This window comes from Lysinibacillus capsici, assembly GCF_020217405.1.
Lineage (GTDB): Bacteria > Bacillota > Bacilli > Bacillales_A > Planococcaceae > Lysinibacillus > Lysinibacillus capsici.
Map to the genome: position 1 here is coordinate 4,037,007 of NZ_CP084108.1, position 57,671 is coordinate 4,094,677.

Here is a 57,671-nt window from a genome sequence, read left to right on the forward strand (position 1 = left end):
GTGCATGATTTTTTGTAAATTGGCCCTTAATATATAAACCACTATCACGCATTAAACGACTACCAAAATTTAAACGACCTGCACTATCATGATTTCCCGCCACTGCTAGAACAGGAATCTTCTTTTCTAATACTATTTTCGCTAATACATCATTTAGTAAATTAACTGCCTCAATAGGAGGCATTGAACGGTCATATAAATCACCTGCGATGATAATTACATCTGGTTTTTCCTCATCTATCGCTTGTATAAATTGTTGAAGAATATAATGTTGATCTTCTGTCATATAGACACCTTGAACAAGCTTTCCTAAATGCCAATCTGCTGTATGAAATATTTTCATTCTAGTACCTCCTAGTCTTCTCTATATTTTAGCATGACTATTCCCCATCTAGTGCATACTAAAGGTTTAGTAGTTCTAGCCAAAATTGGTTTTCATAGAAAAAAGCATCTTAATAGGTAAGATGCCTTAGATATCGATTATTTAGATGTATTTGATAAATGCCTTATATCCTGGGAATCCCTGAATTACGTAAGTCATACGAGGAGATTGATGTTGTGCCACATTTTGCTTCCGAGGTTTCTCTGATGATTGTTGCTTTAGGATTTCCTCAAATGATTTGGGATTTGGCTCTGGCAATTCTGCTGAAGAGATGTTTAAAGCATCACTCCCACTATAAATCTGTAAAAATGAGTTAGCCATTTGTCGATAGCCTTCAATATTTGGATGAACATCGGCACTATTTGGTAAGTAGTTGGTTGCATTCAAACCAAAGGCATCGTAGACATTTATATAAGCTGCGCCAGCTTGCTCTGCTTGTTGTTGTAAAATTGTATTTAATCTAACTAGCTGGGCGTTTGTTCCTTCTTTTTGCGTCGGATGAACTGTTGGATAAGCAAAATAATACCCTATGACATAGATTTTTGCTTTAGGCGCACGTTCTTCTAATTCATCCAAAATCGATAGCATATTTTTTCTAGCCGAATTTAAAGCGTAATCTGCCTGAAGCTGTGAAAAAGCTAAGGTCCCTGCATTTGGGTTTACTTGGACAAGACGTAATAAATCATTAGCCCCTGCCGAAATTGTAATAAGTGTCGCATTTGCCAATAAATTTTGCGCTTCCTCAGATTGTATTCGTTCTAATACATCCGCCGTAGTAAAGCCTGGAAAAGCAAGTTCTTTTGTATAAAATGATAATTGACCAATCGAACTTAATTTCATGGCAATCAGATCACTATACCCTACATCAATTTCTTTGTAGGGTGTTTGACCTGCTGCTAAGGAATCGCCAATAGCCACATAGGTTTCTGTTTGAGCAAAAGCAGATGAAACCCAAATTGTCATGAATAATACTGTCATACCTAGCAAGCTACATAATCGTTTCATCTACTTCCCTCTTTTCTTATTGACTAAAAATTAAAAAGCCCAGCTACCCTTGCGGAAAATTGGCTCAACCGTACCATCTGGTAAAATACCATCAATGTCCATTTCACCACTGCCAATCATGAAATCTTCGTGTGTCACAGAAATATTGGCACCCAATGCTTCAAGTTGACCGTTTTCTAGGTCTCTACCGCCCTCTAAGCAAGTCGGATATGCCTCACCAATAGCTAAATGGTTTGAAGCATTTTCATCAAACAGCGTATTGAAATATAGAATCTCCGACGCAGAAATTGGTGATTCGTGAGGGACAAGTGCTACTTCACCTAGGTAGCTTGAGCCTTCATCCACTTGAATAAGCTCTTGCAATAAATCATGTCCTACTTCAGCCTCTGCCTTAATAATTTTGCCCTCTTCAAATGTTAATTTAAAGCCATCGATGATATTGCCCTGATAGACTAATGGCTTCGTATTACTAACATAACCGTTTACACCTTGTTTCATTGGCAGTGTATAAACTTCTTCTGTTGGCATATTGGCCACAAAGACATTATCTTCTGGTGTTTTACTACCACCAGTTAGCCATTTATGTTGTGGTGCTAAAGCGATTGTTAAATCTGTACCAGGTGCTGTATAGTGAAGCTTTGCATACTTTTTATTATTTAAAAGCTGTGCACGAGATTCTAAATTAGCTACATGCTGACGCCAATTATCAACTGCATTGCCTTCTCCAATATGAACCGTTTTAAAGATAGCTTCCCATAATGCAGGTACTTGCTGCTCCTCTGTTAATTGAGGGAAGACCTTTGCTGCCCATTTAGCTGAAGGAACTGCTACAATGGACCAGGCAATTAAATCCTTCATGACTGCATTGCGATAGTTTTTCAATGCTGCCCCTGATACTTTTTGATGTGTTGCTAGTCTGTCTGCTGGAATTCCTGTTAGCTTATCAGGATCTGCTGCATCAATCCATAAAAGAGCTCCTTTACGTTCAATCAGTTCATCACGCATTTTCACAACCCATTCAGGGAAGCGATTAAATTCCTCATCGGAAGCATGCTCAAAATAAGCACGATCCAATTCATCATCGGAAAAATTCACATGAACACGGCCTGCTCCAGCCTTATAAGCCTCTTTTACAACTAAACGGGCAAAATCTAAAGCATCCACAGATGTATTGACTAATAAGTACTGACCTGGTTGGATGTTCACACCAACTTTTACTGCAAGCTCTGCATATGCCTGTAATTTCTCTTCAAATGTCATACTATTTCCCTCGCTTCTGTCCAATTGTTTTAGAATTACCCTCAATCAGCTCGCCATCATGCCATATTTTTTGCACAGGCTTGCCTGGAATTTCCCTTGTCCATTTTTTATAGGTTTTTTCATCACGATAAGATAATAAGGTTAATACTTCACCATCTGCTCCAGCACGCCCAGTACGACCAGAACGATGCAAATACTGTTCAATTGTTCGTGGGACATCAACATGAATAACATGTGTTAAACCAGCAATATCTAAACCACGAGCTGCAATATCTGTTGCAATTAAAATACGTGCGTCTCCTTTACGGAATGCATCTAACGCTTTTTTCCGTTCTTCTTTCTTCATATCAGAGTGGAGCGTGACAATCGGTGCTGAACGGTATTGTAGTTTTGTTTCCTTCATTAATAATTGATCGATATTATTAACAAAAGCCAACGCTCTTAAACCCTCTGTATGGGAAAGTCGGCGGAGGAAATCCGTTTTATCACGTTCTTCTACCTTCACAAAAGAATGGACAACTTTACCAACCTTTAACATGTCCTCAGGCTTAATTTTAAAACGCAGTGGCTCAAACATCATACGACTCGCCACTAATTCAATTTCCTCTGTAATCGTAGCCGACACAACAACAACTTGTCGGCCATAGGCAGAACCTTCGATAAAGGATTTGATAACAACACGGTATTCACGACTTAGTAATTGATCACATTCATCTAAAATAACTGTTTCGACTTCTTTGAGTTTTAATTTTCCTGCTCGTGCTAATTCGTTTAAACGACCAGGTGTGCCAACAACAATCGTTGGCTTTTTCTTCAACTTTTCAATTTGACGAGCAGAATTGGCACCACCAATCAGCTGTTGAACAGTAATGTCTGTTCCAGCTGTCCACTCACGTATAACTTCTACGATTTGCATAGCGAGCTCTTGCGAGGGAGCTACGATCAGTCCTTGCGTTTGCTTTTTTGCCCCATTCACTTTATTTAATAATGGTAAGACATATGCTAACGTTTTACCTGATCCTGTAGGTGATTCCGCGACAATATCTTTGCCTTCAAGCATAGCTGGTATCATTTCATCTTGAATTTTCATGGGTGTTTCAAAGTTCCATTTTGCTTGTAGTTCTTCTTTTAATAAATTAATGACTGACATGTTATTTCCCACCTTCTATCTACTTGACACTAGTTTAACACACTCCGTAGGTTCCTACTTTATATGTACGTAAGCAATTATCTAATCGTTTCAAGAAACATTGCTTCCTTTCATAAAAAATCTGCTTCACTCAACACGGAAAAGTAAGCCTGTCCACAACTCTTTCAAGAATTGTAGCTTACCCGTGAAAAGCAAGCAGATTCTTTTCAATTCAACTAATCGATTAATTCATAACCACAAGCTAAAATGGCACATTCCGCTAAAACGATTAATGAATCAATATAAATGTCACTTAGCTTCAAATCTCTGTTAACAATAGAAAGCTCTGTACAACCTAATACAATTCGATCACAATTTAATGCTAGCATCGCCTCTTCTATCGGTTGCCAGTCTTCTAGCGTAACATCCTTCCCAGCCTTGACATAATCATAAATGATTGACATCACATAGGATCTCATTTCATTATCTGGAACAACTGGTGTAATACCAAACTGCTCAAGTGCTTCCTGATACATCCGTGATGTTAACGTGCCTGTTGTTGCTAAAATACCTACTCGCTTTGCTCCTAAATCAGCAGCACGCTTCGCTGTTTCGCGAATCATATGCAAGACAGGTATAGGAGAACCCTCTTCAATTTCTTGATAAAACGTATGCGCCGTATTACAAGGGATTGCAATTATGTGTGCTCCTACCGAAGCTAGTTTTTTTGCATCCTCAATAATCACTGGTACCGGATTCTCCTTTGTATTATCTAAAATATAAGCCGTACGGTCAGGAATATTTGTATCATTATCAATAATGGTATGTAAATGGTCCTGATCTTTTTGTGCCTTTGTACGCCTTACAATCATTTCTCCTATAAACATTGTTGCAAGTGGACCAACGCCACCAATAATACCTAAAGTTTGTTTTTTCATGTGTTAGACAGACCTTTGTTATTAAAATATTTCTTATAGCTGCGATAGAAGCTTAAATTATCAAGCGTGACATTCAACCAACGTTTTGCATTCATATCCTTATAGTTAAAAATAGAATCTGTAGCCATTCCTTGTCGAATTAAACTTTTCGCCTCCATTACTAGTTGTTCATTTTGAACATATTTGAACAGCACACCATTCGGTACGATTGTCCAAAGATGCTTGTTCTTCAAATATGTTAGTTGTTGTTTACTTCCTCGAACATAATCGTCCGCTACATACTGCATTAAATTAAAGCCACTGGCCGTCACATAATAATTGGAAAGTTCATTATGTAATTCAATACTCAACAATTTATATTGACCGTCACGATCATCATATTTCATATCAAATGTGGCAAAGCCATGGAATTGTATCGCTTCGAGAAAGGACTTAACATTATCCATTAATTCCTGATGATAGGTTGTCATAATCGCTACATAACGTCCTATCCCTTTTGGAGAATGCTCTTCTAAAATAGGGTTTCCTACGGCAAGAAGTTTTGCCTTCCCATCTTGTCCTATATATGCATTAACAACCCGCATGTTAGCATCTTCTCCAGGAATATATTGTTGTATCATCAAATCATCACGATATGCTGATTCTTTATAGATAGCACGTAATATACTGTCCTTTTCATCCTTATCGTATGCAATATATACTTTTTTCTTACCAGGAAAAATGCATGTAGCATATTTTGTCATATTCATCGGCTTAATGACAATTGGATAATCAAATGGCATGTCGTAGTCTTCATAATCATTCACCGTGCATACATGTGTGGCAGGGTATTGAAAACCAAATTGTGCGCATAGTTCATACATACTTTCACGAGTTAAAAGTTGATGCGCAAGTGGGGCGTCTACATAAGGAACTAGAAAATTCTCTGCTAACTCCTCTTTATGTTCAACGATTTTTTTGACATAAAATTCATCACAGGCTAATAACAGTAATTTTTTGTCTTGGAACTCCTCCGCAATAGCTTTTAAAGCGGTCACAAACCTTTCTTCGATATGAAGTCGCGGTATCTCACGAAAAGTCCATAAATCACTTTGTTGAATTTTTTCCATATTCGTATGGTTTAGTGCAAGTGGCTTCACACCATAGGCTTCGTAAAATGCTCTGGCCATGCCATAAGCATTCATTTCATCTCCAAGTAAAACAGGTAAAAAAACGTGCTCAATGGCCATTCTACTCAACTCACTTTTACTTTTTTATTAGTGTAACATACTAATGATTTATAGCTTATTTATGAACAGCTACAGCTTGTTTGCCTAATTCCTGATAACTTTTGAAAAATTGATCGACATTGTAAGTCACATACCCTTTTAAAGGATCCATTACGACTACCTTATCACCTAAATGTCCCGTTAAGACGACTGCATGTAAGTTCATAAAAGCATCATGCGGAGTCGTTTCTCCTGTATAAATCCAGCCTCTTTCTGCTTTTCGTTTAGGCTTCGATAGATCTAGCGTTACCCATGTCACGACAGGAATACCTTCACGCACAAGCTGTAAAATATCATCCTGTGAGGCATTACTCATATTTTTGACATGTAAGTCAGCTTGTTTATCTGTAATAACTGCCTCAGCCGCTTTGACAATTGGAGCAGCAAAAACATACATGCCTCGAGCTTTATCACGAGGATTACCTGCAAAAGCTTCATTGGGATTTGGTCCAAAACGTTGATTGCCTACAGTTCGTATTTCTTGCTTTGGTAAATACTTGTCAGTCATTTCGAGTTTTGACACATTCATTCCAAAATAATTTAATACGGCTGTAAGTGAAGTAATTTCACAGCCATGTGGCAGCTCAGGGTTTTGCATGACAACAGGGACATCTAACTCCTGATCGTCTCTTAAAAAGTGTGTTTGCAATCGATAATAGGGCTTTGTTGTATCGTAAGTGAAATTCTCGATTGTTGTATACCCATTATTTGTCGTACTATTTTCAAGTGTCGTTGCCGCAATTGCATATTCTCTCCCTGCCTTTAGCTTCGAAAAGATAGCTTCTCCCTCTTCTGAACCAATCGCTTCTTCCACTACATCACCTGTTTGTACATCTGTAACCGTAAGGAAGAGATTTGGAATAGGTGCCCCGCTATTAAATTCTACTGTTAAAACCGTTAATTGTTTTTCTTGTTCAGCATCTTGCTGAGAAAATGGCTGACAGCCTGAAAGTAACATAATAATCAAAATGCCAATAAGTAAAAGGCGTTTATACCCCGTCCACAAGACAAATTCCGCTCCTATTCTAAGGCGAAGAGCAGCCTCTTCGCCATACTCATTATTCCATTTGTCGTAGACTCTATTATACGATACTTTCATAGCCGTTCCTATTTTATCTTGATTTAATAACTATATTTTGTACTAATAGCGAGTTTCACAAGACTCTTTTTCGAGTAAACTCCAAAAATCTGGATAGCAATTATGCCAAAGGATAATTGAACTGTCTTAAATCGTTGTTACTTTCGGTCGTAATGTATGCTTTAGTACCTTCCCAGAGGCATTACGTGGCAATTCTATTAAAAATTCAATTTCATATGGTACTTTATATTTGGCAAGTCGTGTTTGACAATAGGATAGTATCGAATTTTCATCAAGAGACTTCCCCTCCTTTAACACCACAAATGCTTTTGGTACTTCTCCATATACTTCATGTGGCAATCCAACCACTGCTGCTTCCAAAATTTCCGGCATTTGATATAGAACTTCTTCTATTTCGATTGGGTAAATATTTTCTCCACCGCGAATAATCATATCTTTTTTTCGATCTACAATATATAAATAGCCTTCCTTATCAAAGCGTCCTAAATCGCCTGAGTACAGCCAGCCATCCCTAATCGCTCTTGCTGTTTCCTCTGGATTGCGCAAATAGCCCTTCATTACTTGTGGTCCTCTTACGCATATTTCGCCCACCTCTCCAGCTGGTACGGTCTTTCCATCGCTATCAACTACACAAACCTCTGTCTGTGCTAATGGTTTTCCCACTGAGCCAATTTTCGTCAATGCATCTGTATCTAATAAAGAGGTAGCTGCAGGTGAATTTTCAGTTTGACCATAAAGATTTTGAACCTTTACATTTGGAAATGCTTCTTTCACTTGCTTTACAAGCTCATAAGGCATAGGGGCAGCCCCGTAACATAATAAACGTAAATGCTTAAAGCTATGTTCCTTGAATCCTGGAGTATTTAATATGATCGTATACATAGATGGAACACCAAAGAAAATTGTCGTTTCAGTAGCTACAATTTGAGCTAACGTTTTAGTTGGTGAAAATGCTTCTTCAATGACCACTGTTCCTCCTTGATAAAACATAGGCATAGCAAATACATGAAGACCTGCACAATGGAACAAAGGTGTACAAATAAACATTTTGTCCTTGCTCGACATATTCATAGAAGATGACCAAATATCTGCTGTAGCCACGATATTTTGATGCGTTAGCATGACGCCTTTGGGTTTACCTGTTGTTCCTGACGTATACATGACCACTGCCGTATCGTCAGCCTCTAATTGCACAATTTTTCTAGCATGATTATCATGCTCAATTATGTTTTTCATTTCTTGAAATCCGATTGTATGTTGGAATGAATAGGAAACGTCCTCTAATACCTCTGTTAATCTTTCATCAAAAATTAAGCCCCTTGCTTGTGAATGAGTAAAAATAAAATCAACCTCAGGAGCAGCTAATTTAGTGTTAATAGGCATCACAATAAATCCAGCTAATTGGACACCTAAATAAGCGATTAAAAATAAATCTGAATTGAGCGTATATAGGGCAATCACATCATCTTTTTCAAAATCTTGTTCCTGCAAGTAAGCCGCAAATCTTTCTACACGTTGATAAAAATCATGATAGCTTAATGCCTTTCCATCATACAAGGTTGCAATTGCATTTGGTTGCTGCCCTGCATAGTCTTCAAGAATATCTGTCATAAACTTCGTCATTATAAGCCCTCCATACATTCATTTTATTATTACTGAATAAACAAGAATGGGAAACTATTAAACTTCTTAATATTCAGAAAATTATGATTATATTTTATCAAGCAATGTATTTCTTGGCAATTTTTCCACACATTCAAAATATGTAGCTGAAGTAACGAAATATTCTTAGACATTTTACTTTTCTAGCAATTTCTATTGGGTGTATGATACTTGTACCATTATTATTAGGAAAGGCCGGGTTTAAATGCTTTATGCACTTTTAGGAGATTTACATTCTAATATAGAAGACACTAAAGCTGTTCTAGCTCATATTCAACAAACAGCAGAGGAAGCAAAAATCATTGGGTTAGGGGATTTATATGAATGCACTGTTAGTAAGAAAAAGGCACAAACCATATCTGGCTTACCTTTGCAAAAGGCGGCCATAGTAGAAAGTGAATTTGAAAAACTACTAACCTTCCCCTCTATTCGAGGCAATCAAGAAGAACGTATTACTCAGGTCACTGGCATTGAACGTTTTAAAGCTTTACCTGAGACAATAGAGATTGAAGGAGCCACGCTTATGCACGGACATCAATTTAAGTGGAATGTAAGCTGGCAACCGACTTTCCCACCCTTTCAAAAACCATTATTTTTCTTTGGGCATAGTCACGAATCAGGTCTTTATCATCAACAAAAAAAGCTGCCGATTCGTATTCGCTACGGGCAACCAATTGCGTTACAAGACAAACAATATGGTGTGAATGTAGGCTCTGTTATCAATCACCGTGAATGGTGTCTTTATGATAGCCAAAAGCGTACAGTGACATTTATGTGTGTTCCACCTATTCATCTATAAAAGAGCAAGCTAGTATGTAGACTAGCTTGCTTTCCATTTTTTAATGAATATATTGCTTTTTCTCGCTCAATAAAATTTCCTTTAACTCTTTTAATTTTTCAATTACAACATACGATTCATCCGTAATTTCTTTCAGGTATTTTTCAGCGCCCGTTTTATTGCCTACATTGTATTCACGCACTGCTTTTTTTGCTATATCATGGACGTGGATAAATGGTTGTTCTAACTCTGCATAGACACGCTCATCACCTAATAGTTTCTTTCCTGTGCCGTAATACCATTCGCCAAGGCGTGATTCTTTTGGAGACCCTACATCCTGCTCCGTCATCGTTTCAAAGCCTAGTAGCAAATTGTAGATTTTCCATCTCCACAATAGATGATCGGTAATAGCTAATTCAATAATATCCTCTTGGCTAATAATAAAGTTTTTAGAAATTGTTGTGGATCTGTATCCATCAATCATTTTACTTAACTTATAAATGGCAGAGCCCATATCAAAAACGATTACCTTACTTTTTTGCATGCTCTCTGTAATTGTATGGTTACGTTCAGAAATAGTAGTAGCAGATTGTGCCTGAACCTTTGTCGTTGTAGCTATTTCCTCAAAGCGCGCCCCCTGCTGCTGTAAGTTTTTATTTAGCTCAGCTAGCGTCTGTGAAATATATAAGGTATCTGTAACACCTTGATGTAAATCTTGGGAAAATTGAGTCGTCAATGAACTAATATTATGGGTAATATGAAGTAGCTCCTGTATATCTGTATGTATAGATTTGACAGATGTACTTGTATCATCAGCAAGTTTCCGAACTTCCTCTGCAACAACCGCAAAACCTTTTCCTGCTTCTCCCGCACGAGCGGCCTCTATTGATGCATTTAAAGCCAACAAATTTGTTTGATCTGCAATTTTTTTAATTAATTCCATTAATTTCGCTACACTATTTACACGTTCAACTAAACGCCTAATGTCTTCCTGCATTGATTTATGGCCTTCATCGGTCGTCTGTAAAATAGATGATACTTGTTGTAATGATTCCAAATCCTGATTTAATTTTTTAAAGGCATGCTTTGTTTGCTCTGAAATATCACCAACTGATGTGGCAATTTCTTCAATACTTTCGTCTAACTCATGCATTAATTGATCTGCTGCAACAATCTCCTGTTGCTGAATCTCCTGAAATTCAATCAGTTCCTTAATGGTATCTAACTGTGTATTATAAGTAATTATTTCACCTAATCCATTTACTACAGATCCTGCTTGAATTTCAATATAGGTCTCTAAAATAATTTGTTGATCAATTGTTACTAAGCTATCGTAAGACAATAAAACATCCAGCATTTTTTCTTCATCACGAGATAGTTCTTTGACAATAAGTGGAATGATTAATTGATTAATCAGTGTATAGGCAGAAATCATCCAATTCGGTAGTACACCAATTCTTGCATGAACATATGCAATTTTACGACGCTTAAAGACATAATCTAAATCTAATTCATCATCAAATAAGCTAATGAAATGTGTATCAAACAATCCTTTTAAGCGCTCTACTGTTGAATGTGTATTGATGACATGATTAAACTCTGGGATTTCCAGTAGACGAGCATAAAAATTATCGAGTATATGCTGTCGATTATTCTCATAAATTTTACGTAAAAATCCAACAGATTCTCTTCTAATTCTAGATAAAGCAAGGAAATCCAATTTTTCCTTAAAGCGTTCATTTGTTTCGATGTCTGAATTTTTCGTAGCCGAAAAATAATCATAACTTTGATTAATCTTCTTCCTTTTGAACATAGCTCCCACTCCTAGTTGTATTCAAGTAAAATAAAATTACCAATATTTTAAAGCCAATTATAGATTTCTCTTCATTACCTTCAATTAATAAAACATATATATTTTACCAACAATAGAATAACAAAAATAGATTCTCATTTAATTCTTTACACTTTATTATTTTTCCGTCCACTTTATTGACAATTTCTTATTTTCTTAGTTAAACACTGTCTTTACGCAGAAAAAGCGCTAAAATCCCGATTGATTTAGCGCCTTCTTCCCATATAAACTTCTCGTTAGTGCTAGCACTCGCAATCGCAATTTTGTAAACTATCCAGTAGCTTTTCCATGGCTTCTAGTTGCTCACACAGCGTTTGAATCATGCAACGTAGGATTGGAATTAACTCTTGACAGATGCAGAATCTAAGCACATTTTGTGCCAGTCGTATACCACCCTGATGATGGACGATCATTTCCCGAAGATAATTGATATTAATGCTATTAGAGACTGGTGGAGCACACATTGCATTGAACATAGCTTCTGTAATTTCTTTGTAAGCACACATATACTCGTATAATTCATACTCTGAATTTTGTACGACACAACAGCGATTTTGTATCGCTTCAAGACTCTCAACCATTTCTGTATGTGTGCGAATGATTTCTAAGGCGAGATTTTGCACAGGTATATTCGTTGTATAACGTAAAACATTTTCAGACATTTGGATTGCTGCAACTTGATGAGGGATGATTTGCTTAATAAAATTTTCTGAGATACTACAAGTAATGGTTACATAGGTCATACCCTGCATCATTTTTTTGAGGATTCGCTGATATTCCTCTAAATATGCCTTTGTCACATTACTGAGTTCAATAGGTTTAGCCATTAGACACACTCCTTTCAGAGTAATGTATGCCTGCTAGGTTGTTGTGCGATAGACAATTGTACCAATTGCTCAATTTTTATCAACCTTTATCATCGTAAAAAACTATACTTGCTCTTTCTTATATGTAGCTATGCATGTTGAACAAATGCATAGATTTGGCTCTCTTTGCACTGTAGTTAACAGGGTTTCTGGAATGCTAACTGTCATACACCAGCACTCTTTTTTGCCTTTTGCCACGCCACAATGGTTTTCGCCTCCGCATAATGGACATCTCATTTCTCCAGTTGACATGATTTACAACTCCTTTATTTTTCACCATTGTAAAATAAAAAGGGAAGAGCGCTCAATACCTTGCTCCTCCAAAACGTTTATTGTTGATGTTTGTGTATGTCTTGTTTGACTTCATCAATGTCTGTGTCGCTATAAATAGACGTACCATGTCCACCACCTTTAGCTAACAACGCCTTTACTTCATTATAGGATAATCCTGCCTGTGCATTTTTTTGCTTCACTTCATTAATATTTGTTCCTGCAGCTGTAAATTGGACGTCTTTTTCATGATTCATTGATTTTTCATCTCCTATAATTCATCTGGCTGCATTTCAATTAATTCGTCGCCTTCTCTTTTGACTCGCTTATTGAGTTCCTCTATCGGAATGGCATCCACAGTTTGCATATCCTCATGCAAATCGAAAAGACTAATTGTATCTGATTCAACCATGTCAGGCTTGTCCTTACTATTTAAATTCATGAACATTTTCTTTTCATGTGGTATTTTTTCGATATCCATTCTGTCACACTCCTTTTCCTATAATGTGTGTAATGCTGAACAGATTATGTGTCTTTCTCATTCGCACTTTTATTAATTCGATGATACTCAGCTATTTGAATAACTCGTACATGTTTTGTGTGCAGTTCATGGTATATCCCCCTACTATCCGTAAAGGAGATATATTGATCACGTTCATTTTTCACTAATTTTTCTGCCTCTTGTTGTGATTCAATAAAAATGAACCTTCGAACATAATGTACCTCATCAAAAAAATACGTAATTTTAAATTCCTTCATCTTTATGCCCCTTAATCCTGCAATGTCACCGCTTATTCTGTCCAGAAACTGAAAAATCTTGCATTCCTAAAATTACATCAAACATTCTGAAGCATATAGTAGAGCAATAAACCTTTGCATTGGAGGGACTAAAAATTGATTCATACAGTCAAAGCTGGTGAAACCCTTGTTCAAATTTCTCAAGATTACCGTACACCTTTGTCATCTATTCTCGCTGCTAATCTAGGAATTCAGCCTGACCATCTTTTCAGTGGTCAACAAATTATCATCCCCGGCTTGCCCGACCCCGAAGCAATTCCTTACCATATCGAGATATCCACCAATAATCGCTGGCTCCGTTTATATAAAAACAATATCCTTCAAAAACAATACCCAATTGCAGTTGGACGCATGCTTCACGAAACACCAGTAGGTAGTTTTATTATCATCAATAAAGCGCCAAACCCTGGCGGTCCTTTTGGTACGATGTGGATGAGTCTTTCTAAAGAACACTACGGAATTCATGGCACAAATGATCCTAGCTCTATTGGGCATGCTGTTTCACATGGGTGTATCCGCATGCAAAATCGAGATGTTGAAGAGCTAGCCAGTATTGTGCCAATAGGTACAGAGGTAGTGATTCACCCCTAACCAAAAAGGCTATCTAGTCAGCTTAGATAGCCTTTTGTTTTAATTATCTTGTTCTCTAGCCTGTGCAAGCTTTGTTAAATAGTATTGCTCTTCACGCCACATATGATCCGCCATCGGAGCTGTAAATGTACCTAGCACTTCTGCACTTAGCTCCATTTCTTCTAATTCTCTTAAGAATGTTTTAAATAATGTCATTTCAAGCTCAACATCTTTATTAAAGCGTTTTAAAGCAGGAAAGGAATCCATATTCGTACGTAAATAGCCTGTTAATTCTACGGCCTTTAAGTAAAATTGTTCAAAGTGTTGAGCAAACTCATGACTCTTTTGCTTCAAACGCTTCTCAACACCATCTAAATCATCATTAATAATGCCTGCGTGTCCAGTAGCATCTAAAAGCCAAACTAAATGATGATGAAGCTCATGAAAAATCGGTGGTGCTTCTCCTTTTTTCAAGTAATTCAGCACATTTTGGTATTCTTCTAATTCATTGACCATATGGTTGACAAACGTAGGCGTTAAATGAATCCCAATATCCCCCAATAGTTGATGTCTGAGTAGATGAAGCTTGAACTGCTTAAATTGCTCAACATTGTCGTCCACGGACACTGAAAAAGATACAGCATTTGAATCATCGAGCGATGGTACATATGCAAGTAGCTGCGAGAATTGATAAATATACGTATGGGCTCTTTGAATATCATCCTTTTCTGAGGGATAGAGGGCGTCATGAATAAATTGAGCGTGATTTTGCATGATTTCTAGCCAAAATCTATGCTCAAAAATAGCATGTTGCACAAAACTAGACAAAGCTTTACCTCCTTTTAATTTGATTTTAGAGAAATATTCTTGTTATCTCTCCATTCTATTCTTTACATTTTACAGTTAGTCGTATAGCAAATTTCGTATAGGATGAAATGCTAAAAGCTATACTACTTATGGCAAAAGCATTTAGATATTTAAGACTATAGGAGGGAATACGTTGTCAACAAGTAAACAGCTATTATCCATATTCGCCCTTGGTGGGATAAATGAAATTGGTAAAAATATGTATGTAGTACAATATGCAGATGACATAATTATTATTGATTGCGGAGCAAAATTTCCTGATGAAACCCTGCTCGGAATTGATTTAATCATTCCAGATATTACGTATTTACTTGATAATAAGGAGAAAATTAAGGCATTAATTGTCACGCATGGACATGAAGATCATATTGGTGGTATTCCTTACTTACTAAAAAAATTAAATGTCCCTGTGTATGCTACCCGATTCACACTTGGACTTATTGAATTAAAGCTTAAGGAACATAAACTCTTACGAGAAACCGATTTAATTGAAATTCATGCAGACTCAGCTCTACATTTAGGACAATTCGATGTTAGTTTCTTTAGAACCAATCATAGTATACCCGATTGTTTAGGTATTGTTTTAGCCACTCCCGAAGGAAACGTTGTCCATACTGGAGACTTTAAATTTGACCTAACGCCTGTTAACAACCAATATGCTGATATTCATAAAATGGCTGAAATCGGTTCAAATGGTGTGCTAGTTCTTATCTCGGAAAGTACAAATGCGGAAAGACCAGGTTTGACGCCTTCAGAGCAACTTGTAGGGCATCATATTGAGGAAGCCTTTTTACATGCTGAACGAAAAGTAATCATCTCTACCTTTGCTTCAAATGTTAATCGTATTCAGCAAATTGTACATGCAGCAATTGCAACCAATAGGAAACTAGCTTTAGTAGGGCGTAGCATGGTCAATGTCGTTGATGTCGCAATTGAACGAGGTTATTTATTTGTACCAGAAGATCTGTTAATTGATGCACGAGAGGTCAAATACCTCCCTCCAGAAGAGGTGGTGGTCCTCTGCACAGGTAGCCAAGGCGAGCCTCTAGCTGCACTTGCAAGAATAGCAAATGGTAATCATCGTGAAATTAAAGTTTTACCAGACGATACAGTCATTCTTGCCGCTTCACCAATCCCCGGTAATGAAAAGGGTGTTTCTCGTATTGTGGACAATTTGTTTCAGCTTGGTGCTAAAGTTATTTATGGTTCTTCCAGTCATACAGGTATGCATGTATCAGGACATGGTCATCAAGAGGACTTAAAACTTATGCTGACGTTTATGAAGCCTAAATTTTTCATACCTATTCATGGTGAGTATCGTATGTTACATCAACATCGTTTATTAGCAGAATCTATTGGCGTTCAAAAGGGGCATACATTTATTATGAAAAATGGGGATGTTGTTGATATTGAAAATTCAAAGGCAAGGCAAACACGGAAAATTCCTGCTGGGGATACCTATGTAGATGGGATTGGCATTGGTGAGGTCGAAGGAATTGTCCTGCGTGATCGCAAGCAACTTTCAGAAGATGGAATGCTTGTTATTGTATTGACACTCAATAAAGCTGATGGTGCTTTTATCTCAGAACCCGATACCATTTCACGTGGTTTTGTTTATGCTAAAGATTTCGAGGCACTGTTAACTAAAGTCAATGTGCTTACCAAAGAAATCGTCAATGAGCTTCAAGAAGAGAGCAGACAGCAAATACATGTTCTTCGCCGAGAAATTAAAAGAGCTGTTGGACAATATTTATTTACCCAAACAAAACGTAAGCCCATGATTTTACCAATTATTATTGAAATTTAACAAGTCGGTGCAAGGATTGCCCAATCCATTTGCACCGACTTATGTTAATTGCTCAACCTTTGAAAGGAATCATTTAGGAAATCTCCATTATAAACCTTATGTAACATATCAGCATATAGATATTGGAGCTGGTCAAAGCTATGATGTAAGTTTTTTGCATGCTGATTTACTTGTTTTGACACATTATCGAAATACTGTGGAAGTTTTTCTACCGCTGTGACTAAAGAATCTTTATTCATTAATAAATGCTGAATAGTGTTTAATAGTTGAGCTGCTCTATGCTGTATATCAAGAGGAGGTAATTCAATTATTAAACGAAAGATAGGACGCTTCTCTTTATTTATTTGATACCATTTAAAAAAGTGAAATAAATAGTCACTAACAACAATGGATTCATTTGGAATAATGGCAATGATATCATGACCGATGCATACAGCTTTTTTACATTGATAAATAATGGTTTCCTTTAAATTTAATTTATTGAGTAGAATGCTTTTTGCAGGCACTAGTGACAAATTTAATGAATCAATCGTGTGATCAACCTTTGGCACTTGACTTGCATCATCATCTACCAGTAATTTCAATAGTGTTGCTTTGGTGATAAAAGGAGTACCTTCCCTTTTAAACCACTGATCGTTCGCAATTAAATGACCAATTTGGACTTTTGCTATTTCTTCTAAAAAAAACTGCTTCACCATGTATGAACCCTCCAATCCTCTGTCCCAATTAATACCCTGAATACAATCTTCATTAACGCATACCTAGTTATTTATTTAGATCATTTGTCTAGATAAAAGTATTACTCTAAATATTGTACCATTTAAATGTAACATTTTCTCTATTATACCACTATAATAGTATAGTCATTTCCATTGTTTTTCACTAGCTTTTAACATAGAGGTGAATCATATGTCAGATTTTTTAAAGCTAGTAGGTGAACAACTTCGGATTATTCGATTATCCAAAGGACTTAGCCAAGAAGAAGTGGCTGAAAGAACAGGGAAGTTAGGTTTCAGTAAAGGAAGAGTTTCCAATATTGAGCATGGACAATCTAATATTACCTTAAGTACTTTGGAAACAATCATGAAGGCATTAGACATTACCCCTGAGGAGCTATTTAATTTTCAAAAATTATCTGGCGTTACTGATATTGAGGAGAAAAACCTCATGCTAGACATTCATCGCTCATTATTAAGAGAACGAAATTTAGACGAGGTAAAATATGTAGTTCGTATAACGAAGGATTTTTTAGATACGATTGATTCTCAATCAAAGAAAAACAGCTCTAACGGTCAATGACCATTGGAGCTGCTTTTTTATTTCAAAGTAACTTTTAGTAGCTACATACCAAACTTTTGACGATAGCCGCATTTTCTACATAATTCTTCCACAGCTTCTCTTCTTGAGAAGCCTTCAACAATCTTGTTGGCACGCTCCCCTTCTACAATGTCGGAGAAGGACTTTTCATGTACATTTCCTAAATTAATCACACCTTCCCCATCCAAACAGCAAGGTACAACGGTACCATCCACCAATATAGCCGCTTGACTACGCAGTGCATGACAAAAACCCTTGCCTTCATCCTCTGGCTCTAGAAGACTTGGCCATCTAAACTCATGATCCTGATTTAAATACACATGAGGGGCAATTTTTACCCCTTTACCAGGTTCTACTTTTTCTTCTATACGATAATCAAGATGATACTCATTTTCTAATATTTCTAAAGTCTCGCGGTTGCGACGAGCTGCAACATCCGAAACATGATCCTGTTGTAGATTCCATAAACGATAGGAAATAATCGTATTGAATTCCCTAGAATCTCGCACAAAATCCAAAATATCCTCTAAATATTTTTCACGATTTTCGGAGCCTTCATGCCCATCAAAGCTATGCAACGAGAAATTAATTTGACGTAACGCTGGCTTTCCTAATATTTTCTCGCGATTTTTTTTGATTAGCGTACCATTCGTTGTAATATTGACTTTGAATCCTTTTGCATGTGCAGCATCTAATAGTTGATCAATTCTTGGATGTAGTAAAGGCTCTCCTTTCACATGCAAATAAATATATTTTGTATGTGGACGAATTTCATCTAATATTTTATTAAATTGTTCGACTTTTATAAGCCCCTTTGCACGCGCTGTAGGTGGACAAAAACTGCATGCTAAATTACAAACACTCGTAATTTCTATATAAACCTTTTTAAATGTTCTCAATGTTGCTTCTCCGTTCCCATTCACTAAATAATCAAATCTCATTCATTTTAACAAATTTATTGGATAGATAGCAAAAATCGTTGAGCTTCCCTCTGGACACTCCTACCTTTTCTCTAGGTAACATGGCTACACGTACAGGTGGGTTCAAGAAGCGCTAATATCCTAATAGTAATAGGAAAGGAAGGGAGGAGAAACGATGTCTGGTTTTAATTCTAAAAAATTTTATGGACCTGACGAACCTGAGCAGGAATCCTCTAACAAGCAAGGGAAAAATCATATAACAATAAATTTCACATTCAATATAGGAAATACTGATTTTCACTTTGAGCAACGTGCAGAAGGCGGAGGCCAAATCAATCATGATGTAGGCACAAATGCCAACCAAGGTGGACAAAATGCTAGTAACGGTAGTCATACACGCAACGTCAATTCGCAATTTGCTGACGGTAATGGAAGAAGTGGTATTGCTGGTAATAATAATGACGAGGCTGGTGGGCAACAAGGCATTAAAGTACGGGATAGTCTTGTCATTGAAAGTGATATTCATTCATCCTCTAACCATAGTGAAAGTAATGAAGAAACTGATGTATTAACTGAAGAAGATAAGTAGATTGGTTTCAAAAAGAACATGTCAGTAGTAAAAAAAGGCCATTTGACACGAAGAGGCTCTGTGCTCTGCCACTGGAAAACAAGTAGCCTGCAACCAATTGTTGAACTTTCACAAAAATACTATTGATGGTTTTGTTTTTCAACACGATGAAAAAACTTCTATCTGCTTGATGGTACCCTCAACAGATAGAAGTTTTTTTTATTATACATTGCGTTTATAGTTTTTTGTGCCGTCATATGAATAAAGCATCGGCTTTTTATCCACATAGGTTTCTAAATGAACAGGACGTCCCCATAGCTGGTAAATATAAGGTAATACATTTTCTAAATAGTGTGGATCTAACTCCATCCCTTCATAGCCATGAACTAAATATAGCTCGCCATTCCTCAAATAATCACCATTTTTTACTACAATGTATGGGAAGCCACCGTTTACACGCATGGATACAAGTTGATCGCGAACCATCTCGTGATCCTTATCCGTTATACGATATTCATTCCCTTTCTTTTGGAATAAGTACAAATCTTCACGCTTCGTTAAATCCTTTGTTAAATAGTTTCGAATAAAGGAAATATCTGATTCTACTTCTCTTACCTCAAAAATCTTTTCACGTCCCATATTTGGCAAAACACCTAACCGTTTCATTTCCTCAGTAGGGTTATTATAGCGATTTTCAATATCCTCGAAAATTTTAATCCCAAGATAATATGGATTAATCGATGTTTTGGAGGGCTGCACAACCCCCGCATTTAATTTGGCATATTCGATAGTTTCAGCAGTAGTTAACTTTAGCTCCCGCATGATTCGTTGATGCCAGAAAGAGGCCCAACCCTCATTCATTATTTTAGTTTCTAATTGAGGCCAAAAATAAAGCATTTCCTCTCGCATCATTGTTAATATATCTCGTTGCCAGTCTTCCAATTCACGGCTATGCTCCTCTAAGAATAACAATAGGTCCTTTTCTGGCTGAGGAGGAAATTGCTTTAATCTGCGTCGGATTGGTTTATAAACTTTTTCTTTTTCTTCTATACTCCATAAATCATCATACGGTGATTTTGTTGGTGGTTTTTCCTCCTCAAGCTCATCCTCCTCACTCCAGGATAGCTTCGGTCTTAAAATGGATGGATCAATATGTTCTTGAATAGCTAAAACAGCATCTAAAAACTTCTCCACCTCATCTTTACCATACTCTCTCTCATAGCCAGCTATTCGCTCAGCAGTTGCGGTCATACTTTCTACCATATCTCTTCTTGTATTAGAAAAACGTATATTATTTTTGAAGAAATCGCAGTGCGCTAGAACATGGGCAATAATCAATTTATTTTGGGTTAAAGTATTAGTATCGAGTAAAAATGCATAGCAAGGATTTGAATTAATGACAAGCTCATAAATCTGACTAAGTCCTAAATCATATTGAAGCTTCATTTTATGAAATTGTTTTCCAAAGCTCCAATGGGAAAAGCGCGTGGGCATACCGTAGGCGCCAAATGTATAAATAATATCCGCTGGACAAATTTCGTAACGCATTGGATAAAAATCTAAGCCAAAGCTTGAGGCAATTTCGGTAATTTCATCTATTGCTCGATGAAGCTCTTTTGTGTTCATTTTACGCCCCCTCCTTTGAACGTGGTGCTGAGGATACTTCCATGTTACTCTTCACTTTTCTTGAAAAAGCTCTTTAAGGCGTCATAGACATCGCCTTTTTTTCTCAAAATATGGTATCTGAATTTAGGATCATCAATTTTTTTATACGTATACATAAGCGTTGAGAATCGGTTATGCTGATTCACCTCACCATAGCCAAACATGCTGGATACGTCCATTAACTCCCCTACTAGCTTCAGGCACTTTTCATTGTCCATCGATATATTTTCACCGTCTGAAAAATGGACAGGATAAATATTGTAGCGAGACGGATGATATTTATCCTGAATTAATTCCAATGCCTTTTTATAAGCTGAAGAACAAATAGTGCCACCACTTTCGCCCTTAGTAAAAAACTCCTCTTCTGTGACAACCTTTGCCTCAGTATGATGGGCAATAAATTCAATTTCTACTGTTTCATATTTTGACCGTAAAAACTTCGTCATCCAAAAGAAGAAGCTTCTCGCACAATATTTTTCAAATGCTCCCATTGAGCCACTTGTATCCATCATGGCGAGCACTACTGCTTTGGATTCTGGCTTCTCCACTTCATCCCATGTTTTAAAACGTAAATCGTCATTGTGGATTGGCGTTATTTCTGCTTTCCCATGCATCGCATTGCGCTTTAATGCATTTAAAATGGTACGCTTTTTATCGACATTACCCATGAGACCTTTTTTTCGAATATCATTAAACTCTATTTTTTCTGTTTTGATATCTGCCTTTTCTTTCTGCTGTAAATTTGGTAATTCTAGTTCATGAAATAAAACATTTTGAATTTCCTCAATACTGACTTCTGCTTCATAATAATCTTGGCCAGGCTTGTCACCCGCTTCTTTTCCTTTACCGGGAGCCTGATTGGCCTTACTGCCATCACGCGCCACTACATCTCCAACACTACTATCCCCTTGTCCCTGCCCTACATGCTTAGAATTATCATGGTTATATCGTATTTTATATTCATCAAGTGACCGAATTGGTATCTTAATAACCTCGCGACCATTGGACATCACAATACTTTCTTCGCTAACTAAATCAGGTAAATTATTTTTAATCGCATCTTTCACTTTTTCCATATGGCGTTGTTGGTCCTGGTGCCCTTTACGATGGAGGGACCAATTTTCCTGAGAAATGACAAAGCGTTTATTTTCGTGTTCAGTCATTTTTATCCTCACCCATCTATCAAATTCGCTTTTTCTATACTATGCTTGTGAGCCAAATTTTTGAACTTTTTTCATAAAATCAATTGTATATCTATTAATCACACCTCAATGCGTCCAGATTTTTTTGTCCATGAACGAAAGTTTCTCTTCAAAGTCTCGGACATCCTCTGGAGCTTTTTGTTGATTCCGTCAAATCATAAATCTCTCCTCCTGATAATAAAAGGAGTGCCCTAAAATTGGGACACTCCTATCTGACTTGGAACAATGAACATCAAGTTATCGTTATCGATTTAGCAAACTTCCTACATACTGTAGCAACTCATTTGCTGATGTTGTATTATAGCCATGTTCATCAACAAGCCTTGCCACAACCTCATTAATCTTCTTCAGTTGCGATTCATCTGGCATTTTAGAAGAAGTAGTAATTTTCACGATATCTTTCAAATCTGCAAATAATTTCTTCTGAATGGCTTCTCGCAATCTTTCATGAGAATTATAATCAAAGCGTTTACCTTTTCGTGCATAGGCAGAAATTCGAATGAGAATTTCTTCACGGAATGCCTTTTTAGCATTTTCTGAAATGCCAATTTGCTCCTCAATCGAGCGCATTAATTTTTCATCTGGGTTCATTTCTTCCCCAGTAAGTGGATCATAAATTTTATTTTTATTACAAAATGCTTCTACATTATCGAGGTAGTTGTTCATCAATGTTTTTGCCGATTCCTCATAGGAGTACACAAAAGCCTTTTGTACTTCGTTTTTAGCAATTTCATCATATTCTCTACGAGCAACCGCAATGTAATTCATGTATTTTTCCCGATCCTCTTGAGAAATAGATGCATGCTGATCTAACCCATCCTTCAATGCTCGTAAAACGTCTAATGCATTTATCGATGGTATCTCTTTGCGGATAATAGCAGAAGAAATACGGTTAATAATATAGCGTGGATCAATACCGTTCATGCCTTCATTCGGGAACTCCTTCTTCAGCTCCTCTAAGTCAACGGAATTAAATCCCTCCACATTTTCTCCGTCGTACAAGCGCATTTTTTTAATTAGATCCACACCTTGTTTTTTCGGAACTTCCAAACGAGTGAGAACCGAAAAGATTGCTGCGGCCTTTAAAGCATGCGGTGCAATATGGACATGGGACATATCGCTCTCTTTTATCATCTTTTCATAAATATGCTCTTCCTGACTAACTTTGAGGTTGTAGGGAATTGGCATAACGATAATTCGAGAATGTAATGCCTCATTCTTTTTGTTTGAAATAAATGAACGATACTCTGTTTCATTTGTATGAGCAACGATTAACTCATCTGCACTAATTAAAGCAAATCTTCCTGCTTTGAAATTTCCTTCCTGTGTTAGCGATAATAAATTCCATAAGAATTTTTCATCTAATTTTAGCATCTCCTGGAATTCCATCATTCCTCTATTGGCCTTATTCAGCTCCCCATCAAAGCGGTAAGCTCGAGGATCCGACTCTGAACCAAATTCACCGATTGTAGAAAAATCAATACTTCCAGTTAAATCTGCAATATCTTGTGATTTAGGGTCTGATGGTGTAAATGTCCCTATACCCACACGTTTATCTTCTGAAAAAGTAATACGTTCAATCATTACATTTTCAATGCGTCCATCGTATTCCTTTTCAAGACGCATTGTATTTAAAGGCGATAAACTTCCTTCAATTCTAATCCCATATTCCTCAAAGAACTCATTACGCAAATGATGTGGAATTAAATGGAGCGGATCTTCATGCATTGGACATCCCTTAATTGCATAAACTGCACCTTCATCTGTTCGCGAATATTGCTCTAATCCGCGTTTTAGTAAGGTAACAATAGTTGATTTACCACCACTAACTGGTCCCATTAATAATAAAATACGTTTTCTAACATCTAACCTGCGTGCTGCTGGATGGAAATATTCCTCCACCAGTCTTTCAATTGCTGTTTCAAGCCCAAAAATTTCTTGTCCGAAAAATTTGTACATTTTTTGCCCATCGCGTTCCTCTACACCAGAACTTTTTATCATATTGTAGACGCGTGAATGGGCTGTTTGAGCAACTTCAGGTCTTTCCCTAATGATGTTTAAATAATCTGCAAATGTCCCTTCCCACTTCAGCCTGTTTTCTTCTTCGCGATAGTTTTTCACTTTATCTAAAATGTTAATAGCCTTCCCTCCATTCAGGGCTTGATTTATAACATAGTATGAAGTTAATGGCATGATGATACCATTACTTTTTCTTTGATGAAGTTTCTTCTTATTATTTCTATTTTTTGGGGCAAAAAAATTGCGGATATATCAACTGTTTTCAAACATAGAACCTTACTGAATGAAGATAAAAATTTCGGTTATTCTAACGTTAGAAAGGAGGTCCATCATTGCATCGCCATCTTATATTTCTTTTCACATTTTTATTTTTAGGGATTATGTTGTACCCTTCTGCCTCTTTTGCTAAGGAGGATCTTACAGAAGAAGAAATTTTACAGCAGCGTATGTCCTATTATGTACAATTCGATGAATTACTCATTCCATGGCATTTTTTAGCTGCTATCGATCAGTATGAGAGAAACCTACAATCAGTTCGTAAAGACATCCCTAAACGAGAAGGCTATTTGGCTATCCAATTTTCTGATGAATACTGGTCAGGTGCATTAAATCCTGTAAAGGAAGACACTTCTCCTGAGACAATTAGCTATTTCGGAGGAATGGGCCTTGATGGTAATCATGATGGAATCGCTAGTCCAAAGGATGATGAGGATGTCATATTTTCGATGGCTAGTTATTTAGGGAAATTTGGAACGACTGATGAGGATTTTAAATTAGCTTTATGGGAATATTACGGAAGCGAAGAAGCAGTCAATCAGATATTTACCATCTCCACATTGTACAGACATTTTAAAACCATTGAACTTGATGCACATACCTTCCCGCTAAATATCCGATCTGATTACAGTTACCGGGGCACTTGGGGCGCCAATCGCGGTTGGGGTGGACGCCGTATTCATGAGGGAACTGATATTTTTGCCAGCTATGGAACACCTGTATTATCTACCTCTTTTGGAGTTGTTGAGGTAAAAGGATGGAATCAATTTGGTGGCTGGCGTATTGGTATTCGCGACAATCATAATTCCTACCACTATTATGCCCACCTCGGTAGCTATCATAAGGAAATTGAAGTAGGTACAATTGTAAAACCTGGTACTGTTCTTGGCTATGTTGGAAGCTCTGGATATGGAAAAGAAGGTACATCGGGCAAATTCCCTCCACATCTTCATTATGGTATTTATAAATTTAATGGAAAAACTGAATGGGCTTTTGACCCTTATCCTTCCCTTCTACAGTGGGAGCGCAAGGCGAAAAATCAAAAACAATAAAGAATATTTTACTTATGGCACTTGAAGCATTTTGCTTCAGGTGCATTTTCTTTCTACATAGGAAATTATACACAAATATATAAAATAGTTGTTAGACATCTATATATATTTAACTATTAATATAAGGAAAATAATTATATCATTGTACTAAAAAACTATTTTTAAATATTTCTATCGAAAGGCTTATTAATACGCATAATTAGTTATAAAATAATACTTGTGTTGAAAAAATTTCTCAATGAGATAGTAAAGGGATGGGAAAATGAAAGGCATTATCAAGTTTAAAACACTTAAAACTCGAATTTTAAGTGCATTTATTCTTTTGTTAGTTTTAGTAGTTAGCTTTACAACCTACACTTACAATTCCAATACAAATATGGAAAAACAGGCAAAAGATTTAGTAAAAGAAGATTTAGTTGTTCTAAATGCAAGTAAAAATTTAGCACTTTCTATGAGTGTCCGCCTATCTGCAGCGTTAAATTATGTGTTGACAGGTGACGAAAAATACAAAGAATCATTTGATGAGTATCGCAAAATGGCTGAGGAAAATAACGCTATTCTAGACAAATATGAAAAATCAGATGAACGCGATCAACTTGTATCAATCGCCCGTGATTGGAGTACCCTTGTTAATACAGAGGTATTTGATATCTATCAAAAGGGCAATAAAGAATTAGCTTTAGAAAATTTAATGGATACACATGAACTCGTAACGAAAGTGCGATACGGTTACGAAAAACTGGCAGATGAACGTGCTAAAGCCATTACAGATGTTGGTAACGATGTTGTATCAACTAGCTCGGAGAATCGAACAATTGGTATCGCCTTTAGCTTGATTCTAACGATAGCTGGTATTCTAATTGCCATTATCACAGCCAGTACCATTTCTAAACCTGTTACAGTCGTAGCTGACCGAATGAAAGAATTAGCAGATGGAAATTTACAACTAGAGCCTCTACCTGTAAAAACGCGTGATGAAATTGGAACGTTAATGGTAGCTGCCAATGACATGAACGAAAAATTAAAACAAACGATCCATTCTATCTACACGGTTTCTGAAACAGTAGCAGCTAGTAGTGAAGAACTTGCTCAATCATCAAATGAGGTACAAGCAGGTACTGAGCAAATTACAGTAACGATGCAAGAGCTGGCATCGGGTACAGAAACACAGGCATCTACCACAGGTGATTTGGCAGAAACAATGACAGCATTTAAGCGTAGCATTCACGACACTACACAAGAGGGCATTGAATTAAGCGAACATTCTAGTCATGTTCAGAAATTAACGGTTTCAGGGAAAAGTTTAATGGTTCAATCTACCCAACAAATGGCTACAATAAATGAAATTGTATTAGACTCTGTGAAAAAGGTGGAAAATTTAAATGAACAGTCTGCTGAAATATCCAAGCTTGTGTCAGTTATCGATGATATTTCAAACCAAACAAATTTACTTGCATTAAATGCAGCAATCGAAGCAGCTCGAGCTGGTGAGCATGGCAAGGGCTTTGCTGTTGTGGCAGATGAAGTCCGAAAGCTTGCTGAGCAAGTACAGTTCTCTGTCACAGATATTGCAACAATTGTCCACCGTATTCAAGGTGAGACTGGCAATGTAACATCTGCCCTTCAGACTGGCTATGAGGAAGTAAAAAGAGGAACAACACAGCTAGATGAGACAAATGAAACATTTGAAAAAATTTCTGATGCTGTAGGAGATATGATTGATAATATTTCAACCATTTCAACGAATTTAAATCAGCTTGCTCAAAATTCGGAAACCATTAATGCTTCTATTGATGATATGGCCTCTATTTCACAGGAATCCGCTGCTGGCGTTGAGCAAACAACAGCAACTGTTGAGGAAACCGCCGCTACAATGGACGAAATCGCTAGAAGTGCAAATCAGCTTGCTGGAATGGCCGAGGAGTTAAATACGCAGCTACAGCAATTTAAAATTTAATCATCTAAACGACAAAGGCTATCTCACATTTTTCTATTTTGAGATAGCCTTCTCTCTTATTGCCAATGACTTATGGGCACTCGTTCCAATTCATGACGTTTAATAATAACACTTATCTTTTGAAACCATTTCTCACAAAGCTCCATGGCTTCTTTATAGTCATCTTCCTCTTTTGATATGGGATCTTCACTATTATCCATGAACATATATTCTTGAATAGGCTCTGATAAATGATCTACTACTAGCTTTAACGATAGCTGTGAGATTGTATCTTCTTCTACCTCCTCTTCTTCTACTTCCTCTGCTTCAGCAAGTAAGGAACCACTCATTAGATGATTCTTTGTTCTAACCGTAAATACTTCATCTTCCATGATGGCAACCTCATATATTCTGTTAAATGGAACCTCTATTATTTTTAGTTCTTCGTCTAAAGCTTCTCTTCGTGCGAAAATAAGCGTGTTTGTCTGCTCATTTAACAATAAAGCATTTAAAGCATCATTGGAAACTGTACAATGTGTATGAGGAATAGCCATTATCTCCTCCTCACTAGCTTCCGTCATGGCTGTCAAAGTTTGTATGACAATATAACGCTCTTTTAAATAACGGATACACCCTAGACCGACTAAAGCCAACCCAATTAAAAAAAATAGTTGCTTAATAATGACTAATTCAATGGCATTTGCTAGATAAAGATAGACAATCCCTAATAAAATGAAGAAAATATTTTTCATTCAATTCCCGCCTTTATCAAGTTAATCACTAGAAAAAATTCAGATGATGTACTAGCAATAGTATTCTTGATTCTATCTTTTCATTCTAATAAAAAACACGAATTCATTGAACTTTACAATGAATCCGTGCTTTTGCTTTTAACGACCAATTAGCTCTTCTTTACTACTTACGTCGTCTAATGTTTTATCTTTTTCTATTTTGTGCATCTCAAGAACATGCTCAGATGGTGGAACGAGTAAGCTCACCACGACAATTGTGATACCAGTTATAACAACACCCGAAAATACAGGAGCCTGCCATAATTCATTTAATAGACCTATGAAGCCTTCTGATTGTATTGTCAGACTAGGGACGAATGTTAGTGATGTCACAATGTAATAAACTAAGCCAACGGAAATACTTGCCCAAACTGCTGGTGTACTGACACGTTTCCAAAATGGTCCTAAAACGATTGGCCAGAATATTGTTACGAATATAATATCCCAAGCTAAATAAGCTAAATCAATTACTTTTTGGAAGCTTACAGCTAGCACTAAACCTAATAAAGCACTAGCTAGAATAATAGATCGTGAAAATCTTAATAGTTTTTTAGGATCAGGATTATGATTAATAAAATCTAAATAAATATTCTTTGTCACAATCCCTGAAGTCGCTACATAACATGCAGCTACTGTAGACATCCCCATGGCTGCCATGGCTGTTAAGAAAATAGCTGCTAATAAAGGTGGGAAATAACCTTGTGCAAAGGTAAGCATCAATGTTTCCGGGTTTGTGCTCTCAGGATAAATAGACTTAAAGGCTTCCCCTAGCATCCCTGGAATCCAGCTAATTGTAATGACAATAATACCTGCAATAATCATGCTTCGTTGTGCCACTCGCGGACTTTTCGCAGCAGCTACCCTCTGCCCAAGGTCAACTGCAGGGATATCTCCAAGTGCTAGTACAAGATACAAAGTCCAGAATTCTGCTCCTGCTTTCTCAAATAATGTACTAATATTCCACCACTCAGGATTAAATGTAACGTCTGGATAGTAAAACAAAATAAAAATGGTAATACCCAAAATACCTGCCACTGCAAGCGCACCTTGTACGATTTCAGTATAGGCAACAGCCCATAAACCACCAATAACTGAATAAATAGCCGTTAGCGATACAAATAGCAGCGCCGCAGGTATAAAATCAATTTGCAACAATTGCTGAATAATATACGTTCCACCAACTGTTAACGCCGCTGCATTAAAAACACCAAAAGCAATTGCCATAACAACCCCTGTATAGGCTCCTAGCTTTTTACTGCCATAGCGTAAACCGTAGTAATCTGCTAATGTCCAGCCCTTTAGACGTCGTAATGGCTTTGTCCAAATGAGTGCTCCAAGAATCATACAAGTCCCTAGACCCCCCATTGTTGCCGAACCTTCAAACCCACCACTTGTATAGCCAGAGCCTACCGCTGCAAAAAAGAAGGGTGCTGCTAATAAAGCAGCGACTAAACTACCCGTTACAACGGATAAAGGCATGCTCCAGCCAGCAACAATTAAATCCTCGGCTGTGTTGACACGCTTATAGCCTTTATAGCCAATATAATAGATAAATAATAAGTATAAGCAAAAGATAATAATATTTAACATTATTTACTCCTTCGTTTTCCATTAACCGTTCATTACGACCCCACCATTTGGCGTTAAAATTTGACCTGTATAGAAGTCAGCATGATTAGAGGCTAAAAATAATACACTTTTCGCAATTTCTTCTGGTTGTGCTAAACGTTTTAATGGATATTTTGCGGATTCTTCCTCCACATAGTTATCGCCAAACTCTTGTAGAATGTCCGTAAATGTTCCACTAGGAGCAACTGCATTGACAAGTATAGAAGGTGCTAATTCTCTTGCTAAAGCCTTTGTAAAAGCATTAATAGCACCCTTTGCAGCTGAATAATGCGTGAATTCTTCACAACCCAAGCTACCAATATCAGATGAAATATTGATGATTTTTCCTGTATTACGTTCCTTCATTCTTTTTGCTGCTTCACGGCAATTATAGAAACAGCCATATAAATGAACTTTAATCATACGATCCCACTGCTCATCCGTTAAATCTGTAATGCTGGAACCCTGTGCAAATCCAGCGTTATTTACAAGAATATCAAGATTCCCGAGATGCTCGTCCATAAATTGATGCATCGCTTGTACTTCTTGAGAGTTAGAAACATCTGCGTGGAATATTAAAGCTTTCACACCCAACTTTTCTGCTTCTGCACGTACAGCTTCTGCCTCTTGCTCATCCCCAATATAATTAATTAAAATATTGGCTCCATGTTGCGCAAAGCCTAAAGCAATTGCTTTACCGATTCCTTTACTAGAGCCTGTAATTAAAACATTTTTTCCTGTAAAATTAATGTCCATTATGATCATTCTCCAATTTGAATTTTGCCACTAGACCTTGCAGCTCTTCTGCTGTTTTGCCCAGTGATGAAGAGGCATCCTTTACTTCCTGCATGGTAGATAATTGCTCTTGTGTAGAATTCGAGACATTTGAAGAGAACTCTGCTGACTGCTCTGCAGATTGTTTAATATTATTAACAGATGCCGCCACTTCTTCTGAGGATGCAGAAATTTGTTGTGAGGCTGCTGAAATTTCACGTATTTGGCTAGCTACTTCTTCTGAGGAAGTAAGAATTTCTTTAAAGATTTCGCCTACTTCATTGGTAAATGCCATCCCTACCTTAACATCCTCTTTACCTTTCTCCATAACCGTGATAGAAGCGTTTGAATCAGACTGAATAGAACTAATTAAATTGTAAATTTCTGTTGCTGATTGAGAGGATTGTTCAGCTAAGCGTCTCACTTCATCCGCAACAACGGCAAAGCCTTTACCGTGTTCACCTGCTCGTGCCGCTTCGATCGCAGCATTTAAAGCTAATAGATTTGTTTGATCAGCTATAGCAGTAATTAAGCTAACAATTTCACTTATTTTTTTAGTATTAACATGTAGTCCATTAATGGTTGTCCCTATTTGTTCAACAGAATCATTAATTAACTCCATTTGAGCAATAACTTGTTGTACAACTTCATTGCCTCGTTCAGAAGCCTGTGATGCTGAAATAGAGGATTCCGCAGCTACATTTGCAGAGTCAGCAATTTGCTGAATACCTGTTGCAGTTTCTTCCATAGCAGCAGCTGTTTCCTCTGTCATGGTCATCGAGGCCTCAGCATTTTGTGTAATTTGATTCATGTCTAGTGCAATATTTGTTGAGCTGTTATAAGTTTCACCAGCATGTACCGTTAATTGATTGGCTGCTGAAGAAACGTGATTGGATGTATTGCGTATGTTTAAAATAATATGTTGCAAATTAGCCACCATTGTACGAATGGATTCAGATAATTTACCAATTTCATCCTTCGATGTCTCTAAATCCACATCTATTAATTCACCATTTGCCACTTGATTGGCAACGTTCACTACTTTTTTCAGTGGCTTTAATAGTCGATCTATAATTATGTAAACTAAAACTAATAAAATTAAAATGCCGATAATGGCAATGACAATTTGCTTAATCACACTTGTTTTAATAATCGTATTGATATAATCAGCGGAGTAATCAATCCCTAATAGGGCAATCAGTTGGCCATTATCATCTTTAATAGGACTAAAAACCGTTCTCCAAGAACCAAAAGGATCCTCGAAAATATCAGTTACCTCTGTACTATTATTTTCAATAGCTAATTTTGCTGTTTCTACATGTTCATCCGCTAAATCAGTAAAAATTTCACCGGCTTCATATACTTCATTTAGATTAGAGGTATAGCCAATTGGATTGACGCCACCCTCATCCTTGACATCCCAAATATAACTCCAGCTCATAATACCTTGCTGGTCCTGAATCATATCAAGTTGCTTTTGGATCTTTGTAAACTTTGCGTTTGTTTCCCCTTTTTCGGACAGCAAATCTTTTACTTCATCACTGTCTAAGTTCATAGCTGTTAATAAACCAACACTTTTTAATTCTTGCTCCAAATCCACATTCATCCGATTATTCAATTCACTTATACTTTGCGTCGTAATAATAGCGATAAGCAGTAATACAACGATAGAGACTGTTAGTAAAAGCTTATTTTTTAATGATGTGTTTTTTAACAACTTCATTTCCCCTTTTCCTCCTTTGAACTTTACTTGCAAAAAAATGCCTATTTCAAAAGAAATAGGCATAAAAGAACAAAAACTAGAATGAGAATGATACAACTAGCACTCTTTTGCAACCCAGCCGCCATAGCATTTATTGCCTTAGACCTGTAGCTTTGCGTCTTTACTTTTCAGTAAATTTGCCTATATTTCCCTACCAAAATTAACACAGTAGGTAAAAGTAGTCAATGCTCTCTACTTAAAACATACATATTTTATACTAGCTGTTCCTTCATTAATAATTATATAAATTACTTAATTATGATTCATCTATTGAACAAAATAAAACAGCTACAACCTCAATTAGCGTTGTAGCTGTCCACTTTCAATTCACTTACCCCTAAGTGTTTGAATAAATTATACGTTTTGTGTGACAAGTAATACGGAAGGTATAAAGGATAACGCAAACATAGCGATATACCATACGGAAGTACGACGTAATGAAAAGCGTACTTTTTTTCGTTCCGCATAAAAAATATCTAACATAACTGCAACAATAAAAGGCATTGTAATACATGCAATAGCTACTAATAAGATGTCAAAATAAATCATACAAGCACCCCTTTGTCTGTGAACATTTTTCATCTTTTTTGTGAACATTTTGTGATAATTTTATTGTACACAATTTCGTCACAAATTGTCAACGAGTTTTAAAGAAAAAAATGGCACTTTATGATTGATATCCATTGTGCATTATGCTCTATATTTATATGTTAGGCCCCTTAAAAAATTTCGTACGAATGAATCGCCACACTCTTTATAATTACGATGACTTGGATTTCTTAAAATAGCACCTAATTCACCTTTTGTAACTTTAATGCCGCCGTCATATAAAATCTCAAGCATCTCCTCAGTTGTTAAAGCTAAAGCAATTTTTACTTTCTTTAGCAGCATATTATTTGGGTTTTCTTTACCTGACACAGGTAAAGGTCCAACAGCCTGTCCTTCTCTTGCTTTCTGAGGCCCGCGTTTAAAAGTAATTAATCCATTTAAAAATGCCTCTAACATTTTATTATTACATTTGATGTATTCCTCTGGCGCTTCTTCCTCATCATTAATCTTAATCAGCATATTTAATACTTCTTCCTTTGTATAATCCATGCCACCAAGTTTAAAAATTTCTACCATATCTACATTTTTTATATCGAACGCATAGCGTAAACGAATTAAGATATCATTATTTGTCATTATATTTCCTCCTTTAATTAACCTTATATAGTAAAGAGCCAGGCTTAATTATAACAGAGAGTTTGCTGATTATTGCTAGCTTTCCACAAGTTGTTGTTGTTAGCAAATAGCGTGTGCATTTCCTACTTTTTAAATGTATGAAAAATTTAATCGCAACCATTCTAAGGTCAAGGAGGTGAGAACAATGGCTAACAATAACCGCAGTTCAAATAAACTTCTAGTACCTGGAGTACATGAGGCTGTCAATCAAATGAAATATGAAATTGCACAAGAGTTTGGCGTTCAGCTTGGGCCAGAAGCATCTTCTCGTGCAAATGGTTCCGTTGGAGGAGAGATTACAAAACGTCTTGTTGAAATCGCTGAAAAACGTTCAAAAGGTTTATTATAATTAAATACTAATAAGAAAAGAACGAATCCCATTTACATAATTGGAATTCGTTCTTTCGTGCTCTATAAAATTATGCTGTTTGCAATTCCTTCCCTGAGCTCTTAAGCGTTAGCATAACGATAAAGGAAATACAATACAGTGCTGCTAAGTAAATCATCACGACAGTCATATCGTAGCTTTGTAAAATAAAACCTACAAAGATTGGTGAAAACCCACCTATAGCTCGTCCAAAGTTAAAAATGGTGTTTGTTGCTGTACTGCGAATTTGTACTGGATAAAAGCTACTAATTAATGCACCATACCCTGCAAACATTCCATTAGAGAAGAATCCTACAACCGCACCGCCTACTAATATCGCTACTGCACCTGTTGCAAACGAGTAAAAGAATACAGCACATGCAGAGGCTACTAAAAAGATCCCGAATGTTCGCTTTGCACCAAAACGATCCATAAATCTACCAAACGTCAGCATTCCAATGATCATGCCAACTGCGGTACTAATTGTCCACAATGCTGAGCTTGAAACCGATAAACCTTGCGATTTCTGTAACATCGAAGGTAGCCAAATCATTAGACCATTATAGCCTGCAATTTGAACAGTTGCCATTAGAATTAGGGAGAGTGTTGTCATGGTGATACGAGGTGAAGCAAATAATTGTGCTAATTTCCCGTTCTCTTGCTTATTATTTTGTTGTTTCTGCGCTGCTAACCATTCTGGTGATTCATCAATATTTTTACGTACGATAAAGGCGAAAATAACTGGTAGTAATCCTACAAAGAATAATGCACGCCACCCTAAAGTTGGTAAAATAATAGCACTTAATAAAGCAGCTAAAATTACTCCATATTGTGCACCTACACTGACATAAGAGGATGCTCTACCTTGTTTATTCTTTGGCCAAGCCTCCGCCACAAGCGCCATCCCAATACCATATTCTCCGCCAGCACCTAAACCAGCGATAAATCTATAAACATAAACTTGTTCAATACTTGTTGCTACTCCTGTTAAGGCCGTTCCGATGGCAAACAAAATAATCGTATACGTAAACACTTTTACTCGACCATATTTATCTGCTAATACACCGAAAATAATACCACCCAGTAGCATCCCAATATTCGTGATGGATGAAATCAATCCACCTGTTGCAAGATCAATATTAAATTCTGCAATAATCATTGTCATAGCAAAGGAAATAAACATAATGTCCATTCCTTCTAGCGTTAGCCCTGCCACTGAAGCAACCACGGTTTTTTTACGATAATCCATTCTTGTTAGCCTCCATTTTCTAGTTGTCGATCTCTTTTAGTGAATGGATTATAGCTGTCTTGTCCATTCTCTTTTGAAGCCTCACGGGACTTCCTTTAAAAGAGGGGTACGAAACAATAATAAAAGCCCTTCCGTCACAGAGGACAAAAGGGCATGACAAAGCAAAGATATTAGCTTAAAAATATCACATAGCCCTTTTCAGCCTCTCTGGACCGTATTAAAGGATTTATATATCGTTCATTTATACCGTTCTACATTCTATAAGATTACTGAAGAAAAAGCAATGGTCGAATAGTGGAAATTCAACTCGGTAATTCTATAAAGTTTTGAGCAAACTGATAAATTAGATTGGCAGGTACAGCCAAATTAAGGTTTTGACCATCATCGAAGCCTGCTGTAATCAGACCAACCAATCGCCCATGCATATCCAATAAAGCACCACCTGAACTGCCATTTGATATAGCGGCTGTAAATTGAATCATAGACATTTGCCGAATATCACGAAAACCCGAAACAATCCCATCAGAAACTGAGTCAAACAATCCTAACGGACTGCCAATCGCCACAATTTTTTGCCCTCGAACTAATTGTCCATCCATTTTTACAGGTAAAGGATGGCTTATTCTGTCTACCTTCAAAATAGCCAAATCATGCATATCATGATATTTTACAAATTGATGGGTAATATACTCGTTGGTATCATTTTCATAGAGCACAGAATAATATTTTCCACCACCCACAACATGCAGGTTTGTTAAAATATATCCATCTTGGTGGAGAACGACACCAGAGCCATAGCATAAAACCTTGTCATCCTCCCCGAAGGTCTTAATCATCACAACAGATGTGGCTAAGGAGGCTAATTGCTCATAACTCCACTCCTCTGTCGCATTCGTTTTTTGAGCAGGAATGTTCAATTGTCTTGAAGTACTTTTAATAGGCAATGTTATTTCTTTTTCATAGAAATGACGACACATATGTAAGGTAGAAGACGCTTCTATTATAGGGTACATATTGGCAATATCTCCTTTGGGATTCATGTAACAAATATCGCACCCCAGTGACGATAAGAAATATAAAAATAGTAATTCATGCTGCGTAATGTCACCTATAAAAACAATTTTGGGGGACGTTGGATTTTCCTCCGAAAAAATTTGTGGTAAATAATAATCCATCCAATACAAAAATTTAACTGCAAAATTTTTTAACAACGTTTCATTAGGATAAGGCTGATTTTCTTTAAATAGTTGAATCATCTGTTTAAAGCTTAGCTTTTTTGTCCATTCAAGTTGATCACTCGCTAATGTACTGCACAAAGATAGCTTATCCAGTAATTGCGGGTTTTCAGCAACAGTCTGCCACATTCTCCAACTTTCTGACAATCTACCTACATCTTCCTTATTACGAATGACCTCTAGCTTATGCAGTCGTAAATAAAATAAGTTTTGCTTGGAGAAATACTCCTCCATTTTTAGAATCTCATCTTTATAAAAATCTACCGAATCAGGTATACCGATATAGCGTAGAAAAACTACTTCCTTCGTTAGGGAATGATTGTTGTGATGAATTTGCATAAACTCCTGAAAAGTATTTACTGATTTATTATATTTAATTTTTAACGGTCTAGTTGTCACAATCATCTTCATACAACTCCTATAAGCTCGTCATTACATATAATGGTACTTATATACAATTCTCTGATGTTTCTCTAAATCCTCTATTGATGCAAACAAAAAAGCCCAACTCTATAAAGAATTAGACGTAGCTTTGGAATAAAGATTTAGAATAACAACTTCCATTGTTTTCGAGTGGTCCACTAGTATTCCATTAGTTGTTCATGCCACTCTAACATAATTAAAAACTAAAAAGATGTTTTATTCATTCAATTTAGTGGAATAGATTGAATGTGAACATATATAGGAGGGATCAATAATGACAGTCAAATTGACAGTAGAAAACGTAGTACAAGCGAAACAAGAAGTGGAGAAATTAGAAGCGCAAGGATATCTTCGAGATAACATTTACATCTTTGCTCACTATGAAGAACGTGAAGATGATATTAACGAAGCACTCGGGACAGAAGAAGCTGGTATTAGCGAGCAAGGGTTCCTGACTTCGTTAAAGAACCTGGTGAATTCCCGTGGTGATGAACTCCGCAATGAATTAACTTCTGTCGGATTAAGTAAATTGGAAGCTGCTCAATTCGAAAAGGAACTGGATACAGGTAAATTGGTCATAGTTGCCAATAAGTAAAAACAAACCCGGGAAACCAATCCCGGGTTTGTTTTTCATTTTACAAGTCCTCCTCGTATTTCATCGACTCTGTATTCCACAAAGCCTTTCAACCAAGTCAGTATAAAAACTGTCAATGATCTGCTCGAGGAAATTATCATCTTCTTCATTAAAGGGTCTTCTTCAACAATATGGCCCTATTCATAAAGAATGGCGCTTTTCCTTATTACAGAAAAGCGCCCGATTGTTGAATAACTAATTTTTATTAATAATAGCGTTTTCTCAAATATTTCTTATTTAGTAGTTCAATGACTATTGAAGATAATTTCATAAAAAATTAGCACCACAGTAATTTTTATGTCTATTCTTTACAAAAATCGACAAATTTTTTTGCCTGTATTAAGGACATATCTGTTTGTTCTCTCACAAACATCACCGCTTTAATTTCACCGACGGACTTTATTTTCCCTAAGGCAATCAGTTCCTCATTATAGACTTTAGTATAATCCATTTTTCCGACCTCCTCTAATCTATAATACCTTATACGACTATTTTAACCATTTAGTTTCAATATATATTAATACCACTTAAAGAAATTTGTAAAAATAAGGATAAATCAATTGTGAGGGTTCATAATACTAGATAAAAACTACATTTAAACAGAAGAGCATAAAAACAAGCGTCCTTCCCCCCTAGCATTAGAAGCCAAAACCTCAATAGCGATAATTAAAAGGAGCAAAGAAAAGGAAATCTCATCCTCAAATCTTTGCTCCTACTTCTACTGTTATTTACTTGACTTTATTAGTAGTTCCATTATTTCATTGTCATTCAATATTGTTTGATTCAAAGTTGTCTAGCAATACACGCACTTCATCCGTTGATTTTGTGTTCATCAATTGACTTCTTAATTCACCAGCTCCTCTGAATCCTTTGACATAAATTTTAAAGAAGCGATGAAGTCCTGTGATGGAACGTGGCAGTTCTTCCGCATATTGATCTTGAAGATCGAGCTGCAGTCTTAAAAGATTAAGGTACTCTTTACTGCTATGTTCTTTTGGCTCTTTTTCAAAAGCAAAAGGGTTTTTAAAAATACCTCGTCCAATCATCACGCCATCAATACCGTATTGTTCAGCTAGCTGCAGTCCCGTTTGACGGTCAGGAATATCTCCATTGATTGTTAGCAGTGTATTAGGTGCAATACGGTCACGTAGTTTTTTGATTTCCGGAATAAGCTCCCAATGCGCATCTACTAGGCTCATTTCCTTTCTTGTTCGTAAATGAATCGAAAGGTTCGCTATATCCTGCTTTAAAATATGCGTTAGCCAATCTTCCCACTCATTTACATCCTTGTAGCCAAGTCGCGTTTTCACGCTAACAGGCAGTCCGCCCACTTTTGCTGCTTGAATCAATTCTGCCGCAACATCTGGTCGGAGAATTAGGCCACTCCCCTTCCCTCTTGATGCTACATTTGGTACAGGGCAGCCCATGTTAATATCAATGCCTTTAAATCCTAGCTCTGCCATGCCAATACTCATTTCACGGAAATACACAGGGTTATCTCCCCAAATATGTGCCACCATTGGCTGCTCATCTTCTGTAAAGAGCAAACGGCCACGCACACTTTTCTTTCCCTCTGGATGACAGTAGCTATCCGAATTTGTAAACTCAGTAAAAAACACATCTGGTCGACCTGCTTCACTTACAACGTGACGAAACACAACATCTGTCACATCTTCCATCGGTGCCAATACAAAAAATGGCCGTGGTAAATCACGCCAAAAATTATCGTTCATGTTATTTCCAATTCCTCTCACTATGGACATATTGATACATTTACCTCATTACCTAATAGAGGTAGAAGTATTCTTTATCAAGAACTAATGTAAAAATCAACAATGTTTATTTTAACGAAAATCCGTCCTAAATGATATTTTAAAAAATAAAAAAGCAGATGGATAGCTTGTTTCTATCTCATCTACTTTTATTATACCTAATTTTCATTTCTATATTTTTTCGAATGGATCCATTTGTGAGGTGGATTTAAACAAAATAGATAATATGACTGCAGTACAAGCCGTAGACATCGAATATTTACTCTCCTACATTTGAGTTCTTCCGTTATCTTCTTGTATCTGTTTATTATGTTGTACCTTTAGTATCTCTGGTTTTTTCGACCAATAGGTAGCGAGAATTGGACCAGAAATATTATGCCAAACAGCCCCAAGTACACTAGGTAAGGCCGCTAAGGGACCGAAGTGGGCAGTGGCTAGCGCTACACCTAGACCAGAGTTCTGCATTCCAACTTCTATTGAAATAGCTCTTCGATTGCTTTCATCGAGGCCTAATAGACGAGCTGTTATATAACCAAATAACAATCCGAATGCATTATGAAGCACTACAGCTGCAAAAATAATGGAGCCTGCCGAAGCGATGGTATCCACATTACCAGCAACAACAGCGGATACAATAATCATAATAGCAACTACTGAAATAAGAGGAATCACATTAATACTTTTTTCTACGATTTGAGGAACAACTCTTCTTATAACAATCCCTAGGATAATAGGGATAATAATTACTTGAATAATTGAAGTAAACATTGCTATTGGATCAACTGGCATCCATTTACCTGCAAGTAATAATAGGATGAGTGGTGTGGCAATTGGAGCTAATAATGTAGAAAAAGATGTCATTGTGATGGACAAAGGTACATTTCCTTTAGCTAAATACACCATGACGTTTGAAGCAGTTCCACCAGGTACAGATCCAAGAAGGACTAGCCCCGCAGCTAATTCTGCTGGCAAGTTCATCATATAAGCAATTAAAAAAGCGGCAAGTGGCATGATAACATATTGAGCACATACACCAATAATGACTGGTACTGGATTCGTTATAACCAATTTAAAATCTACTGCTTTTAACGTCAGACCCATGCCAAACATAACAATGCCTAGCAAAATTGTGATATACCCTCCAAATATTAAAAAGGGCTCCGAAGCTATAAAGGCAATAACAGCAATACAAATAACCCAGATGGCAAAATATTTTCCAGCTATCGTACTAATCGCTTCTAAAATTTTCATAATTCCACTCCCTATATTTTTATTTTCAATATTTTATTCGGATTGAAAAGTGTGTCAGGGTCAAGTGCTTGTTTAATCTTTTCCATCACTAGAAGTGCTTTACCGTGTTCTTTCTCTTGATATTTCTGCTTACCAATGCCCACACCATGTTCTCCTGTACAAGTTCCTCCTCGTTCAAGTGCATACATCACAATCAATTCATTCAATTCATCAGCTTTCTTTATTTCTTTTGGATCATTCATATCAATCATTAATAGTACATGGAAATTGCCATCACCAACGTGTCCAACAACCCCACCTGTAAGGGCTAACATATCAAGTGCTTCTCTTGCATGTTCAATAGCACCTGCTAATTCGGATATCGGTAAGCAAACATCGGTTACCATTAGTTTTTTTCCTGGGTGTCCATGGACATAGGCGTAAGCTAAATTATGGCGAGCTTCCCATAGCTGATTTCGGGCTGCATTATCCATCTCAAATTCAATATTTTCACAATTATGAGCCGCTACAATCTCTTTCATAAATTCTACATCTTGCCTTAAGCCAGCCTCATTCCCCTCAAACTCTAAAAATAAGGTTGGTTGTTCCTCATAAGCTGTTTGACTATACAAGTTCACTTGCTTCATTGAGGGTTCATCTACAAGTTCGACTCTTGCAATGGGAATTGCCGCTTGTAGAATACTCACCACTCCTTCCACAGCATCATTCACTGTTTTGAAGGATGCTCTAGCAGCCATTACACATTCAGGAATACCGTAGACTCTTAACGTCAATTCAGTAAAACAACCAAGTGTTCCCTCAGACCCCACGAAAAGCCCATTTAAATGGTAGCCTGATGAAGATTTTTCTGCTAAATTTCCTGTATGAATCACTGTTCCATCTGAGAGAACAACTTCTAAATCTCGAACTTGATCGCGCATAGTTCCATATTTAACAGATGTTGTCCCACTAGCATTTGTTGCCGCCATTCCTCCAATTGTTGCATCTGCTCCTGGGTCTACGGTGAAAAATAATCCATATTTCTTCAATTCTTTATTTAACTGAGAACGCGTTACCCCTGGTTGAACTTTCACAAGAAAGTCCTTCTCTCTAACTTCTACTATTCTGTTCATAAGTGAAAAATCAATCGTTATCCCATGATTATATGGGATGACATGTCCTTCTAAGCTTGTTCCTCTTCCAAATGGCACTATCGGTACTTTGTATTGATTTGCTATGTTAATTATTTTACTCACTTCTTCTGTCTTTGTCGGAAACACCACAATATCAGGAAGACTGGCGCTATGATAGGATTCATCACTGCTATGCTGTTCTAAAATCGTTTGATTGATTGTCACTTCAATTTCTGGAAGAACACTTCGTAGAGCCATCACTAATTCTTCATTTGCAGTAATCATTTTTACTTCCCCTTTTGCTCTCATAGTATTTAGATTGTTTAATTGATAAATTTATATGTCATACCAATTTTCTATATCATTAAAATTGGTCCAACCTTTTTTACATTGTACTAAATATTCAGAAAATATCAACTATTAATTTTTTTCTTAAATTGATAAACATGCTGTATTTCTGTATGATTAAAGCGTTTATAGTACTATGTATTTAAGGTGGTGAGATAGGTAATGCCTCAACCAAAGAAAAAAGCGTATCAAGTTATCGTTGATCAAATAAAGGAATATTTTTTAAATGGTGAATTACAGCCTGGGGATAAACTCCCGACAGAAAGAGAATTAGCGAGTCGTTTTAATGTCAGTCGAACATCGGTAAGAGAGGCACTTCGAAAACTTGAAATAAAGGGATTTATTGAAATTAAACAAGGCAGTGGTAGCTTTATTAAAACAGCTGAATCCCATACTTTAGGCGAAGAGCTTTCCTCTACAATTATAAATACTGAAAAAAAATTAATTTATGAAATGTTGGAGCTTCGCCAAGCACTTGAAGTAGAGTGTGCCTTTTTAGCTTCACGACGAGCTACTTCTGTAGACTTAGAACGAATTAGCAAAGCATTAGATATGATGGATCAAGGTAAAAATGATGTAGAATTAGGAATTCAAGCAGACCTAAGTTTCCATCTTAATATTGTACTTGCTTCACATAACTCAATATTTTTACAATTATTTCAAACCCTTAGTGAGCATATGCAAGACACAATCCGGGCTACCCGCAGACAACGCTTGGAAGATTCGGAACGAACGCAAGAGACTATCGATGAACATAAAAGAATTTACTTAGCCATCGCTTCTGGAGATGCGAACCAAGCTAAGCAACTCATGGAAAACCATATCACGCAAATAAGACGAGAACTGACAGAGTCCCTTTTAAGTCATATTGGAGAAAAAAACAATTAAAACTAGAGAAACACAATTATATATAGTTTATAAGTGATGAGATGTTTTGAATGGTTATTGTCAATGTGAATTGACTCAATTAATGAAGGTTTCAGATGGATGAAATTACATGGAAAAAACTCGGATTCGTTTTTGATCGAATCCGAGTTTTTATTGATAAACAAAAAATTATTTTAAATGAAATATGTCCTAAAACGGTAATTTTTTTATTGTGTAGGTGAGTTTAGTAATGGGTTACTCGTTTAACTTCAACCATGCTACTGCTTCACAATGCGTCGAATGTGGGAACATATCTACTGGCTGGATTTCCTGTGTGTGATAGCCGCCATCCTCTAAAATGCGTAGATCGCGTGCTAGTGTGGCTGGGTTACAGGATACGTAGACCACTCGTTTTGGTCGTTGCTCTAGAATAGTAGTTAGCAATGCTTCATCGCAGCCTTTGCGCGGTGGATCAACTACTAGTACGTCTGCTTCCTTGCCTTCTTTATACCATCTTGGGATAACTTCCTCTGCTGGGCCTGCTTCAAAATAAGTATTTGTAAAGCCATTAAGCAGTGCGTTGCGTTTGGCATCTTCAATCGCTTGTGGGACAATTTCCACGCCCATGACGGTCTTTGCTTTTTGAGCAAGGAATAAAGAAATCGTACCAATTCCACAATACGCATCAATGACACGTTCATCTCCTTGCAAGTCAGCATAATCTAGTGCTTGCTTGTAGAGTACCTCTGTTTGCTCTGGGTTGACTTGATAGAAGGAACGAGCAGAGATTTCAAAACGTACGTCACCAATTGTATCAATAATAACGTCTTTACCCCAAAGGTTGATTGTATCATCACCAAAAATAACATTGGTTTTCTCACTATTCACATTTTGCATAATTGATGTAACGTTTGGTACTAGCTTTTGGATGACTGTAATAGCTGCCTCTTTTTGTGGGAATTTTTGCTTTTTCGTTACAAGGACAACCATGACTTCGCCTGTTGCTCGTGCTTTACGGATAACGACATGACGCAACATGCCTTCATGTGTATGCTCATTGTAAGAGCGAATGCCTAACGTTGCTAATTCCTTTTTCAAGCCTGCAAGAATTGCATCTGCTTCTCCTGTTTGAATTAAACAGCGATCCATATCCACAATGCTATGCGTTTTTGTTTTATAAAATCCTGCAATCGCTTGTCCTGCTTCATTTTCAGAGAAAGGAATTTGGGCTTTATTACGGTAGTGCCAAGGTTCTTTCATACCTTTTACTGGGTGAACAGGTGCATGAATTTTACCAATGCGATGCATCACATTGCGCACCATATTTTCTTTCCATTTTAGCTGTCCCTCATAGGATAAATGCTGTAATTGGCAGCCGCCACACTGCTTGAAGTAATCACATGGAGCTTCAACACGGTCTGGAGATGGCTTGATAATATCTATTACCTTTGCAAAGCCGTAGTTTTTTAATGTTTTTAACACATGGATTTCGGCCGTTTCGTTTGGCAGTGCGCCTTGTATGAATAGTGGATAACCTTCAACCTTTGCGACACCATTGCCATCATGCGTTAGATCTTCTATATAAACTGAAAGTCGTTCATTTTTTTTCACGGGTGCTGACATTCGTACATCCTCCATTTCAATCTCCTTATTGTAGCATGTGTTGGCGAATGAAAAAAGAACAAGACTTGGCTGTTGCGTGTCTCTGCTAATTAACTTGAAAAAAGAGTCGCTATTCGCGACTCTTTTCCTGCTCTTTTGTAATATGATAATCCCTTGGTGCCCACCAAAATGCACACAAGATCCCAAGAATGACGACAATAAAAGGTGCATAAAAAATTAAAAAACTTTGCATATGTGCTTTCCTCCTATGCGTGATTGTCTTCTTTTCCTGTCACATATTTTTTATTGAATAAGAATAGTTTCATCAATAAATAAAGTGAAGGAAGAAGAAGACACAGTCCTAAAATAAATGCGATAACTAAAGCGATCGCCATTTGTGTGCTTGTAAAGCTATCGTAAATGGTTAAATACGGATACAGCAGGTATGGATATTGAGCTATTCCATAAGCAAAGAAGGCTACGGCAAATTGAGCAATCAGAAGCCCAACTGCAAGTCCGTACTTTTTACGCATGGCAATGAGTACGACTGTGACAATAAATAAGACAGCTGAAATCGCAAACATCCACCATAAATTCACCATATGACTGTAGCTCTCTGGGTTGATGGATTTCATTTCATACATAATGCCAAGCGCACTAATCATTAGCGGTGCTGCCCACACAAGAGCATATTTTCTCATCAGTTTCGTTGCTTCGCTATCATTTGCTTTATGCGCGTACCATGTTAAAAATACGGCTGAAATATACAATACAGCAGCGATACTTAGTACCACTATGCTCCAAGCAAATGGACTTGTATATAAAGTCCAGTAGTTCAGTACAGGCTGCCCATCAATTACATCTACATAGCCTCCTCCAGCAATGGCAAAGACAACGGATAAAGAAGCGGGAATTAATAAACCTGCTACACCATATGTCAGTGTATATCCGATATGGCCTCGTGTACCATACGATTCAAAGGCATAGTAGGAGCCTCGAATTGCCAATAGTACAAGCGAAATACTAACGGGCACAAGTAAAATCGTTCCGTAATAAAAAGCGGTTTGCGGGAAAAATCCTACGATTCCTACAAAGAAGAATACTAAAAAGACATTGGTAACTTCCCAAACAGGCGATAAATAACGTTTAATAATATTTGTTAAAATATGATTTTTTCCAATAAGTAGGCTGTATGCATTAAAGAAGCCAGCACCAAAATCGATCGATGCGACAATGACATAGCCAAATAGGAATATCCATAATACTGAAATACCTAAAATCTCTAACGTCATAGGATGTCACCGCCTTTTTCAGAGTGGCGATCTTCAATCTCGCGTTCGATTGGGTTCTTTTTAAACATTCTTACCAATACGACAATACTTCCCACTGCTAATACTGCATAGACGCCTGCGAATAAAAGCAGCATTAAATCCACATGGTCGCTCGTCGTAGCTCCCTCAGGTGTACGCATTAGTCCATAAAGTATCCATGGTTGACGTCCAACTTCGGCAAGCCACCAACCTGCTTCAATCGCGATAATTGATAGTGGTCCTCCCGCTACGATAATCCATCTATACCATTGTGAATGAATAAACTGCCAGCCCCGTGCTTTCCCTACAACATAAAGTAATGAAACTAGCACCATAAACATACCAATGGAAACCATGATATCAAAGAGATAGTGAATATAGAGTGGCGGTAGATCCTCTTCCTCAAATTGATCTAAGCCGATTACCTCTGCATTAGGATTAAAATGTGCAAGAATGCTTAAAGCATACGGAATTTTAATAGCATATTTAACTTCTTCTCCCTCTAAGACACCAAATAATACAAGAGAAGCCTTACCTTCTGTTTCAAAATGCCATTCTGCTGCGGCTAGTTTTTCGGGTTGATATTCGGCTAAGTATTTTCCTGAAAAATCTCCAATCACAGCGGCTGCAATGGAGAAAATCAAGCCAATTTTCATTAGTAAAAGTAGTGATTTTTTATGGTATACATGCTTCGAGCCTTTTAACATTCTAAATCCTGCAATAGCTGCTAGCACAAATGCCGATGTCATGTATGCTGTCACAAGTACATGCGCAACCTTTGTTGGCATGGCGGGGTTAAACATTGCAAGAAAAGGTTGAATATTAACAAGTTCTCCGTCTACGATATCAAATCCTCTTGGTGCGTTCATAAAAGCGTTAACGATTGTGATAAAGACTGCTGACATCGATGCTCCGACAGCAACAGGGATTAACAGAAGCATATGCTTTTTCTGACTATCAAAGCGATCCCAAGTATATAAATAGATGCCCAAGAATATCGCCTCAAAGAAAAATGCAAACGTTTCCATAAAAAGTGGTAACGCAATTGTTTGACCAGCGAGTTGCATAAAATTAGGCCACAATAATGATAGTTGTAAGCCGATTGCGGTTCCAGTTACCACACCGACAGCTACAGTAATGACAAAACCACGGGCCCAACGTCTTGCCATTAAGATATAATGTTCATCATTCTTTTTATACCCAGTCCATTGAGCAATCATAATCATTAACGGGACACCCACACCAATTGTTGCATAAATAATATGGAACGATAATGTTAACTCCGTTAATGCTCGGCTCCAATAGACCGCTGATTCATTAATCATCTCATTGCCCCCTTAACTTCCAAATATTCTTCCAAGAATAGAAAGTAGCATAATGATTGCAACACCAAAGCTTAGCCATATAAGCTTCTTTTCTTGTGACTTATACAAAGGCAACACTTCCTTTCCCTTATCCATACCCCCATTTTCCACTATTTCAACGAAAAAAACCTTAATAACGGACCGAAATTTCAGTCTATTATTAAGGTTTCAAATTTTGTTCAAGTAATATACGCACATTTGCCAAACATTTTTCTAATTTCATTCACAATCTTACTTCTAAAGCTTCTTTTATGGAATTTAGCCAGTTTTATTCTAGTGATGGAATTTTCGTTAAGAGGATTTGGAACGCTTTTCACTTCCTTTAGAGCGCCACTCCTTCTTTGAGAGCGCTTCAAGCAATCAACCCAAAAATACAAAATAAAGCTCATCCTCAATAAAATCGGATGAGCTTTTCGGGTTCATTAAATACGGTCTTCCTCTCGAATATCTGCGAGTGGAACAAAGATTTCGATGTGACGCTTTAGGTTTTCAAATGTAGCGGGAGCGTCTCCGCCATATTCGCCATCGAGATTAAGGTGGACCTCATTTTCTGTAGTAACTTTGACAACGCTAGCTTTTTTGTAGATGACCCGATCATCATTTAAATGTTCGCCTCTTAATGCCATAGCAGCTAGTTGAATAAATTCAGGAAGACTTACCTTCTTTAGCACTATTAAAGTAAAGTAACCATCATTAATGCTTGCATCAGGAGCTAGTTTTTCAAAGCCGCCTACTGAATTCGTTAACCCACATAGGAACATCATAGCGTCGCCATCAAATACTTCGCCATCATATTCAATGCGCATATGTGAGGCTTTAATGGATGGAATCATCTCAACTGCCTTTACATAATAGGCTAGCTGACCAAGCATTGTTTTCATTTTGCTTGGTACTTCGTAAGTAAGCTCTGTAATACGTCCGCCAGCAGCAATATTGATGAAATAGCGTTCGCCATTTAAGAGACCAACATCCACTGGCAATGTGTCGCCTTGAATAATAATGTCTACTGCCTCTTCAATATTTCGAGGGATATGCACGGCACGGGCAAAATCATTTGTAGTGCCCATTGGAATTAGACCAACTTTCGGACGGTTTTCAAATGGGCTTACACCTGAAACAACTTCATTTAATGTGCCATCTCCACCAACTGCGATGATGATATCAAAACCGCGTTCTACCGCATTTTTTGCTGCAAGCGTTGCATCACCTTCACATGTTGTTGCGTGACAGGATGTCTCGTAGCCTGCTACCTCTAGTTTTTCCAACACCTCTGGTAGATGTTTCTTAAACACTTCGCGTCCAGATGTAGGATTATAAATGATTCTTGCTCGTTTCATAACATACCTTCCTGCTTCATAAGATTCTACTTCATTCAACGTATTTATAGGTTGAAATGTTGCAATACTCTTGTTATTTTTGTAATGCTTCTGTTACTTGCTTCTTAAAGTCCTCATAAACATATGTCCAATATGTTTGATTGGAGATATTTTCCTCACGAATTTCTGCATAAAGAGTCTTTTGTGCCTCTTCAAAGGTTGGATCTTCTTTATCTGGTAAGCTTGCTCGTTTCGTTACGACGAACTCTTGTAATTCTGGTGCACGTGGTCCCCATTTTCCAATCACATCTCCTGCATCATCTAACAATAGATAAATCGGAATTGCACGGCCACCGTTTGTTAAATAACGATCAATTAGCTCTGTATCAGCATCACGGAAAACGGTACGCATATCTAATCCTGCCGCTTCAGCAATACGACGAATAATTGGATTATTTAACATTGCGTCTCCGCACCAATCCTCTGTAATTGTTAAAATTTTAGGTTGTTTTTCTTTTAATAACCCGATAAAACCATCGTTTGTTGGTACTTCAAAGCCATCATAAATACGAAAGCTTTCTTCTTTTAACGTCGTCATGTTCTCCATATATTGTTGTATTGATATAGCTTCATTAAAATACTGTTGTTCTGTTTTCATTGGCTCGTCCCCCTTATTACTGTCTATTCTATATTTTGCTATGAATACTCTTTTTAAACAACTATTAAGTTTCGTAAAATGCAAATTTGTTACATTTTTGAAAATTAATAGCCGAGGGAGCAATGAAGCTCTCTCGGCTATTATGTTACAACGAGTATTATCGTTTGGCAATTTCTTGTTGTAATAATTTATTAACCATTGGTGGGTTAGCTTGACCTTTTGTTGCCTTCATAATTTGACCAACTAAGAAGCCAATCGCACGGTCTTTACCATTTTTGAAGTCCTCGATAGATTGAGCATTGTTATCTAAAACTTCTGTTACGATTGCTAGTAATGCACCTTCATCAGAAATTTGCACTAAGCCTTTTGCTTTCACTATATCCTGCGCAGAGCCGCCATTTTCTACTAATTCAGCAAATACTTTTTTACCGATCTTAGAAGAAATTGTACCGTCCGTGATTAATTTCACCATTTCAGCAAGGTTTTCTGGTGTTAATGCAGTATCTTTTAGATCTTTTTGCTCTGCGTTTAAATAAGCAGAAACATCACCCATTAACCAGTTAGCAGAAAGCTTAGCATCTGCCCCCTTTGCTACCATTGCCTCAAAGAAATCTGAGATCTCTTTAGAGATAACAAGAACTCCAGCATCATAAGGTGTTAAGCCTAGTTCTTCAACATAGCGTTTTTTACGAGCATCTGGAAGCTCTGGAATTTCAGATTTCACACGCTCTAACCATGCATCATCAATTGAAAGACGAACTAAGTCTGGCTCTGGGAAGTAACGGTAGTCATCTGTTCCCTCTTTAACACGCATTAAAATTGTTTTACCTGTTTTTTCATCAAAACGACGTGTTTCTTGCTCAATCACGCCACCAGATAATAATACATCTGCTTGACGTAATTCTTCATGCTCTAAACCACGACGAACATAGTTGAAGGAGTTCAGGTTTTTAAGCTCTGTTTTTGTACCAAATTCTTCTTGACCATAAGGGCGAAGAGAAATATTGGCATCACAACGTAGTGAGCCTTCTTCCATCTTACAATCAGATACGTCAGTATATTGAATAATCGATTTTAATTTTTCAAGATATGCATATGCTTCGTTTGGTGTACGAATATCTGGCTCAGAAACGATTTCAACAAGCGGTGTTCCTTGACGGTTAAAGTCAACTAGTGAATGGTCACCAGCATGTGAAAGTTTACCAGCGTCTTCTTCCATATGAAGACGCGTGATACCGATACGTTTTGTATAGCCGTCTACTTCAATATCGATCCAGCCGTTTTTACCGATTGGTTTATCGAATTGTGAAATTTGATAAGCTTTCGGATTATCTGGATAGAAGTAGTTTTTACGGTCAAACTTTGTTTCTTGCTCGATTTCCATATTGAGTGCCAGTGCTGCACGCATAGCGAAATCTACTACATTTTTGTTCAGGACTGGTAGGACCCCAGGATAGCCTAAATCGATTACTGTTGTATTTGTATTTGGTTCAGCACCAAAGTGAGCTGGTGCTGGTGAGAAGATTTTTGAGTTTGTCTTCAACTCAACGTGTACTTCTAAACCAATGACTGTTTCAAAGTTCATGTTATTTTCCCTCCCACATTTGAGGAACTTCTTTATGGAACTCAGTAGCTTGTTCAAAAGCATGAGCCACACGGTAAATAGTTGCTTCATCGAAATACTTACCAATTATTTGTAAACCTAGTGGTAGACCGTTTTCAAAGCCACAAGGAATTGAAATTGCTGGTACACCTGCTAAGTTCATCGGGATTGTTAAAATATCGTTTGCATACATTGTCATTGGATCATCAACATTTTCACCAATCTTGAATGCTGGTGTTGGAGCTGTTGGTCCAATGATAACATCAAAGTCTTCAAATACTTTATCATAGTCTGCTTTGATCAGTGTACGTGCTTGTTGTGCTTTTTTGTAGTACGCATCATACGTACCTGCACTTAGTGAGTAAGTACCTAACATGATACGTCGTTTTACTTCATCACCAAAGCCTTGAGCACGTGTTTCTTTATAAAGGTCCATTAAATTTGTCACGTTTTCTGCACGGAAACCATAGCGGATACCATCGAAACGAGATAGGTTAGAAGACGCTTCAGAAGAAGAAAGGATATAGTACGCAGCTAGTGCATATTTTGAGTGAGGAAGTGATACCTCTTCTACAGTAGCGCCTAAGCCTTTTAATACCTCTAATGCTGCAAGCACTGATTGACGAGCTGCTTCACCAACGCCTTCACCAAGGAATTCTTTTGGCACAGCAATACGTAAGCCCTTAACATCACCAGTAAGAGCTGCAGCGTAATTTGGCACCTCAACATTCGCAGAAGTCGAATCATTTGGATCTAATCCAGCGATAGCTTCTAGTAATAGCGCATTATCTTCAACATTGCGTGTAATTGGTCCAATTTGATCTAGAGAAGATGCGAATGCAACGAGACCAAAACGAGATACACGACCATATGTAGGTTTCATCCCTACAACACCACAGTAAGCTGCAGGTTGACGGATTGAACCACCTGTATCTGATCCAAGAGAGAATGGTACTTCACCAGCTGCTACAGCTGCTGCAGATGCACCTGAAGAACCTCCTGGTACGTGGTTTAAGTTCCATGGATTTTTTGTTGTTTTATAGTATGAGTTTTCGTTTGAAGAACCCATTGCAAATTCATCCATGTTTAATTTACCAACTGTAATCATGCCAGCTTCACGTAGCTTGTTGACAACAGTTGCATCATAGATTGGCATAAAGCCTTCTAGAATTTTAGAGGCACATGTTGTTTCTAAGCCTTCTGTTACGATGTTGTCTTTCACACCGATCGGTAGACCGAATAATGGTCCACGCTTTTCAAATGGTACTTTATCCATTTCAGCAGCTTGAGCAGTTGCTTTTTCTTCGTTTGAAGCAAGGAATGCTTGTACATCGCCATCAAGCTTTGCAATACGCTCGTATGCTTCTTTCGTTAAGTCAGCGATTGATAAGTTACCCGCTTTAATTTCTGCTTGTAACTCCTTAGCTGAACGTTCAAATAGCGTCATGAGGAATCCTCCTATGTTTTAGTATTACATGATAGCTGGTACTTTTACTTGACCATCTTCTTGTTCTTTTACGTTTAACATCATTACTTCTCGGTCTAAACCTTTTACTGCTACATCTTCACGCATTACGTTCACTAATGGTAAAACGTGCGTTGTTGGTTCAACATTTGTTGTATCCAGTTCATTTAACTGCTCCGCAAAGTCTGTAATTTTGCCAAGCTGTTCAGCAAATTTCTCTGCTTCTTCTTCTGTAATTGCAAGACGTGCTAAATTTGCCACGTGCTTTACTTCTTCTTTTGTTAATTTAGCCATTTTTCACACCTCCGAATACTTGTTCAATTCATTGTTTTTATTGATAACAATAGGGTTGAATAAAGTTAACCATGCCAATAATCATAACATTTTTCATTTTAAAAATCACAACTTTCACTAAAAATATAGAAACTTTCACTACTATAACAAAGTGTTGTCTCTATCATCCCGTTGTGTTCCTCTATTTCAATCCATTACCATAAAAAATATAGTCAGCACAAAGGCTGACTATATTAATCATAGATATGCACGTAAGGGTCCTTGTCATTGGCCTTTTTGATGATTAATGCCTCAGGACCATTCACTGAAGTAACACTCACTTCCACATGAATATTATCAAATTGATTGATTAAAATCCCTGTTAAATATTGCGTAAATCCTATTATCTCTGCTTTGCCGAAAAATTGGATTGGGATTTCAATCGAAAGATTTTGTATTTGTTTATTACGATAGAAACCAGTACCGATCACACTTGTATAGTTAGAAAAATATTTATCAACATCTTGTTTGAAGTTCTTGAAGTTATTGTTGACATCTCGGTATACATCTTGTGAATCATCTGTTGGGAACAAGACGTAATTTTCATCTATACCTTCCCAATCAGCGATGCTGTTCTCCCCAGCTTTTGCTACACCATAGCTAAAGTATGTCCCTGGAATAATTTGATTACGGGCTTGCTGCTTAAACAAACCGACCACAATCGGTACATCCTTTAACTCTTCACGTGAACGTAAACGAGAAACGATTTCAGCAGCCATTTTTTTGCCTTGCTCAATAAGAGTAGACTCTGAAATTGGTTCCTCGTAATATTCCCCATACTGTTCTTTTTGATAATAATAGATAGAATTTAAGGCAAGACCGATTGAAATCCCACCTAGTTTCACTTTATTATCCTTCGTTTTTGTTAAGTAGTTTTGCTCTACAATATGGGATAAATAAACGGGAGCCTTTGTTGCTCGCTCCTCAGGTGTCATTGTGTCTGTTGTCGGTGGATTTAATCCATCCTCTGTTTGTGAACTACGAGCAAGCCAAGAGCTTACTGTACTTTCAGCTAAATATTGACCTTCTTGGAAGTAGTAGTTTTCTGTGTCGAACTCATTTTGAGATAAACGCATTAAACCTGATTCAACTTCCTTCATATCATATTTCGTATAAATGTTAGAAACCACTAGACCTCTACTTGCACTCTCTTTATAAGGGATAAGCGTCTTATAATAAGATTCATCAATTTGTATGCTTGGAATAATTGTTGTTTCAGCTTTTTCTTTCTGTTGCGTTTCCTGTGTAAGCTCTGTCTCCTTCTTGTCAGAAGGCACACAGCCGACTAGCATTGCAGCAGCTACGATTGCTGGAATGAGTCGAAAAGACTTCATTATTTAGTGCTCCTTTACTAATAGTCAATTTTAGGTCGACGAAGCTACTCGACGCCTTGATGTAACGATTGTGCACCAGATATCGCTTCCTATTCATAAAAAGGGAGGATATCATGCACTTATTAGATGAGGTTAAGTTGTTCAATTAAGTTATCTTCAGTCCAAACTTCGATACCCAATTGCTCAGCCTTTGTTAGTTTAGAGCCTGCATCCGCACCTGCGATCACTAGATCTGTTTTTTTGCTGACACTACCCGTGACTGTACCACCTAACTCTTCTATTTTCGCTTTTGCTTCGTTGCGTGTCAATTGCTCAAGTTTACCAGTTAAGACAATTGTTTTACCTGCAAAAGGACTATCACCTATCGCCACTTCTACTTTTTTACCTTTGTATGTCATATTCACGCCTGCATCAGCAAGACGCTCAATGACTGCTCGTGCATCTTCATTTGAGAAATACTCCACTAACGATGAAGCCATTTTATCTCCAATTTCATAAATTGCCACAAGCTGCTCCTCTGTTGCAGCCATCACGGCTTCCATTGAACCAAATTCCTCTGATACGATTTTGGCTGCTTTTTCACCAACATGACGAATTCCTAGTCCAATTAACAAACGCTCCATCGAATTTTCCTTCGATGCTTGAATAGCATTTACTAAATTAGTTGCTGATTTTTCGCCCATACGTTCCAATTCCACAAGTTGCTCCACCGTTAAATGATACAGGTCAGAAACATCATGTATTAAATCTGCACGCAATAATTGCTCCACTACTTTATCCCCAAGACCGTCAATATTCATCGCGTTTCGAGAAACAAAATATTTTATGCTTTCTGCGATTTGCGCAAAGCAGGCAGGATTTACACAGCGCAAGGCAACTTCGCCTTCAATACGAATCAATTCACTATCACAAACAGGGCAATTTTTTGGCATGACAAAAGGGACTGAATCCTCAGGACGTTGTTCTATAAGCACACCTACAACTTGGGGAATAATGTCACCAGCTTTTCGAATAATAACTGTATCTCCAAGACGAATATCCTTATCTCGAATTAAATCTTCATTGTGTAAAGAAGCACGTTGAACCGTCGTTCCCGCTACTTGTACGGGGGTTAAAATCGCTGTAGGCGTAACAACACCTGTACGACCTACTGTTAAATCAATATCAAGTAAAGTTGTAACAACTTCCTCTGCCGGAAATTTGTAGGCAATTGCCCAGCGTGGACTCTTTGCTGTATAACCTAGTTCATCTTGCTGAGCATAACGGTCAACTTTAATAACAATTCCGTCAATCTCGTAAGCTAATTTTGGACGGTTTTCTGTCCAATGTTCTATAAAGGCAATTACCTCTTCAATCGTAGAACATCGTTGGCGTTCTTTATTTGAAGGGAAGCCTAGGCCTTCTAAATAATCAAGCATTTCTGCATGACCGTCGATACCATATACTTCACCGTCTCCACCAATGGCATAGATAAACGTTGATAATTGGCGACTGGCCGCAATTTTAGGGTCTAATTGACGTAATGAGCCAGCAGCAGCATTACGAGGATTAGCAAACAACTCCTCACCATTGTCAGCACGTTGGGCATTTAAGTTTTCAAAAGATTTTTTCGGCATATATGCCTCACCACGTACTTCAATCGTAATGGGTTCCTTTAAACGAAGGGGAATCGCACGGATTGTCTTTAAATTGGCGGTAATATCTTCTCCTACCACACCATCTCCTCTTGTAGCCCCTTGTACAAACATGCCATTTTCATATTTTAATGAAATAGCCAAACCATCTATTTTCAGCTCACATACATAAGAAAATTGATCTCCGATAGCCTGACGTACTTTACGATCGAATTCTCGTAAATCTGCTTCATTAAAAGCATTTGAAAGACTAAGCATCGGGTAATCATGCGTCACTTTTTTAAAGCCCTCTACCACTGCCCCACCAACACGCTGCGTAGGAGAATCAGGGTAAATTAGGGATGGGTTTGCTTCTTCTAATGCAATCAGTTCCTGTAATAGCTGGTCATAGACACTATCAGCTACGACAGGTTTATCTAACACATAATAGGCATAACCATATTCATGCAATAATTTATTTAACTCCGCTATACGCTGTTCTATTTCGTTCATTTACGTTCCTCCGCTTACGCTTTTTCAATAGGTGCAAATTGAGCAAGTAATCGCTTTATACCAATTGGTTGTGGGAATGCGATATCGAGCTCTGTACTATCACCTTCACCTTTTACACTAACAACCATACCTGTTCCCCATTTTTTATGAATCGCCTTATCTCCAGCCTTCCATCCAAATTGATCTCCGCCCGTTGCTTGTAAACGTGCGGTGGCAGGTTGTGTTTGCTGAATAGCACCAAGTGTACGCTTTTGATGGCCACCGGTTGAACGATTGTTAGTAGCAAATGGTACTGTTGATGTTGTCCCTGCCTTAGAAATTGACTCTGTAATATCTTGAGAAATTTCACCTAAAAATCGGGAGGCATTATTAAAGCTTGAGCGACCAAAAATCGTACGGCTTTGGGCACAGGTTAAATATAGACGTTCCTCAGCACGAGTCACACCTACGTACATAAGGCGGCGTTCCTCTTCCATTTCATCTTGATCGTCTAGTGAGCGGGAATGTGGGAAAATGTTTTCCTCCATACCGATAATAAAGACAACTGGGAACTCTAAGCCTTTAGCTGCATGCATCGTCATTAAAATAATATTGCCCTTGGATGCATCCTCTTTGTCGAGTGCATCAATATCAGCTATAAGGGCTAAATCGGTTAAAAAGGCGATTAAGCTTCTATCATCACTGCGCTCTTCAAAAGCCTTTGTGACAGATAAAAACTCTTCAATATTTTCTAAACGGCTTTCTGCTTCAATTGTTTTTTCGTTTTGTAACATTGCTCGATAACCCGATTTATCAATAACTTGCTCCACAATTTCAGTGACAGACAGATATTCCTGCATTTGTGTAAAGCCTTTAATCATGGCATAAAATTGCTCAGCCGAATTTGCTGCTTTCCCTGATAGTCCCATGAAAACAAGATCATTCATCGCGTCAAAAATCGAACGATCCTGATCTATTGCATAACGTGCCATTTTTTCAAAGGAAGTTGCACCAATACTGCGCTTTGGCTCATTAATAATACGTGCTAGTGATAAATCATCATCATTATTGGCAATAAGTCGTAAATATGCTAGTAGGTCCTTTATCTCTTTTCGGTCATAGAACTTTGTTCCACCTACTATTTGATAGGCCATATTGGACTTAACAAGTACTTCCTCCATTACACGAGATTGAGCGTTTGTACGATATAAAATAGCAAAGTCATCAAAGGAACGATTTTCTTTTTCAATTAACTGTTGAATCGTTTGTACAACAAATTGCGCTTCCTCTTGCTCGTTATAAGCTTTATATAGTGCAATCTTTTCACCTTCTGAATTTTCTGTGCGTAATTCTTTTGGGTAACGTGTTGTATTATTTTGAATGACGTCATTGGCTGCTTGTAGGATGCGTTTAGTTGAACGATAATTTTGCTCTAACATAATCACCTTTGCAGTAGGATAATCCTTTTCGAAGGATAGGATATTCCCAATATCTGCACCACGCCAACGATAAATGGACTGATCGGAATCACCTACAACACAGATATTTTTAAATTTCTTTGCTAGTAACTGTACAAGTAAATACTGAGATTTATTGGTATCTTGATATTCATCGACATGAATATATTGAAATTTATTTTGATAATATTCAAGCACTTC

Annotated in this window: 54 protein-coding genes and 1 riboswitch (2 of these 55 cut by a window edge); of the genes, 10 read left to right on the forward strand and 44 right to left on the reverse strand. The window is 37.3% G+C overall.

All coding sequences use genetic code 11. The annotated features are described in order from the left end of the window. From LCP48_RS20040 to LCP48_RS20075, 8 genes are all read right to left on the reverse strand, one after another. Positions 1-343 carry the beginning of an exonuclease SbcCD subunit D gene (locus LCP48_RS20040; protein WP_009371561.1) on the reverse strand. Its footprint begins 815 nt before the window's first position, so only the first 343 of its 1,158 coding nucleotides appear in the window; it begins with the start codon at positions 341-343; its stop codon lies beyond the left edge, outside the window. 141 nt (positions 344-484) lie between these two features. Next, positions 485-1,387, reverse strand: coding sequence for an SGNH/GDSL hydrolase family protein (locus tag LCP48_RS20045; RefSeq protein ID WP_004225608.1), 903 nt, complete (start codon positions 1,385-1,387; stop codon positions 485-487). 30 nt (positions 1,388-1,417) lie between these two features. Beyond that, positions 1,418-2,647 (reverse strand): aminopeptidase, encoded by a 1,230-nt coding sequence (locus tag LCP48_RS20050; RefSeq protein ID WP_004225611.1) that lies wholly within the window; start codon positions 2,645-2,647, stop codon positions 1,418-1,420. Position 2,648: 1 nt separating this feature from the next. Then, a complete protein-coding gene (locus LCP48_RS20055; protein ID WP_004225614.1) occupies positions 2,649-3,797 on the reverse strand; it encodes a DEAD/DEAH box helicase in 1,149 nt (382 codons plus the stop codon). Positions 3,798-4,012: 215 nt separating this feature from the next. Continuing rightward, positions 4,013-4,714: a cysteate racemase gene (gene cuyB, locus LCP48_RS20060; protein ID WP_004225616.1), complete on the reverse strand. Its 702-nt coding sequence runs from the start codon at positions 4,712-4,714 to the stop codon at positions 4,013-4,015. Further along, a complete protein-coding gene (locus LCP48_RS20065) occupies positions 4,711-5,943 on the reverse strand; it encodes a carboxylate--amine ligase (protein ID WP_004225618.1) in 1,233 nt (410 codons plus the stop codon). Before LCP48_RS20065 ends, cuyB begins: the two co-directional genes overlap by 4 nt. Before the next feature lie 55 nt (positions 5,944-5,998). Next, on the reverse strand, positions 5,999-7,081 hold the full coding sequence (locus LCP48_RS20070) for a C39 family peptidase (RefSeq protein WP_009371562.1): 1,083 nt from the start codon (positions 7,079-7,081) through the stop codon (positions 5,999-6,001). A 126-nt stretch (positions 7,082-7,207) separates the two neighbouring features. Beyond that, on the reverse strand, positions 7,208-8,704 hold the full coding sequence (locus tag LCP48_RS20075) for a class I adenylate-forming enzyme family protein (protein ID WP_004225623.1): 1,497 nt from the start codon (positions 8,702-8,704) through the stop codon (positions 7,208-7,210). 244 nt (positions 8,705-8,948) lie between these two features. On the opposite strand from LCP48_RS20075, the gene LCP48_RS20080 reads away from it, so the two are divergent. Beyond that, a complete protein-coding gene (locus LCP48_RS20080; RefSeq protein ID WP_004225625.1) occupies positions 8,949-9,542 on the forward strand; it encodes a metallophosphoesterase family protein in 594 nt (197 codons plus the stop codon). Between the two features lie 40 nt (positions 9,543-9,582). On the opposite strand, the gene LCP48_RS20085 is transcribed toward LCP48_RS20080, so the two are convergent. The 6 genes from LCP48_RS20085 to LCP48_RS20110 form a co-directional block, all read right to left on the reverse strand. Continuing rightward, positions 9,583-11,334 (reverse strand): methyl-accepting chemotaxis protein, encoded by a 1,752-nt coding sequence (locus LCP48_RS20085; RefSeq protein WP_004225627.1) that lies wholly within the window; start codon positions 11,332-11,334, stop codon positions 9,583-9,585. 281 nt (positions 11,335-11,615) lie between these two features. Continuing rightward, complete coding sequence (locus LCP48_RS20090) at positions 11,616-12,200, reverse strand: DUF305 domain-containing protein (protein ID WP_004225628.1); 585 nt, start codon at positions 12,198-12,200, stop codon at positions 11,616-11,618. A 102-nt stretch (positions 12,201-12,302) separates the two neighbouring features. Next, a complete protein-coding gene (locus tag LCP48_RS20095) occupies positions 12,303-12,491 on the reverse strand; it encodes a cysteine-rich CWC family protein (RefSeq protein ID WP_004225629.1) in 189 nt (62 codons plus the stop codon). Between the two features lie 77 nt (positions 12,492-12,568). Beyond that, the gene (locus tag LCP48_RS20100) at positions 12,569-12,766 is read right to left on the reverse strand and encodes a gamma-type small acid-soluble spore protein (RefSeq protein WP_004225630.1); all 198 of its coding nucleotides are present in this window, start codon (positions 12,764-12,766) and stop codon (positions 12,569-12,571) included. A 14-nt stretch (positions 12,767-12,780) separates the two neighbouring features. Beyond that, positions 12,781-12,990: a hypothetical protein gene (locus LCP48_RS20105; RefSeq protein WP_004225632.1), complete on the reverse strand. Its 210-nt coding sequence runs from the start codon at positions 12,988-12,990 to the stop codon at positions 12,781-12,783. A gap of 44 nt (positions 12,991-13,034) precedes the next feature. After that, complete coding sequence (locus LCP48_RS20110) at positions 13,035-13,268, reverse strand: hypothetical protein (RefSeq protein ID WP_004225633.1); 234 nt, start codon at positions 13,266-13,268, stop codon at positions 13,035-13,037. 135 nt (positions 13,269-13,403) lie between these two features. Between LCP48_RS20110 and LCP48_RS20115 the strand changes: the two genes are divergently transcribed. Then, positions 13,404-13,898 carry a L,D-transpeptidase family protein gene (locus tag LCP48_RS20115; RefSeq protein WP_004225636.1) on the forward strand — a complete coding sequence of 165 codons (495 nt, stop codon included), beginning with the start codon at positions 13,404-13,406 and terminating at the stop codon, positions 13,896-13,898. A gap of 39 nt (positions 13,899-13,937) precedes the next feature. Here the strand turns inward: LCP48_RS20115 and LCP48_RS20120 are convergent, their stop codons facing one another. After that, positions 13,938-14,705 (reverse strand): DUF2935 domain-containing protein, encoded by a 768-nt coding sequence (locus LCP48_RS20120; protein WP_004225637.1) that lies wholly within the window; start codon positions 14,703-14,705, stop codon positions 13,938-13,940. A gap of 172 nt (positions 14,706-14,877) precedes the next feature. Here LCP48_RS20120 and LCP48_RS20125 point away from each other — a divergent pair, with 172 nt between their 5' ends. Then, positions 14,878-16,551 carry a ribonuclease J gene (locus LCP48_RS20125; RefSeq protein WP_009371564.1) on the forward strand — a complete coding sequence of 558 codons (1,674 nt, stop codon included), beginning with the start codon at positions 14,878-14,880 and terminating at the stop codon, positions 16,549-16,551. A 44-nt stretch (positions 16,552-16,595) separates the two neighbouring features. Here LCP48_RS20125 and LCP48_RS20130 read toward each other — a convergent pair whose 3' ends face one another. Continuing rightward, on the reverse strand, positions 16,596-17,249 hold the full coding sequence (locus tag LCP48_RS20130) for a restriction endonuclease subunit S domain-containing protein (protein WP_225340475.1): 654 nt from the start codon (positions 17,247-17,249) through the stop codon (positions 16,596-16,598). Between the two features lie 211 nt (positions 17,250-17,460). Here LCP48_RS20130 and LCP48_RS20135 point away from each other — a divergent pair, with 211 nt between their 5' ends. Next, the gene (locus LCP48_RS20135; RefSeq protein WP_004225641.1) at positions 17,461-17,850 is read left to right on the forward strand and encodes a helix-turn-helix domain-containing protein; all 390 of its coding nucleotides are present in this window, start codon (positions 17,461-17,463) and stop codon (positions 17,848-17,850) included. 41 nt (positions 17,851-17,891) lie between these two features. Here the strand turns inward: LCP48_RS20135 and LCP48_RS20140 are convergent, their stop codons facing one another. Next, entirely contained in the window at positions 17,892-18,767 is an 876-nt protein-coding gene (locus LCP48_RS20140; RefSeq protein ID WP_004225643.1) for a radical SAM/SPASM domain-containing protein, read from the reverse strand. 196 nt (positions 18,768-18,963) lie between these two features. On the opposite strand from LCP48_RS20140, the gene LCP48_RS20145 reads away from it, so the two are divergent. After that, positions 18,964-19,377: a hypothetical protein gene (locus LCP48_RS20145; RefSeq protein WP_004225645.1), complete on the forward strand. Its 414-nt coding sequence runs from the start codon at positions 18,964-18,966 to the stop codon at positions 19,375-19,377. Between the two features lie 201 nt (positions 19,378-19,578). Here the strand turns inward: LCP48_RS20145 and LCP48_RS20150 are convergent, their stop codons facing one another. From LCP48_RS20150 to LCP48_RS20160, 3 genes are all read right to left on the reverse strand, one after another. Next, complete coding sequence (locus tag LCP48_RS20150; RefSeq protein ID WP_004225648.1) at positions 19,579-20,982, reverse strand: SpoVR family protein; 1,404 nt, start codon at positions 20,980-20,982, stop codon at positions 19,579-19,581. A 44-nt stretch (positions 20,983-21,026) separates the two neighbouring features. After that, the gene (yhbH, locus tag LCP48_RS20155) at positions 21,027-22,184 is read right to left on the reverse strand and encodes a sporulation protein YhbH (RefSeq protein ID WP_004225650.1); all 1,158 of its coding nucleotides are present in this window, start codon (positions 22,182-22,184) and stop codon (positions 21,027-21,029) included. Positions 22,185-22,466: 282 nt separating this feature from the next. After that, positions 22,467-24,362, reverse strand: coding sequence for a PrkA family serine protein kinase (locus LCP48_RS20160; RefSeq protein WP_039884612.1), 1,896 nt, complete (start codon positions 24,360-24,362; stop codon positions 22,467-22,469). A gap of 212 nt (positions 24,363-24,574) precedes the next feature. Here LCP48_RS20160 and LCP48_RS20165 point away from each other — a divergent pair, with 212 nt between their 5' ends. After that, the gene (locus LCP48_RS20165; protein ID WP_225340476.1) at positions 24,575-25,570 is read left to right on the forward strand and encodes a M23 family metallopeptidase; all 996 of its coding nucleotides are present in this window, start codon (positions 24,575-24,577) and stop codon (positions 25,568-25,570) included. Between the two features lie 262 nt (positions 25,571-25,832). Beyond that, complete coding sequence (locus LCP48_RS20170) at positions 25,833-27,527, forward strand: methyl-accepting chemotaxis protein (RefSeq protein WP_004225653.1); 1,695 nt, start codon at positions 25,833-25,835, stop codon at positions 27,525-27,527. Positions 27,528-27,583: 56 nt separating this feature from the next. On the opposite strand, the gene LCP48_RS20175 is transcribed toward LCP48_RS20170, so the two are convergent. From LCP48_RS20175 to LCP48_RS20200, 6 genes are all read right to left on the reverse strand, one after another. Next, a complete protein-coding gene (locus tag LCP48_RS20175) occupies positions 27,584-28,258 on the reverse strand; it encodes a hypothetical protein (RefSeq protein WP_004225654.1) in 675 nt (224 codons plus the stop codon). Positions 28,259-28,396: 138 nt separating this feature from the next. Then, positions 28,397-29,887 carry a sodium:solute symporter family protein gene (locus tag LCP48_RS20180; protein ID WP_225340477.1) on the reverse strand — a complete coding sequence of 497 codons (1,491 nt, stop codon included), beginning with the start codon at positions 29,885-29,887 and terminating at the stop codon, positions 28,397-28,399. 21 nt (positions 29,888-29,908) lie between these two features. Then, a complete protein-coding gene (locus LCP48_RS20185) occupies positions 29,909-30,661 on the reverse strand; it encodes an SDR family NAD(P)-dependent oxidoreductase (protein WP_009374257.1) in 753 nt (250 codons plus the stop codon). After that, positions 30,651-32,402 (reverse strand): methyl-accepting chemotaxis protein, encoded by a 1,752-nt coding sequence (locus LCP48_RS20190; protein ID WP_009374258.1) that lies wholly within the window; start codon positions 32,400-32,402, stop codon positions 30,651-30,653. The genes LCP48_RS20185 and LCP48_RS20190 overlap by 11 nt, the downstream gene beginning before the upstream one ends. A gap of 105 nt (positions 32,403-32,507) precedes the next feature. Beyond that, a riboswitch (cyclic di-GMP riboswitch) is annotated at positions 32,508-32,593 on the reverse strand. A 202-nt stretch (positions 32,594-32,795) separates the two neighbouring features. After that, positions 32,796-32,990 (reverse strand): hypothetical protein, encoded by a 195-nt coding sequence (locus LCP48_RS20195; RefSeq protein WP_004225659.1) that lies wholly within the window; start codon positions 32,988-32,990, stop codon positions 32,796-32,798. 141 nt (positions 32,991-33,131) lie between these two features. Next, positions 33,132-33,626 carry a YehS family protein gene (locus tag LCP48_RS20200; protein ID WP_225340478.1) on the reverse strand — a complete coding sequence of 165 codons (495 nt, stop codon included), beginning with the start codon at positions 33,624-33,626 and terminating at the stop codon, positions 33,132-33,134. Positions 33,627-33,810: 184 nt separating this feature from the next. On the opposite strand from LCP48_RS20200, the gene LCP48_RS20205 reads away from it, so the two are divergent. Beyond that, positions 33,811-34,014, forward strand: a complete 204-nt coding sequence (locus LCP48_RS20205; RefSeq protein ID WP_004225662.1) for an alpha/beta-type small acid-soluble spore protein — start codon at positions 33,811-33,813, stop codon at positions 34,012-34,014. Between the two features lie 70 nt (positions 34,015-34,084). Here LCP48_RS20205 and LCP48_RS20210 read toward each other — a convergent pair whose 3' ends face one another. Next, complete coding sequence (locus tag LCP48_RS20210) at positions 34,085-35,281, reverse strand: MFS transporter (RefSeq protein ID WP_004225665.1); 1,197 nt, start codon at positions 35,279-35,281, stop codon at positions 34,085-34,087. A 302-nt stretch (positions 35,282-35,583) separates the two neighbouring features. Then, positions 35,584-36,921 (reverse strand): trypsin-like peptidase domain-containing protein, encoded by a 1,338-nt coding sequence (locus LCP48_RS20215; protein ID WP_225340479.1) that lies wholly within the window; start codon positions 36,919-36,921, stop codon positions 35,584-35,586. Positions 36,922-37,213: 292 nt separating this feature from the next. On the opposite strand from LCP48_RS20215, the gene LCP48_RS20220 reads away from it, so the two are divergent. Continuing rightward, positions 37,214-37,534, forward strand: coding sequence for a YflT domain-containing protein (locus tag LCP48_RS20220; protein WP_225340480.1), 321 nt, complete (start codon positions 37,214-37,216; stop codon positions 37,532-37,534). A 340-nt stretch (positions 37,535-37,874) separates the two neighbouring features. Here the strand turns inward: LCP48_RS20220 and LCP48_RS20225 are convergent, their stop codons facing one another. The 4 genes from LCP48_RS20225 to LCP48_RS20240 all read right to left on the reverse strand — a co-directional run bounded on the left by LCP48_RS20225 (position 37,875) and on the right by LCP48_RS20240 (position 41,993). Continuing rightward, the gene (locus LCP48_RS20225) at positions 37,875-38,024 is read right to left on the reverse strand and encodes a hypothetical protein (protein ID WP_225340481.1); all 150 of its coding nucleotides are present in this window, start codon (positions 38,022-38,024) and stop codon (positions 37,875-37,877) included. A 313-nt stretch (positions 38,025-38,337) separates the two neighbouring features. Continuing rightward, positions 38,338-39,306: a tRNA dihydrouridine synthase gene (locus tag LCP48_RS20230; RefSeq protein ID WP_004225675.1), complete on the reverse strand. Its 969-nt coding sequence runs from the start codon at positions 39,304-39,306 to the stop codon at positions 38,338-38,340. Positions 39,307-39,612: 306 nt separating this feature from the next. After that, on the reverse strand, positions 39,613-40,596 hold the full coding sequence (locus LCP48_RS20235) for a bile acid:sodium symporter family protein (protein WP_009374260.1): 984 nt from the start codon (positions 40,594-40,596) through the stop codon (positions 39,613-39,615). An 11-nt stretch (positions 40,597-40,607) separates the two neighbouring features. Further along, positions 40,608-41,993: an FAD-binding oxidoreductase gene (locus LCP48_RS20240; RefSeq protein ID WP_004225680.1), complete on the reverse strand. Its 1,386-nt coding sequence runs from the start codon at positions 41,991-41,993 to the stop codon at positions 40,608-40,610. 225 nt (positions 41,994-42,218) lie between these two features. On the opposite strand from LCP48_RS20240, the gene LCP48_RS20245 reads away from it, so the two are divergent. Continuing rightward, complete coding sequence (locus LCP48_RS20245; protein WP_004225682.1) at positions 42,219-42,944, forward strand: FadR/GntR family transcriptional regulator; 726 nt, start codon at positions 42,219-42,221, stop codon at positions 42,942-42,944. Positions 42,945-43,178: 234 nt separating this feature from the next. On the opposite strand, the gene rlmD is transcribed toward LCP48_RS20245, so the two are convergent. From rlmD to pcrA, 12 genes are all read right to left on the reverse strand, one after another. Further along, positions 43,179-44,546: a 23S rRNA (uracil(1939)-C(5))-methyltransferase RlmD gene (gene rlmD / locus LCP48_RS20250; protein ID WP_004225688.1), complete on the reverse strand. Its 1,368-nt coding sequence runs from the start codon at positions 44,544-44,546 to the stop codon at positions 43,179-43,181. A gap of 109 nt (positions 44,547-44,655) precedes the next feature. Continuing rightward, positions 44,656-44,778 (reverse strand): cytochrome bd oxidase small subunit CydS family protein, encoded by a 123-nt coding sequence (gene cydS, locus LCP48_RS23395; RefSeq protein ID WP_004225690.1) that lies wholly within the window; start codon positions 44,776-44,778, stop codon positions 44,656-44,658. A 13-nt stretch (positions 44,779-44,791) separates the two neighbouring features. Further along, positions 44,792-45,817 carry a cytochrome d ubiquinol oxidase subunit II gene (locus tag LCP48_RS20255; RefSeq protein ID WP_004225693.1) on the reverse strand — a complete coding sequence of 342 codons (1,026 nt, stop codon included), beginning with the start codon at positions 45,815-45,817 and terminating at the stop codon, positions 44,792-44,794. After that, the gene (locus tag LCP48_RS20260; protein ID WP_004225694.1) at positions 45,814-47,160 is read right to left on the reverse strand and encodes a cytochrome ubiquinol oxidase subunit I; all 1,347 of its coding nucleotides are present in this window, start codon (positions 47,158-47,160) and stop codon (positions 45,814-45,816) included. The genes LCP48_RS20255 and LCP48_RS20260 overlap by 4 nt, the downstream gene beginning before the upstream one ends. Positions 47,161-47,621: 461 nt before the next feature. Continuing rightward, complete coding sequence (locus LCP48_RS20265; protein WP_004225701.1) at positions 47,622-48,536, reverse strand: diacylglycerol kinase; 915 nt, start codon at positions 48,534-48,536, stop codon at positions 47,622-47,624. Between the two features lie 73 nt (positions 48,537-48,609). Further along, positions 48,610-49,173 carry a thioredoxin family protein gene (locus tag LCP48_RS20270; RefSeq protein ID WP_004225703.1) on the reverse strand — a complete coding sequence of 188 codons (564 nt, stop codon included), beginning with the start codon at positions 49,171-49,173 and terminating at the stop codon, positions 48,610-48,612. Between the two features lie 157 nt (positions 49,174-49,330). After that, positions 49,331-50,758, reverse strand: coding sequence for an Asp-tRNA(Asn)/Glu-tRNA(Gln) amidotransferase subunit GatB (gene gatB, locus LCP48_RS20275; RefSeq protein WP_009374262.1), 1,428 nt, complete (start codon positions 50,756-50,758; stop codon positions 49,331-49,333). Between the two features lies 1 nt (position 50,759). After that, positions 50,760-52,223, reverse strand: a complete 1,464-nt coding sequence (gene gatA, locus LCP48_RS20280; RefSeq protein WP_004225706.1) for an Asp-tRNA(Asn)/Glu-tRNA(Gln) amidotransferase subunit GatA — start codon at positions 52,221-52,223, stop codon at positions 50,760-50,762. A gap of 24 nt (positions 52,224-52,247) precedes the next feature. Continuing rightward, positions 52,248-52,535, reverse strand: coding sequence for an Asp-tRNA(Asn)/Glu-tRNA(Gln) amidotransferase subunit GatC (gene gatC / locus LCP48_RS20285; RefSeq protein ID WP_004225708.1), 288 nt, complete (start codon positions 52,533-52,535; stop codon positions 52,248-52,250). 233 nt (positions 52,536-52,768) lie between these two features. Beyond that, positions 52,769-53,908, reverse strand: coding sequence for a CamS family sex pheromone protein (locus LCP48_RS20290; protein ID WP_225340482.1), 1,140 nt, complete (start codon positions 53,906-53,908; stop codon positions 52,769-52,771). A gap of 122 nt (positions 53,909-54,030) precedes the next feature. Beyond that, positions 54,031-56,034, reverse strand: a complete 2,004-nt coding sequence (ligA, locus tag LCP48_RS20295; RefSeq protein WP_225340483.1) for an NAD-dependent DNA ligase LigA — start codon at positions 56,032-56,034, stop codon at positions 54,031-54,033. Between the two features lie 14 nt (positions 56,035-56,048). Then, positions 56,049-57,671, reverse strand: partial view of a DNA helicase PcrA gene (gene pcrA / locus LCP48_RS20300; RefSeq protein WP_004225713.1) — the 3' portion only. Its footprint extends 630 nt past the window's final position; 1,623 of the gene's 2,253 nt are visible here — the last part of the coding sequence; its start codon lies beyond the right edge, outside the window; it ends in the stop codon at positions 56,049-56,051.

Excerpts from the sequence above, each read along its gene's own strand:
- LCP48_RS20065 (WP_004225618.1), bottom strand. The coding sequence starts at position 5,943 with ATGGCCATTGAGCACGTTTTTTTACCTGTTTTACTTGGAGATGAAATG.
- LCP48_RS20200 (WP_225340478.1), bottom strand. The coding sequence starts at position 33,626 with ATGACAAATAATGATATCTTAATTCGTTTACGCTATGCGTTCGATATA.
- LCP48_RS20290 (WP_225340482.1), bottom strand. The coding sequence starts at position 53,908 with ATGAAGTCTTTTCGACTCATTCCAGCAATCGTAGCTGCTGCAATGCTA.
- LCP48_RS20185 (WP_009374257.1), bottom strand. The coding sequence starts at position 30,661 with ATGGACATTAATTTTACAGGAAAAAATGTTTTAATTACAGGCTCTAGT.
- LCP48_RS20130 (WP_225340475.1), bottom strand. The coding sequence starts at position 17,249 with ATGGTGAAGCAGTTTTTTTTAGAAGAAATAGCAAAAGTCCAAATTGGT.
- LCP48_RS20175 (WP_004225654.1), bottom strand. The coding sequence starts at position 28,258 with ATGAAAAATATTTTCTTCATTTTATTAGGGATTGTCTATCTTTATCTA.
- LCP48_RS20085 (WP_004225627.1), bottom strand. The coding sequence starts at position 11,334 with ATGTTCAAAAGGAAGAAGATTAATCAAAGTTATGATTATTTTTCGGCT.
- LCP48_RS20145 (WP_004225645.1), top strand. The coding sequence starts at position 18,964 with ATGTCTGGTTTTAATTCTAAAAAATTTTATGGACCTGACGAACCTGAG.
- LCP48_RS20260 (WP_004225694.1), bottom strand. The coding sequence starts at position 47,160 with ATGATTAATGAATCAGCGGTCTATTGGAGCCGAGCATTAACGGAGTTA.
- LCP48_RS20230 (WP_004225675.1), bottom strand. The coding sequence starts at position 39,306 with ATGAACGATAATTTTTGGCGTGATTTACCACGGCCATTTTTTGTATTG.
- LCP48_RS20210 (WP_004225665.1), bottom strand. The coding sequence starts at position 35,281 with ATGGATTATCGTAAAAAAACCGTGGTTGCTTCAGTGGCAGGGCTAACG.
- LCP48_RS20265 (WP_004225701.1), bottom strand. The coding sequence starts at position 48,536 with ATGAAACGAGCAAGAATCATTTATAATCCTACATCTGGACGCGAAGTG.
- LCP48_RS20270 (WP_004225703.1), bottom strand. The coding sequence starts at position 49,173 with ATGAAAACAGAACAACAGTATTTTAATGAAGCTATATCAATACAACAA.
- LCP48_RS20255 (WP_004225693.1), bottom strand. The coding sequence starts at position 45,817 with ATGACGTTAGAGATTTTAGGTATTTCAGTATTATGGATATTCCTATTT.
- LCP48_RS20135 (WP_004225641.1), top strand. The coding sequence starts at position 17,461 with ATGTCAGATTTTTTAAAGCTAGTAGGTGAACAACTTCGGATTATTCGA.
- gatA (WP_004225706.1), bottom strand. The coding sequence starts at position 52,223 with ATGACGCTATTTGAACGTTCAGCTAAGGAGTTACAAGCAGAAATTAAA.
- LCP48_RS20215 (WP_225340479.1), bottom strand. The coding sequence starts at position 36,921 with ATGATTGTGACAACTAGACCGTTAAAAATTAAATATAATAAATCAGTA.
- yhbH (WP_004225650.1), bottom strand. The coding sequence starts at position 22,184 with ATGACTGAACACGAAAATAAACGCTTTGTCATTTCTCAGGAAAATTGG.
- ligA (WP_225340483.1), bottom strand. The coding sequence starts at position 56,034 with ATGAACGAAATAGAACAGCGTATAGCGGAGTTAAATAAATTATTGCAT.
- gatB (WP_009374262.1), bottom strand. The coding sequence starts at position 50,758 with ATGAACTTTGAAACAGTCATTGGTTTAGAAGTACACGTTGAGTTGAAG.
- LCP48_RS20245 (WP_004225682.1), top strand. The coding sequence starts at position 42,219 with ATGCCTCAACCAAAGAAAAAAGCGTATCAAGTTATCGTTGATCAAATA.
- gatC (WP_004225708.1), bottom strand. The coding sequence starts at position 52,535 with ATGGCTAAATTAACAAAAGAAGAAGTAAAGCACGTGGCAAATTTAGCA.
- LCP48_RS20095 (WP_004225629.1), bottom strand. The coding sequence starts at position 12,491 with ATGTCAACTGGAGAAATGAGATGTCCATTATGCGGAGGCGAAAACCAT.
- LCP48_RS20150 (WP_004225648.1), bottom strand. The coding sequence starts at position 20,982 with ATGAACACAAAAGAGCTTCATCGAGCAATAGATGAAATTACCGAAATT.
- LCP48_RS20240 (WP_004225680.1), bottom strand. The coding sequence starts at position 41,993 with ATGATTACTGCAAATGAAGAATTAGTGATGGCTCTACGAAGTGTTCTT.
- LCP48_RS20055 (WP_004225614.1), bottom strand. The coding sequence starts at position 3,797 with ATGTCAGTCATTAATTTATTAAAAGAAGAACTACAAGCAAAATGGAAC.
- LCP48_RS20195 (WP_004225659.1), bottom strand. The coding sequence starts at position 32,990 with ATGATTTATTTTGACATCTTATTAGTAGCTATTGCATGTATTACAATG.
- rlmD (WP_004225688.1), bottom strand. The coding sequence starts at position 44,546 with ATGTCAGCACCCGTGAAAAAAAATGAACGACTTTCAGTTTATATAGAA.
- LCP48_RS20075 (WP_004225623.1), bottom strand. The coding sequence starts at position 8,704 with ATGACGAAGTTTATGACAGATATTCTTGAAGACTATGCAGGGCAGCAA.
- LCP48_RS20205 (WP_004225662.1), top strand. The coding sequence starts at position 33,811 with ATGGCTAACAATAACCGCAGTTCAAATAAACTTCTAGTACCTGGAGTA.
- LCP48_RS20045 (WP_004225608.1), bottom strand. The coding sequence starts at position 1,387 with ATGAAACGATTATGTAGCTTGCTAGGTATGACAGTATTATTCATGACA.
- LCP48_RS20220 (WP_225340480.1), top strand. The coding sequence starts at position 37,214 with ATGACAGTCAAATTGACAGTAGAAAACGTAGTACAAGCGAAACAAGAA.
- LCP48_RS20070 (WP_009371562.1), bottom strand. The coding sequence starts at position 7,081 with ATGAAAGTATCGTATAATAGAGTCTACGACAAATGGAATAATGAGTAT.
- cydS (WP_004225690.1), bottom strand. The coding sequence starts at position 44,778 with ATGCAAAGTTTTTTAATTTTTTATGCACCTTTTATTGTCGTCATTCTT.
- LCP48_RS20190 (WP_009374258.1), bottom strand. The coding sequence starts at position 32,402 with ATGAAGTTGTTAAAAAACACATCATTAAAAAATAAGCTTTTACTAACA.
- LCP48_RS20105 (WP_004225632.1), bottom strand. The coding sequence starts at position 12,990 with ATGGATATCGAAAAAATACCACATGAAAAGAAAATGTTCATGAATTTA.
- LCP48_RS20110 (WP_004225633.1), bottom strand. The coding sequence starts at position 13,268 with ATGAAGGAATTTAAAATTACGTATTTTTTTGATGAGGTACATTATGTT.
- LCP48_RS20170 (WP_004225653.1), top strand. The coding sequence starts at position 25,833 with ATGAAAGGCATTATCAAGTTTAAAACACTTAAAACTCGAATTTTAAGT.
- LCP48_RS20100 (WP_004225630.1), bottom strand. The coding sequence starts at position 12,766 with ATGAATCATGAAAAAGACGTCCAATTTACAGCTGCAGGAACAAATATT.
- LCP48_RS20180 (WP_225340477.1), bottom strand. The coding sequence starts at position 29,887 with ATGTTAAATATTATTATCTTTTGCTTATACTTATTATTTATCTATTAT.
- LCP48_RS20235 (WP_009374260.1), bottom strand. The coding sequence starts at position 40,596 with ATGAAAATTTTAGAAGCGATTAGTACGATAGCTGGAAAATATTTTGCC.
- LCP48_RS20080 (WP_004225625.1), top strand. The coding sequence starts at position 8,949 with ATGCTTTATGCACTTTTAGGAGATTTACATTCTAATATAGAAGACACT.
- LCP48_RS20090 (WP_004225628.1), bottom strand. The coding sequence starts at position 12,200 with ATGGCTAAACCTATTGAACTCAGTAATGTGACAAAGGCATATTTAGAG.
- cuyB (WP_004225616.1), bottom strand. The coding sequence starts at position 4,714 with ATGAAAAAACAAACTTTAGGTATTATTGGTGGCGTTGGTCCACTTGCA.
- LCP48_RS20225 (WP_225340481.1), bottom strand. The coding sequence starts at position 38,024 with ATGGATTATACTAAAGTCTATAATGAGGAACTGATTGCCTTAGGGAAA.
- LCP48_RS20050 (WP_004225611.1), bottom strand. The coding sequence starts at position 2,647 with ATGACATTTGAAGAGAAATTACAGGCATATGCAGAGCTTGCAGTAAAA.